Origin of the sequence: Photobacterium sp. 1_MG-2023, from assembly GCF_030547945.1 — a bacterium.
Lineage (GTDB): Bacteria > Pseudomonadota > Gammaproteobacteria > Enterobacterales > Vibrionaceae > Photobacterium.
In genome coordinates this window covers 56,026-113,696 of record NZ_JAUORR010000012.1, presented here as the reverse complement: position 1 = coordinate 113,696, position 57,671 = coordinate 56,026, and the positions used below count along the sequence as shown (strand labels likewise).

50 protein-coding genes (1 of these 50 running past the window's edge) are annotated in these 57,671 nt (G+C 49.4%); 33 read left to right on the top strand and 17 right to left on the bottom strand.

The window, feature by feature from the left end:
• Both gabT and Q4579_RS12565 read left to right on the top strand, forming a co-directional pair.
• Positions 1-395 carry the 3' end of a 4-aminobutyrate--2-oxoglutarate transaminase gene (gabT, locus tag Q4579_RS12570; protein ID WP_303564684.1) on the top strand. The gene continues 877 nt to the left of window position 1, outside the view, so 395 of the gene's 1,272 nt are visible here — the last part of the coding sequence; the start codon falls outside the window, past its left edge; it ends in the stop codon at positions 393-395.
• A gap of 215 nt (positions 396-610) precedes the next feature.
• The gene (locus tag Q4579_RS12565) at positions 611-2,482 is read left to right on the top strand and encodes a PhoX family phosphatase (RefSeq protein WP_303564683.1); all 1,872 of its coding nucleotides are present in this window, start codon (positions 611-613) and stop codon (positions 2,480-2,482) included.
• Positions 2,483-2,570: 88 nt separating this feature from the next.
• On the opposite strand, the gene Q4579_RS12560 is transcribed toward Q4579_RS12565, so the two are convergent.
• A complete protein-coding gene (locus Q4579_RS12560; RefSeq protein WP_303564681.1) occupies positions 2,571-3,473 on the bottom strand; it encodes a LysR family transcriptional regulator in 903 nt (300 codons plus the stop codon).
• 131 nt (positions 3,474-3,604) lie between these two features.
• Between Q4579_RS12560 and Q4579_RS12555 the strand changes: the two genes are divergently transcribed.
• Positions 3,605-5,563 carry a ligand-gated channel protein gene (locus Q4579_RS12555; RefSeq protein WP_303564680.1) on the top strand — a complete coding sequence of 653 codons (1,959 nt, stop codon included), beginning with the start codon at positions 3,605-3,607 and terminating at the stop codon, positions 5,561-5,563.
• Between the two features lie 210 nt (positions 5,564-5,773).
• Positions 5,774-7,060 (top strand): DEAD/DEAH box helicase, encoded by a 1,287-nt coding sequence (locus tag Q4579_RS12550; RefSeq protein WP_303564716.1) that lies wholly within the window; start codon positions 5,774-5,776, stop codon positions 7,058-7,060.
• A gap of 84 nt (positions 7,061-7,144) precedes the next feature.
• On the opposite strand, the gene Q4579_RS12545 is transcribed toward Q4579_RS12550, so the two are convergent.
• From Q4579_RS12545 to pdhA, 3 genes are read right to left on the bottom strand one after another with little or no spacing between them, the layout of a single operon-like run.
• Positions 7,145-8,299, bottom strand: a complete 1,155-nt coding sequence (locus tag Q4579_RS12545; RefSeq protein WP_303564678.1) for a dihydrolipoamide acetyltransferase family protein — start codon at positions 8,297-8,299, stop codon at positions 7,145-7,147.
• On the bottom strand, positions 8,296-9,279 hold the full coding sequence (locus Q4579_RS12540) for an alpha-ketoacid dehydrogenase subunit beta (RefSeq protein WP_211651675.1): 984 nt from the start codon (positions 9,277-9,279) through the stop codon (positions 8,296-8,298). The genes Q4579_RS12545 and Q4579_RS12540 overlap by 4 nt, the downstream gene beginning before the upstream one ends.
• A complete protein-coding gene (pdhA, locus tag Q4579_RS12535) occupies positions 9,272-10,360 on the bottom strand; it encodes a pyruvate dehydrogenase (acetyl-transferring) E1 component subunit alpha (RefSeq protein WP_303564677.1) in 1,089 nt (362 codons plus the stop codon). The genes Q4579_RS12540 and pdhA overlap by 8 nt, the downstream gene beginning before the upstream one ends.
• Positions 10,361-10,601: 241 nt before the next feature.
• Between pdhA and Q4579_RS12530 the strand changes: the two genes are divergently transcribed.
• From Q4579_RS12530 to Q4579_RS12510, 5 genes are all read left to right on the top strand, one after another.
• On the top strand, positions 10,602-11,057 hold the full coding sequence (locus tag Q4579_RS12530) for an MOSC domain-containing protein (RefSeq protein ID WP_303564676.1): 456 nt from the start codon (positions 10,602-10,604) through the stop codon (positions 11,055-11,057).
• A gap of 158 nt (positions 11,058-11,215) precedes the next feature.
• On the top strand, positions 11,216-11,674 hold the full coding sequence (locus Q4579_RS12525; RefSeq protein ID WP_303564675.1) for a hypothetical protein: 459 nt from the start codon (positions 11,216-11,218) through the stop codon (positions 11,672-11,674).
• A gap of 146 nt (positions 11,675-11,820) precedes the next feature.
• Positions 11,821-12,249, top strand: a complete 429-nt coding sequence (locus Q4579_RS12520; RefSeq protein WP_303564674.1) for a thioredoxin domain-containing protein — start codon at positions 11,821-11,823, stop codon at positions 12,247-12,249.
• Positions 12,250-12,359: 110 nt separating this feature from the next.
• Positions 12,360-13,274: a cation diffusion facilitator family transporter gene (locus tag Q4579_RS12515; RefSeq protein WP_211651680.1), complete on the top strand. Its 915-nt coding sequence runs from the start codon at positions 12,360-12,362 to the stop codon at positions 13,272-13,274.
• An 844-nt stretch (positions 13,275-14,118) separates the two neighbouring features.
• Positions 14,119-14,796 carry a TetR/AcrR family transcriptional regulator gene (locus Q4579_RS12510; RefSeq protein ID WP_303564673.1) on the top strand — a complete coding sequence of 226 codons (678 nt, stop codon included), beginning with the start codon at positions 14,119-14,121 and terminating at the stop codon, positions 14,794-14,796.
• A gap of 67 nt (positions 14,797-14,863) precedes the next feature.
• Here Q4579_RS12510 and nagZ read toward each other — a convergent pair whose 3' ends face one another.
• Positions 14,864-15,871: a beta-N-acetylhexosaminidase gene (nagZ, locus tag Q4579_RS12505; protein WP_303564672.1), complete on the bottom strand. Its 1,008-nt coding sequence runs from the start codon at positions 15,869-15,871 to the stop codon at positions 14,864-14,866.
• A 262-nt stretch (positions 15,872-16,133) separates the two neighbouring features.
• Here nagZ and Q4579_RS12500 point away from each other — a divergent pair, with 262 nt between their 5' ends.
• Positions 16,134-16,640, top strand: coding sequence for a DUF1097 domain-containing protein (locus Q4579_RS12500; RefSeq protein ID WP_303564671.1), 507 nt, complete (start codon positions 16,134-16,136; stop codon positions 16,638-16,640).
• Between the two features lie 37 nt (positions 16,641-16,677).
• Here the strand turns inward: Q4579_RS12500 and Q4579_RS12495 are convergent, their stop codons facing one another.
• Positions 16,678-17,616, bottom strand: coding sequence for a bifunctional precorrin-2 dehydrogenase/sirohydrochlorin ferrochelatase (locus Q4579_RS12495; protein WP_303564669.1), 939 nt, complete (start codon positions 17,614-17,616; stop codon positions 16,678-16,680).
• Positions 17,617-17,802: 186 nt separating this feature from the next.
• On the opposite strand from Q4579_RS12495, the gene Q4579_RS12490 reads away from it, so the two are divergent.
• Positions 17,803-18,654, top strand: coding sequence for a sulfurtransferase (locus Q4579_RS12490; protein WP_303564667.1), 852 nt, complete (start codon positions 17,803-17,805; stop codon positions 18,652-18,654).
• 97 nt (positions 18,655-18,751) lie between these two features.
• On the opposite strand, the gene Q4579_RS12485 is transcribed toward Q4579_RS12490, so the two are convergent.
• Both Q4579_RS12485 and Q4579_RS12480 read right to left on the bottom strand, forming a co-directional pair.
• Positions 18,752-19,573 (bottom strand): phosphate ABC transporter substrate-binding protein, encoded by an 822-nt coding sequence (locus tag Q4579_RS12485; RefSeq protein ID WP_303564666.1) that lies wholly within the window; start codon positions 19,571-19,573, stop codon positions 18,752-18,754.
• A 100-nt stretch (positions 19,574-19,673) separates the two neighbouring features.
• Entirely contained in the window at positions 19,674-20,537 is an 864-nt protein-coding gene (locus Q4579_RS12480) for a GGDEF domain-containing protein (RefSeq protein ID WP_303564665.1), read from the bottom strand.
• Positions 20,538-20,863: 326 nt separating this feature from the next.
• Between Q4579_RS12480 and Q4579_RS12475 the strand changes: the two genes are divergently transcribed.
• The 8 genes from Q4579_RS12475 to Q4579_RS12440 all read left to right on the top strand — a co-directional run bounded on the left by Q4579_RS12475 (position 20,864) and on the right by Q4579_RS12440 (position 33,006).
• Complete coding sequence (locus Q4579_RS12475) at positions 20,864-22,504, top strand: ATPase RavA domain-containing protein (protein ID WP_303564663.1); 1,641 nt, start codon at positions 20,864-20,866, stop codon at positions 22,502-22,504.
• A 12-nt stretch (positions 22,505-22,516) separates the two neighbouring features.
• Positions 22,517-23,971, top strand: coding sequence for an ATPase RavA stimulator ViaA (gene viaA / locus Q4579_RS12470; RefSeq protein ID WP_303564661.1), 1,455 nt, complete (start codon positions 22,517-22,519; stop codon positions 23,969-23,971).
• Positions 23,972-24,124: 153 nt separating this feature from the next.
• Positions 24,125-25,513 carry a nodulation protein NfeD gene (locus tag Q4579_RS12465; protein WP_303564660.1) on the top strand — a complete coding sequence of 463 codons (1,389 nt, stop codon included), beginning with the start codon at positions 24,125-24,127 and terminating at the stop codon, positions 25,511-25,513.
• 3 nt (positions 25,514-25,516) lie between these two features.
• Positions 25,517-26,299 (top strand): slipin family protein, encoded by a 783-nt coding sequence (locus Q4579_RS12460; RefSeq protein ID WP_303564659.1) that lies wholly within the window; start codon positions 25,517-25,519, stop codon positions 26,297-26,299.
• A 212-nt stretch (positions 26,300-26,511) separates the two neighbouring features.
• Entirely contained in the window at positions 26,512-26,994 is a 483-nt protein-coding gene (locus Q4579_RS12455) for a DUF3015 family protein (RefSeq protein WP_303564658.1), read from the top strand.
• A gap of 107 nt (positions 26,995-27,101) precedes the next feature.
• A complete protein-coding gene (locus Q4579_RS12450) occupies positions 27,102-28,949 on the top strand; it encodes a DUF4105 domain-containing protein (protein WP_303564656.1) in 1,848 nt (615 codons plus the stop codon).
• A gap of 247 nt (positions 28,950-29,196) precedes the next feature.
• A complete protein-coding gene (locus tag Q4579_RS12445; protein WP_303564654.1) occupies positions 29,197-30,168 on the top strand; it encodes a calcium/sodium antiporter in 972 nt (323 codons plus the stop codon).
• 294 nt (positions 30,169-30,462) lie between these two features.
• Entirely contained in the window at positions 30,463-33,006 is a 2,544-nt protein-coding gene (locus tag Q4579_RS12440; protein WP_303564653.1) for an Ig-like domain-containing protein, read from the top strand.
• Between the two features lie 85 nt (positions 33,007-33,091).
• Here the strand turns inward: Q4579_RS12440 and Q4579_RS12435 are convergent, their stop codons facing one another.
• On the bottom strand, positions 33,092-34,027 hold the full coding sequence (locus Q4579_RS12435) for a universal stress protein (RefSeq protein WP_303564651.1): 936 nt from the start codon (positions 34,025-34,027) through the stop codon (positions 33,092-33,094).
• Between the two features lie 223 nt (positions 34,028-34,250).
• Here Q4579_RS12435 and Q4579_RS12430 point away from each other — a divergent pair, with 223 nt between their 5' ends.
• Positions 34,251-34,451 (top strand): hypothetical protein, encoded by a 201-nt coding sequence (locus Q4579_RS12430; protein WP_303564649.1) that lies wholly within the window; start codon positions 34,251-34,253, stop codon positions 34,449-34,451.
• Here Q4579_RS12430 and Q4579_RS12425 read toward each other — a convergent pair.
• The 4 genes from Q4579_RS12425 to Q4579_RS12410 form a co-directional block, all read right to left on the bottom strand.
• Entirely contained in the window at positions 34,445-35,404 is a 960-nt protein-coding gene (locus Q4579_RS12425) for a YeiH family protein (RefSeq protein ID WP_303564648.1), read from the bottom strand. The two genes, Q4579_RS12430 and Q4579_RS12425, sit on opposite strands and share 7 nt — an antisense overlap.
• Before the next feature lie 123 nt (positions 35,405-35,527).
• Positions 35,528-35,851: a YdbL family protein gene (locus tag Q4579_RS12420; RefSeq protein ID WP_303564646.1), complete on the bottom strand. Its 324-nt coding sequence runs from the start codon at positions 35,849-35,851 to the stop codon at positions 35,528-35,530.
• An 18-nt stretch (positions 35,852-35,869) separates the two neighbouring features.
• Complete coding sequence (locus Q4579_RS12415) at positions 35,870-36,085, bottom strand: YnbE family lipoprotein (RefSeq protein ID WP_211651702.1); 216 nt, start codon at positions 36,083-36,085, stop codon at positions 35,870-35,872.
• 47 nt (positions 36,086-36,132) lie between these two features.
• The gene (locus tag Q4579_RS12410; protein WP_303564640.1) at positions 36,133-39,318 is read right to left on the bottom strand and encodes a YdbH domain-containing protein; all 3,186 of its coding nucleotides are present in this window, start codon (positions 39,316-39,318) and stop codon (positions 36,133-36,135) included.
• Between the two features lie 359 nt (positions 39,319-39,677).
• On the opposite strand from Q4579_RS12410, the gene Q4579_RS12405 reads away from it, so the two are divergent.
• From Q4579_RS12405 to Q4579_RS12380, 6 genes are all read left to right on the top strand, one after another.
• Positions 39,678-40,955, top strand: coding sequence for an NRAMP family divalent metal transporter (locus tag Q4579_RS12405; protein WP_303564639.1), 1,278 nt, complete (start codon positions 39,678-39,680; stop codon positions 40,953-40,955).
• Positions 40,956-41,130: 175 nt separating this feature from the next.
• Complete coding sequence (locus tag Q4579_RS12400; protein ID WP_303564638.1) at positions 41,131-42,561, top strand: TolC family protein; 1,431 nt, start codon at positions 41,131-41,133, stop codon at positions 42,559-42,561.
• Position 42,562: 1 nt separating this feature from the next.
• Positions 42,563-43,537: an HlyD family secretion protein gene (locus Q4579_RS12395; protein ID WP_303564637.1), complete on the top strand. Its 975-nt coding sequence runs from the start codon at positions 42,563-42,565 to the stop codon at positions 43,535-43,537.
• A 1-nt stretch (position 43,538) separates the two neighbouring features.
• Positions 43,539-44,690, top strand: a complete 1,152-nt coding sequence (locus Q4579_RS12390; protein WP_303564635.1) for an ABC transporter permease — start codon at positions 43,539-43,541, stop codon at positions 44,688-44,690.
• Positions 44,687-45,877, top strand: a complete 1,191-nt coding sequence (locus Q4579_RS12385; protein WP_303564633.1) for an ABC transporter permease — start codon at positions 44,687-44,689, stop codon at positions 45,875-45,877. Before Q4579_RS12390 ends, Q4579_RS12385 begins: the two co-directional genes overlap by 4 nt.
• A gap of 63 nt (positions 45,878-45,940) precedes the next feature.
• Positions 45,941-46,837 (top strand): LysR family transcriptional regulator, encoded by an 897-nt coding sequence (locus Q4579_RS12380; RefSeq protein ID WP_303564631.1) that lies wholly within the window; start codon positions 45,941-45,943, stop codon positions 46,835-46,837.
• 57 nt (positions 46,838-46,894) lie between these two features.
• On the opposite strand, the gene Q4579_RS12375 is transcribed toward Q4579_RS12380, so the two are convergent.
• The gene (locus tag Q4579_RS12375; RefSeq protein ID WP_303564629.1) at positions 46,895-49,600 is read right to left on the bottom strand and encodes a bifunctional acetate--CoA ligase family protein/GNAT family N-acetyltransferase; all 2,706 of its coding nucleotides are present in this window, start codon (positions 49,598-49,600) and stop codon (positions 46,895-46,897) included.
• Positions 49,601-49,930: 330 nt separating this feature from the next.
• Between Q4579_RS12375 and Q4579_RS12370 the strand changes: the two genes are divergently transcribed.
• The 4 genes from Q4579_RS12370 (at position 49,931) to Q4579_RS12355 (ending at position 52,697) form a co-directional block, all read left to right on the top strand.
• Positions 49,931-50,575, top strand: coding sequence for an SPOR domain-containing protein (locus Q4579_RS12370; RefSeq protein ID WP_303564627.1), 645 nt, complete (start codon positions 49,931-49,933; stop codon positions 50,573-50,575).
• 240 nt (positions 50,576-50,815) lie between these two features.
• Positions 50,816-51,814, top strand: coding sequence for a D-alanine--D-alanine ligase (locus Q4579_RS12365; RefSeq protein ID WP_303564625.1), 999 nt, complete (start codon positions 50,816-50,818; stop codon positions 51,812-51,814).
• Between the two features lie 84 nt (positions 51,815-51,898).
• Positions 51,899-52,078, top strand: a complete 180-nt coding sequence (locus tag Q4579_RS12360; protein ID WP_303564624.1) for a YhfG family protein — start codon at positions 51,899-51,901, stop codon at positions 52,076-52,078.
• Positions 52,068-52,697 (top strand): putative adenosine monophosphate-protein transferase Fic, encoded by a 630-nt coding sequence (locus Q4579_RS12355; protein WP_303564623.1) that lies wholly within the window; start codon positions 52,068-52,070, stop codon positions 52,695-52,697. The genes Q4579_RS12360 and Q4579_RS12355 overlap by 11 nt, the downstream gene beginning before the upstream one ends.
• A 23-nt stretch (positions 52,698-52,720) precedes the next feature.
• Here the strand turns inward: Q4579_RS12355 and Q4579_RS12350 are convergent, their stop codons facing one another.
• The 3 genes from Q4579_RS12350 to Q4579_RS12340 form a co-directional block, all read right to left on the bottom strand.
• Positions 52,721-53,689 carry a tyrosine-type recombinase/integrase gene (locus Q4579_RS12350; protein WP_303564622.1) on the bottom strand — a complete coding sequence of 323 codons (969 nt, stop codon included), beginning with the start codon at positions 53,687-53,689 and terminating at the stop codon, positions 52,721-52,723.
• Positions 53,690-53,799: 110 nt separating this feature from the next.
• Entirely contained in the window at positions 53,800-54,318 is a 519-nt protein-coding gene (locus Q4579_RS12345) for a RimK/LysX family protein (RefSeq protein WP_303564621.1), read from the bottom strand.
• A 107-nt stretch (positions 54,319-54,425) separates the two neighbouring features.
• Positions 54,426-55,037 (bottom strand): HAD family phosphatase, encoded by a 612-nt coding sequence (locus tag Q4579_RS12340; RefSeq protein WP_303564619.1) that lies wholly within the window; start codon positions 55,035-55,037, stop codon positions 54,426-54,428.
• A 120-nt stretch (positions 55,038-55,157) separates the two neighbouring features.
• On the opposite strand from Q4579_RS12340, the gene yciH reads away from it, so the two are divergent.
• The 3 genes from yciH (at position 55,158) to Q4579_RS12325 (ending at position 57,669) form a co-directional block, all read left to right on the top strand.
• Positions 55,158-55,481 carry a stress response translation initiation inhibitor YciH gene (gene yciH, locus Q4579_RS12335; protein WP_303564617.1) on the top strand — a complete coding sequence of 108 codons (324 nt, stop codon included), beginning with the start codon at positions 55,158-55,160 and terminating at the stop codon, positions 55,479-55,481.
• Positions 55,482-56,109: 628 nt separating this feature from the next.
• Positions 56,110-56,826 carry a hypothetical protein gene (locus Q4579_RS12330; RefSeq protein WP_303564616.1) on the top strand — a complete coding sequence of 239 codons (717 nt, stop codon included), beginning with the start codon at positions 56,110-56,112 and terminating at the stop codon, positions 56,824-56,826.
• 396 nt (positions 56,827-57,222) lie between these two features.
• A complete protein-coding gene (locus Q4579_RS12325; RefSeq protein WP_303564615.1) occupies positions 57,223-57,669 on the top strand; it encodes a helix-turn-helix domain-containing protein in 447 nt (148 codons plus the stop codon).
• Positions 57,670-57,671 lie beyond the last annotated feature (2 nt).

Here is a 57,671-nt window from a genome sequence, read left to right as displayed (position 1 = left end):
TGGGCGGAACCTATGCCGGTTCGCCTTTGGGCTGTGTGGCTGGCTTGGAAGTACTGAGCATTATCGACGAAGAGCAACTGTGTGAGAAAGCGCAAAAGATTGGTGAAGTGATGACCCGACATTTCCGGGCACTTCAGTCTGACTTTCCGGTGATTGGTGATGTCCGGAATCTGGGCGCAATGATTGCTGTCGAGTTCGTGGATCCGCAAACCAGTGCGCCACTGGCAGATCTGACCAAATCTCTGGTTGCTCAGGCCCGTGAAGAAGGCGTGATCCTGCTGTCTTGTGGTGTTAAAGGGAATGTGATTCGTTTTCTGCCTGCACTGACCATTGAAGACAGTATTCTGGAAGAGGGGATTGAGAAAGTGAGTAAAGCATTGGCCGCTCTGGTCTGATTGCCTCAGCGATTCTGAATATTATTTCAGCTCATCACAGAAACCGCTCGGAGATTTTCGGGCGGTTTTTTGTTAAATTACTGCTTTTTATACGATTTTCATCGTTCCTACATATTAGCTTCATCAAAGTGTCACCGGATGAAATTATGCTCCCGCCTCATTCAATCCATCTGTCAATACACAGACAGCAATGAACAATAAGAAAGGAGCATACAATGTGGAAGCGTGATGAGCAGGATTCGCAACTGACTCAAATGATTGAGGGAAAACTGTCGCGCCGTCGTTTTCTGACCGGAACGGCTGCCGCTGGTGCCGGTGCATTTCTTGCGGTCAATCCGGTTGCAAAAGCAGTCGCAGCAACTCCAACATCCTCTTTGCTGAATTTTGAAGCCGTGCCTGCTTCCACTGCCGACACAGTGACGGTTCCGAAAGGCTATAAAGCAACGCCACTGATGTCCTGGGGCGACCCGATTTTTACGGGTGCTCCCGAATTTGAACAGCATGGCAAGCAAGATTCTAAAGCGCAGGAACGCCAGTTTGGCGATAACACCGATGGCATGAGTTTCTTCCCGATCAGTGAAGATCGCGGAGTTTTGGCCATCAACAATGAGTACACCAATTACGAGTATCTGTTTGATCATCAGGGCGAGAAGATGACTGCGGACGATGTGCGTAAAGCGCAGGCTGCTGTGGGGATCACCATTGTTGAAGTGGTTCGTAAAAACGGCCAGTGGGCGATTGATCGCAGTGGTCAACGAAACCGCCGCATCACGGCCAATACACCGATGATGCTGACTGGGCCTGCTGCTGGTCATGATCTAATGAAAACGAAAGCGGATCCTGCCGGGATCAAGCCGTTGGGAACCTTTAACAACTGCGCCAACGGCCAGACGCCGTGGGGAACTTATCTGACCTGCGAAGAAAACTTTGATGATTTCTTCGGCAGTAATCAGAAGGGCGACGTCACGGCTGATCAGGCACGTTATGGCATTTCTGCGTCACCGAGTGATTACAAGTGGCATCAGCACGATGATCGTTTTGATGTTGTGAAAAACCCCAATGAAGCCAACCGCTTTGGCTGGATCGTGGAGATCGATCCGCACGATCCGTCGTCTACACCGATGAAGCGAACCGCTTTAGGCCGGTTCAAGCACGAGAATGCGGCGCTGACACTGAACGGTGATGGTCATGCCGTGGTGTATCTGGGTGACGATGAGCGGGGAGAGCACTTGTATAAGTTCGTTTCCAAACATCGTTATGAAAAAGGCAACGACGCCTCTAACCGGAAACTGCTGGAAGAAGGCACGCTGTATGTTGCAAAGTTCGACATGACCGGCGACCTGAAAGGGCGGGGTCAGTGGCTTGAACTGACATTCGGGAAAAATGGTCTGACGCCGGACAATGGCTTCAACGATCAGGCGGAAGTGGTCACCTTTGCCCGTCGTGCAGCAACTCAGGTGGGGGCGACAACCATGGATCGCCCGGAGTGGGTTGCGGTGCATCCGGATAACAAACATGTATTCTGTACCCTGACCAACAACAAAAACCGGGGCAAAGAAGGCCAGCCGGTTGGTGGTCCGAACCCGCGTCAAAAGAACCATTACGGCCAGATTCTGCGCTGGATGCCTTTGAATGGTGACCACACCAGCACAAGCTTTGTCTGGGATCTGTATCTGGTTGCGGGCAACCCGACGGTGCATCAGGGCGATTTGTATGCAGGCAGTGACAACATCAACGCTCAGAATATGTTTAACAGCCCGGACGGGATCGGGTTCGATACCGCAGGACGTTTGTGGATTCAGACAGACGGCAACTACTCGAATCAGGGGGATTTTGCCGGACAGGGGAATAATCAGATGCTGTGTGGCGATCCGATGACAGGCGAGATTCGCCGTTTTCTGACGGGCCCGGTGGCGTGTGAAATTACCGGTCTTGCGTTTTCACCCGATCATAAAACCATGTTCGTCGGTGTGCAGCATCCGGGTGAAGAAGGCGCACCGTCACACTTCCCATACGGAGGCACAACCAAACCCCGCTCTACGATCATGATGATTACCCGTGAAGATGGTGGCGTCATCGGCGCTTGATGTCTGAGCGACATTCTCCCGTCTTTTCTGCAAAAGCCCCTTGGTCAGCCAAGGGTTTTTTACATGAAGCGAAGTCACTCGCGCCCTATCAATCAGCGGTTGTCTGCCATTGGGGCGGGCGATGTGCCCTGAGTTTTTCAAGCAATGCCTGAAGCTTGGCTGGTGGCCTGCCGGAGGGATAATAACAAGCCACACAGGCAGGTTCTGCCCGCCATTGTGGTAAGCAGGGCACCAGATTACCCGGATGGGCTTGATTGTAACGAGACACAAACCAGGTGGGCAGCAAACCAATACCATGCCCCTTCACGATAGTATCAGACTGCAACACGACACTGTCACTGATGAGCCGTGATGTGGCCGCGGGTAAAGTCAAGACCTGATTCCCGTTGGTCAGGGTCAAGCCATCTTCATGGAACAGATTCAGATTCACCCACTCATGGGATAGCAGGTCATTGGGGTGTTCAGGTTGTCCGGCAAGCTCAAGATAAGCCGGTGAAGCAAACAGTCCATATTGCCAGTATCCGAGTACCTCACGGCGAAAGTTATTCTTCGGCGGCTTTCCGACCCAAATCATCAGGTCGACCTGATTTTCCAGATCCGGGACATATTGATCATGTAACCGGATATGAATATCGGGGTAGCAATGGAGAAAATCATCCAGCACTTCACTCATCCATCCACGAACCAGACTGTTATGAACGGCAATATTGAGCCGTCCGTGAATATTCTCATTGAATGCCTGCAATGCTTCTTTGCTTTGTGTGGCCAGTGCCAGCATTCGTTCACTGAAATCAAAAAAGATTTTTCCGGCAGCGGTGGGCTGTAAGCGGTTGCCCTGACGGGCAATCAGCGTTTGTCCGAGCTCAGCTTCTAACTGGCTGATGCGACGGCTGAAGGTGGATTTAGGTTGATTCAGTGCTTCTGCGGCAGCCGTCAGGCTTCGGTGCTGGCACAAGGCATGAAACGCTTTAATCGTGGCCAAATCTTGCATTGTTTCATATTCCTCTGGACCATTCGTTCCAAATATTGAACAAATGATTCACTCTTTGGTGCTTATATTCTCCACCCTAATCAATAGAATGCAGATGATTTTGAGAGTTATTATCATTTAGGAGAATATTGATGTCCAGTCGTATCCCTGTGTTTCTGCCTGTCAGTCTGGCAGTTGCGGCAGCAATGAGTGCTTCAGCGCAAGCTCAAGCGCAGAATCAGTACACAGAAACCATGGTCGTCACCGCGTCGGGTTTCGAGCAGGTGCAAACCGATGCACCTGCCAGTATCAGTGTGATTACCCGTGACGATCTCGAAAAGCGCTATTATCGGGATCTCACCGATGCACTGCGTGATGTACCTGGGGTTGTTGTTACAGGTGGGGGCGATAAAACGGATATAAGTATTCGTGGTATGGGCGCGAACTACACGTTGATTCTGGTCGATGGTAAGCGTCAGACATCTCGTCAAACGCGCCCGAACAGTGACAGTTCCGGCATTGAACAGGGCTGGGTGCCACCATTGCAGGCGATTGAGCGGATTGAGGTCATTCGTGGTCCGATGTCAACGCTTTATGGTTCAGACGCCATTGGTGGTGTGATTAACATTATTACCCGTAAATTCGATCACACCTGGTCTGGTAATGTTCAGCTCGACACAATCTATCAGGAAAATCGCAAGTCCGGTGACCAGAACAGTGCCAACTTCTTCTTGAATGGCCCGTTTGGCAGCGACAAGCTGGGGATGCAGTTATATGGCCAGGTCACGCAGCGTGATGAAGATGAGATCCCTCACGGATTCGAAGATAAAGATCTGCGCAGTGTGACGTCTAAACTGCTGTACAGCCTGACTGATAATCATGATCTGACGCTGGAACTGGGTGCTTCTGAGCAAAACCGTATCGGTACTGTGGGCAAATCGGTGCCGACAGAAGGTTGTCGCGGCGGTTGTGAAGATTCGGAAGATGAATACCGCCGGACATATGCAGCGCTGACGCATCAGGGCAACTGGGGTTTTGCGACATCCACGACGGACATCCAGCGGGAGGTCAATAAAAACTACAGTCGTCAGATCGAGGAAGTGAATACGCTGGCGAAAACCAGCTGGGTTGTGCCGGTCAGCAATCACCTGCTGGTGACCGGGGCAGAATTCAGCTATGCAGAGCTGGATGATCAAACCACCAACCAGGTGTCAGACCGGACTCACATTAACAATCAGCAATGGGCAGTGTTCCTGGAAGATGAATGGCGCTTGACCGACAGCTTCTCGCTGACTCTGGGCGGACGGATTGACGATGATGAAAACTTCGGCAGTCATTTCAGCCCGAGAGCTTATGGTGTCTGGCGTGCAACCGATGACTGGACCTTTAAAGGCGGTGTATCTACGGGGTATCGATCTCCGACACTGCGTGATATCACCCCGGATTGGGGCCGGGTCAGCCGGGGCGGAAACATTTACGGTAACCCGGATTTGAAGCCGGAAACGTCCGTGAATACCGAACTCGCGATGATTTACTCATCTCTGGAGAACACGGTATTCAGTTTGACGGTGTTTTATAACCAGTTTGAAGACAAAATTACCCGGGTGACTTGTCCTGCATCAATTTGTACGGACGGGCCGAACCAGTTTGGAGCGGATCCGACCTATCAGGTCAACATCAATGAAGCAACAACCCAGGGTGTAGAGCTGAGTTATGCGACTTATCTGACCGAAAGTCTGCAGGCCAATGCAAGTTATACCTACACCGACTCAGAGCAAAAATCCGGTGAGTATCAAGGGCGTCCGCTGAACCAGTTGCCGGTGCATCTTGCGACACTGGGCACAGACTGGCAGGCGACTGAAAAGCTGAACCAATGGCTGAAAGTGACGTATCGCGGCAAAGAAAATGATCCGGTGACCACACCGTCCAGTTCAACCATTGTTGAACCCGCCTATACCTTTGTGGATCTCGGAATCGGTTATCAGCTCACCGATCAGGCCAAACTCAAGGCTGCGGTCTACAACGTTCTCGACAAAGAAGTGGCCTATGAGGACCACGAATACATTGAAGACGGACGTCGTTACTGGCTGGGACTGGATATTGCTTTCTGAGGTCGTTGACCGGGGGTAATCCCTTGAAATCAAGTCGTGGTCAAGCCTGAGAAGTATGGTATAATCCGCCGCTAAATTTCATCCCCGTTGTGAGCTATATCACAGGTATGCAGCGGGGATTTTCTTTGTGTTAGAGCGTTTTACCGGAGCAATACTTTGCACTTTAAAGATCTTGGTCTTGACCAGCGACTGTTGAAAAAATTGAATCACATGGCCTTTGAGCAGGCGACAGAGATCCAGCAGCAAGCGATCCCTGTGGCGATTGCTGGGAAGGATTTGCTGGCATCCTCGAAAACCGGTTCCGGTAAAACACTGGCGTTTCTGCTGCCTGCCATGCAACGCATGTATCGCGGTAAGCCATTCACGAAGCGTGATCCACGCGTGGTCATCCTGACGCCCACCCGCGAACTGGCAAAACAAGTTTACGCACACTTGCGGATGCTCAATGCTGGCACACCTTATGACAGCGCCTTGATTGTCGGGGGAGAAAACTTCAACGATCAGGTGAAAGCATTTCGTAAAGACCCGATGTTTGTGGTAGCGACCCCAGGCCGTCTGGCGGATCATCTGGAGCACCGCAGTACGCACCTTAATGGCCTTGAGATGCTGATTCTGGACGAAGCCGACCGCATGCTGGATCTGGGCTTCGCGCCACAGTTGCGTAAAATTCATCAGGCCGCCGATCACCGTCGTCGCCAGACGCTGATGTTCTCGGCCACACTGGATGATGCCGAAGTGCTGGATATTGCTTCGGAAATGCTGATTGATCCAAAGCGGATTGCGGTGGGACATGCGGCACAGGATCATGGTGATATTGAGCAGCGCTTTGTGCTTTGTGATCATCTGGACCATAAACAGGCAATTTTGGATCGTCTGCTGGCGCAGGAAGATTACGATCAGGTGATTATTTTTACTGCGACCCGTGAGGATACTGACCGCCTGACGGCTTTACTGAATGAGCGGAAGCTCAAAGCCATTGCACTGAGCGGAAATCTGACCCAGCCCCAGCGCAGCAGTATTATGAGTCAGTTTGAACGGAACGTTCATAAAATTCTGGTGACAACAGATGTTGCCTCACGTGGCCTGGACATCAGTAAAGTTTCCCACGTCATTAACTTCGATATGCCAAAGCATGCGGAAGAATATGTTCACCGGATTGGCCGGACAGGGCGTGCCGGAAACAAAGGTGACGCAGTGTCGCTGGTGGGTCCGAAAGATTGGAAAAGCTTTAAAAGTGTTGAAGCTTTCCTGCAAAAACGAATCACTTTCACAGCACTGGAAGGACTGGAAGGGAAATTTAAAGGCCTGAAACCCGCGCCGAAGAAGAAATTTACGCCAAAGAAAAATGCGACGGTGAAACCGAAGCAAGATTCGCAAAAAGCGGCGCCAAAAGCGAAGAAGAAAATGGATAAACGCTTTTATGAGAACATGGCAGTGGGGGACAATGTCTTCATTCCGAAGAAGAAGAAACCTGCCACACCGACTTCAGGCGAATAAATCGTTGTCATGTATCCAAGGAACAGGCCAGCACATTGCTGGCCTGTTTTGGTTTTGGTATTCCTGAAAATTCAGGTTGTGATTTCAGCCATGCGGTTTCGACAAATGCTGTACCAACGCTTTGACAAACCTTGCCGCTTCACCCCCGGTACAGGCTCTGTGGTCAAAGGTAACCGAAAGTGGCATTGCCTTCACCATCACAGGTTTGTGTTGTTGCAGAATCAGTTTATCAACCAAACGACCTGCACCAACGATGGCGACTTGAGGTGGCGTCACGACTGGTGTTGCGTACAATCCGGCAATGGCACCGAAGTTCGACAGGGTAATGGTGGCATGCTGAAATTCTTCCCGGCCAATTTTTCTGGCCCGAATCCCTTCTGCGGTTTCATTGATCCAGCGCCGAATGCCTTTGGGATTTAAACTTGCTGCATCTCTCAGGACCGGGACATATAAGCCATGTGGGCTGTCGACTGCGATACCGATATTGACCTTGTGGTGAACACAGCGGGTCATGGTTTCCGCATCAAACCAGGCATTCAGGGCTGGCTCCTGTTCACAGGCACTGACGACCGCCTGAATCAGACGGGAAGTGATATCTTCATCTTTCGCCCATTTGTCGAGCAATGCTTCTTCGGTTATCGTGACAGCAGCCACCTGCTGATGAGATTCCGTCATGCTGCCGACCATGGTGCGACGGGCACCTTTCAGCACTTCCGTGCCCGGCAATTGTTGATCGCAGGCGCGATAGACATCCGCTTCGACAATAATGCCGCTCGGACCGGAGCCTGTGATTTTTTTCAGGTTTACGCCAAGTTTTTGGGCCAGCATGCGTGCGGCCGGTAAAGCACTGATTTGTTCAGCGGACGGTTTTACCTGACTGCCAATCCAGAATTCATCCGCACTGACTTGCTGTGCGTGAGAAACATTGCCTACGACTGTCGCAGCATCGGCACGTTGTTTATTTTTCTCTTTTTCTGCGTTTTCATCCGGACCGTCCGTTGCGTTGGTTTCATCGATTTCAAGTAACAGACTGCCGATGGAAATCACATCACCCGCTTCACCATGGCGACTTTTAATGGTACCGCTATAGGGGGCGGGCACTTCCACGGTCGCTTTGGCCGTTTCCACGGTCAGAACAACCTGATCGACTTCGACGGTGTCACCCACCTGAACGTGCCATTCGATTATTTCTGATTCTGCGAGTCCTTCGCCGAGATCAGGCAAGGTAAAAGGTTTCATTTCCACCCCTCCACAAGTTGTTTAGCCGCAATGACAATGTCGTCTTTTTGAATCATGAAATAGTCTTCATTGCGGTAATAAGGCATCACTGTGTCGTAACCCGTTACGCGGATTGGCGGTGCTTTCAGTAAACACATTGCTTTTTCAGACACCTGAGCCAGCAGTTCTGCGCCAACACCGCAGGTTTTACTGGCTTCATGGACAACGAGTAACCGGCCGGTTTTTTCCAGTGAGGCAATAATAGTGCTCATATCAATTGGCTTGATCGAGGCCAGATCAATGACTTCAGCTTCGATTCCCATTTTGGACAGTTCATTCACAGCCTGAAGGGATTCGACGACACAGGCACCCCAGGTGACCAAAGTCAGATCGCGTCCTTTACGTAAGGTAAAGCAGGTGTCCAGAGGCAGGGCTTCACCATTATCAATCACATCTGATTTTACGGTCCGGTAGATACGCTTCGGTTCGAAGAACATGACGGGATCATTACTGCGAATGGCCGCCAGTAATAATCCATAAGCGCGTTTGGGAGAAGACGGGATTACCACTTTCAGACCAGCCGTGTGGGCAAACATCGCCTCAATGCTTTCTGAGTGGTGCTCCGGTGCATGAATTCCGCCGCCAAAAGGCGCACGAAAAACTGCAGGGCAGGTGAGTCGCCCCCGGGTTCTGTTTCGCCAGCGCGCCGCATGGCAGATCAAATGTTCCATCGCCGGGAAGACAAACCCCTGAAACTGAAACTCAGCGACCGGGCGTAATCCCTGGCTGGCCATCCCGACAGTGACTCCGCCGATGAGCGCTTCTGCCAGTGGTGTATCTATCACGCGTTTCAGCCCGAATTTTTGCTTCAGGCCAACCGTTGCGCGGAAAACCCCGCCGTTATCACCGACATCTTCGCCCAGAACGACCACATTGGGATCGCTTTCCATTTCATGATGCAGGGCCAGATTTACGGCTTCCAGCATTGTCATCTCAGCCATGGTGACCTCCTTGCATCCGCATTGCTTTTTCAATGATTGCATCCCGCTGCGCCCGAATTTCTTCCGTGGGTTGTTCATACAGGTAGTCAAATGCGGTTTCCGGTGGTTGTGGTGCAATGTCCAGATAGCGTTTCACCGCCTGTTCGACCGTTTCACGGCATTGCGCCAGCCAGGCTTTCTCTTCTTCATCTGACCAGGCATTTTGCGACATCAGATAAGCTTTCAAGCGTTTTACCGGCTCGTACTGCCAGGCTTGCTGAAGTTCATCTTCGCTGCGGTAACGGCTGGCATCATCCGCTGTTGTGTGATCGCCCAAGCGATAGCTGATGGCTTCAATTAAGGTTGCACCTTTGCCTTTTCGGGCGCGATCCAGACTTTTCATCAGGACGTCATACATGGCGATAATGTCGTTTCCATCCACAGCAATACCGGGAATACCGGCGCCTTTAGCTTTCTCCGACAAGTATTCAGCACCACATTGCAACTTCCGGGGAACAGAGATTGCCCATTGGTTATTGTTGATGACAAAGACCAGCGGAATATTCCACGCACCGGCGCAGTTAATGGATTCGAGAAAATCACCTTTCGAGGTTGCACCGTCGCCACAGGTTACCAGCGCAGCATGATGTCCGCCCTGAATTTTCAGGGCAGCAGCGACCCCGACAGCATGCGTGCATTGGGTTGCAATCGGCACACAGAAGGGCAGATCGTGGCAGTGCTGATCGTCCAGTGTGAAATCACTACCGCGTTCATCACCTCCCCAGTACTGAAGATTCTTTTCCATCGCGATCCCACGTGCCCACATCGCTGGCATATCCCGGTAGTAAGGGATAAAGACATCGTCTTTGCGAAGCGAACGGCCGACGGCAATCCCAATGGCTTCTGACCCCAGATGAGAAGGGTAAGTCCCCAGTTTCCCCGTGCGCTGGAGTGCGACCGCTTTGTTATCGTAAACCCTTGTCAGCACCATATCCCGGTAAAATCCTTGCAGGGTTTCCAGGGTTGCCCATTCTGGCAGGGACGCAACAGCTTGCCCCTGATAGTCCAGAAAGCGGTGCATGCTTAAGGCTTGAACATTCATATCAAGCTCCTTCTGAGCTGCTTGAATTGTTGAGCAGCAAATGAACAATGGTTGATAGCATCATGCCAACGTTGCATAGTATGCATTTGTAAATTCTTGGTTTGGTGAACACCTCTAATTGTAATCAAAGTGTTAAAACTTGCTTTGGTGAATGGCGGTGAACTGAGTAAAGAATTCGGTACAGTGCTCAAGTAACCAGTGAGTTATGCTGGTTTTAAAATGGCTTAAGGGAGATATTTGGATGAAGCTGATGGGAATCGCAAGACGAAAAGCGTCACGTGCTGTTATGGAAGAATTGCAATTTGTGAATGTTTCGCCAGAAAAAGGCGTGGAAGGTGATTTTCGGGGAAAACCGGGCAAACGCCAGGTGACTGTGCTGAGTCTGGACGCCTGGACAGATGCCTGTCAGGAAGTCGGTGAATCTTTACCCTGGACAATTCGCCGTGCCAACCTGCTGGTTGAAGGAACGCGTTTTTCTCAAGCCAATGTGGGGGATGTGATTCAGATTGGTCAGCTCCGATTAAAGGTAACGCGAGAAACCGATCCTTGCCCCAGAATGGATGAGCAGTTTCAGGGCATGACACAGGCACTTAAACCTGACTGGCGCGGAGGCGTTTGCTGTACTGTGCTGTCCGGAGGAAGGATCCAACTGGGGGATACGGTCCGTATCGAATCCGGAAATGCCGTTCAGGAATAACAGCAGGCGACTCGTCTCAGTGCTAAGAAATTCCAGACATTGAATCAGAGCCGCTCATACATTTCACTCATACTCATGAAGTCGTACGGGAAGCTAAGTCAGGCCTAGTTTCGCCTCTGGCTGTGTGACCCGTGTTTTACAGCCGGAAGTGAGTGAAGATGAAGTTGTCACTGATTGTTTTTATTGCCTGTTTTGCAGGCGCTGCCTGCTCTTCTCAGAGCCCGGGGTTGTACGCACAGCAAGAGCGATATGTGCAGCAAAGTTGCTATGATCACACGATTGCTGATAACTACGCCGACAGTTTTGCTCTGTTTTTGTCGGAGCGGAAGCAAGAGTTGAGCGTCCTGAAACCCGAACTGACCTCAGAGAATTACCAGCAGTTACACACGGCTTTAAATCATTTTGCAGACTACTGGAAAACCCTGAATCAAGAGCGGGACATCGCTTGTGAACGCCAGGCAGCTTGTGAGTTCATGCAATTAAAGTCGCCTGAGATTCAAAGTGCAGATGCACACCTGTGTGATGGTTCAGAGTTTATGTACAGTGTGAGCCGGGCGAAAATTATTTCCTTTTTCAGCGATATTGAAAGGTTGCAATTACAGCGCACCGACTTTTGATGTGACACTGTCACAAACTTGGGTGGGTTCACTGATCGGCAGAGGGGCTTTACCCGTGTTTCCATAAGTTGTGGTATCATGGTCAAAAAATATTTTCCGGGAGGCCTTCCTGCAGCCCGGAAAGCTGGTTTAGAATTAGGAAAAACATGCCGAGTTTTACTGTAAGCTGCCCGCATTGCCAAGAGGCAGTGACCTTGCAGCCCGCTTCTTTGTCAAATACTGTATCTTGCCCGCATTGTTCCAAAGCAGTTTTAGATGGCAGACCCGTAGAAGGTGACAGTTACAACTTTGCAGCACTGATTCAAAGCCCCAAACCTGTGGTTGCAATTTTTTGGGGGAACAACTGTGCGCCCTGTCAGGCATTTAAACCTGTGGTTGATCAAGTCGCCCAGCAAAAGAAGCAATATCGGTTTGTCAGAGTGAATGTGAATCAGCATCCGGCCCTGGCAAAACGGTATCAGGTGAGAGGGGTGCCGACCGTTCTGATTTTCCGGAAAGGGCGGCAACAAGCGGTTTTGAATACAGCTTTACGTAAACCTGCATTTTTGAAGTGGCTGGCAGAAGTGCTCGGATAAGCGCAGAAGCGCAGTGGCTGAACAGATTCATCAAACCGTCATGCTGACATGATTGACTCATGATTCGCAGACATCACTATCAACACAATGAAGAAAATGAGGAGGAATTTATGGCGACTTGCCGTAAAGTTAGTAAGGAACGTCTGGCACTGAAAATGTCTCTTGCCGGTACAGTTGTCCTTGCCACCCTGGGTATTGGTTACGGACTGTATGTTGGATCGAGTGCGATCCTGCTCGACGGTATGTTCTCATTCCTGAGTATGGGTATGACAGGCTTAAGTCTGTATACCGCCTACCTGGTCTCAAGACCGGATGATAACCAATTCCAGTTTGGTTATGCCCACATCGAACCTTTGATCAATGTCGTCAATGGCTTGCTCATCTTGGTAACCTGTTTGTTTGCACTGGCGAGTGGTGTGCAAACCATTGTCAACGGTGGCCATGAAGTTGTGCTGGAACATGCGATGGTTTATGCAGTTTTATCAACTGTTTGCTGTTTTGGTATCTATTTCACGGAAACCCACATTGCCCGGAAGGAAGACTCCGAACTTGTTCGGGTTGACTCTCAGGAATGGTTGGTCGATGGCATCTTGAGTGCTGCAATTTTAGTTGGCTTTATGCTGGTGATGGTGTTCGACGCTTTCGGTTATTCACACTGGAATGCTTATGTCGACCCGATTCTGGTTTCAGCCATGGCCATTGCAGCGTCGGTCTTACCGATTAAGGTACTCCGTCGTAATTTGCGAGAGGTGCTGCTGGTTGCGCCGCAGGATAAAGTTCAGTCACGCGTAGACAGCGTGATCGAAGAGCTATCCAAGCAATACCGTTTTGATGATTACACGCATCATTTTGCAAAGACGGGGCGTCAGTATGACCTGGAGGTTAATATTCTGGTGAAAGATGACCGGTACTGGACAACGAAACGTCAGGATAAAATCCGTCAGCTTTTATGGGATAGACTTCAGGGAGAGCTGGGGGATACCTGGTTGTCAGTGACATTCACTGGTCAAAAACGCTGGTTGTAATCCAGTTCCAGCGACATTCCCAGAACAAAATACGGCCATTCTGGCCGTATTTTTTATTAGTTTTTTTTATGTTGATTTCAAAGAATCATAAGGCAAATAGTGCTGGTACTTTGTTGAAAAAAAGAGCAAAATACGCAGGTCTAAAGTAAGCCAACGGTTAATCATTGGTAGAAGTCGAGTTAAAAACCTGATTCCTGCATTTTACTGAGTAACTTTTTGATACTGAGCACCTTTTCGCAGTAAGTTTTTAACTGAACTTTACCCAACCGAGGGTTGGACAGCACTGTTTGCTGTCGATTTTAGCTGTAACTGACGCTGAATGAACCGGCCAGTTGGCCTGAATGATAATCCGGATTGGGGAAAAGTGATGTTTGAGACACTATTGGTCATGGCATTTATTGTCGGCGGGCTTGTGACTATTCTGAAGGAAAAGAAAACCTGCAAAAATATCAACTACTCAAGTAAATCACTGTAAGCTGAACGATCCCCATTCGGGAGTTGGCGAGTCCCCAAGATTGATTGGGCAAGATTTGACGAGAAAAGGTGCCTGAGGGCACCTTTTTTAATGTATGGCTTCCAGGGATATGTTCCGGCGTTCGAATATCCCCTCCTTGTGCAACATCTTCCTTACTACGACCTTGTCTCCCAGATAGCCAATCCTGCTAGTCGTTCCGTTCAGGTCGACTGAACTATAGTGTTAGAGATGTAATCGTAAGACATTTATATCGAACAAATATAAATCTTAATGATAAATGGCTTGTGTTGTTTATGTAACGAGACGTTTTCGATATTATTGTCATGAATGCAAACATTTACTTTCTATACACATAAAGGATAAGTCGAGATGGCAGCTAGTTCTCGAAAAACAACAAAGGGAGAACTGACCCGACAAAAAATAATCGACGCGACACTCGCGTTGATTGCGAGCACTGGATTGAATAGTTTGTCACACCGCAGCATTGCGAATGCTGCTCAGGTGCGGTTATCACTGACCAGTTATTATTTTGAAAGTATGGATCACCTGATTCTGTGTGCTTTCGAAGAATTTGCTCGTCGTGAATTGAAGCAAATTCAATGGATTCGGGAACAGGTCGATGACATTCTTCAGCCTATCGTTGCTCTTGGGGAAGGCAGCGATAGAGGGGCCTGCGTTCAGCAACTGACTGATTTACTGACGCAATATATTCTGACTGAGTTAACGGATGAAAGCCGGCGGAAGCAACTGATTATCCGATGTCACTTTTTGTTTTCACTCGGTCAGTCTGAAGCCTTGATTCAGCGGATTAGTGACTATAAAGCGGAGGTGTTAAGCCTGATCAAAGCCACTGCGGAAATGATTGGCAGCCCTTCACCTGAAGTGGATGCGAATTTAGTCGTGTTCACGTTCAGGGAATTTGAATTTTCATTGGTAAGTGGGGATAAAAACTTCAATCAGGAGATTGTTTCTCAAACACTCAATCGCTTATTGTCGACGCTGATTGTGACCAATGCTGGTGAAGCCATTCAACACACTCATGTTTGATGTTAAATCGAAACACTGATCAATTGCCCGGTGCTGCCGGGCAATTGCTTCTCTGGGAAACCTGAAATCAGGCCTGTGATTTTTCCTGCCATTCATCCCGCAACTGACGAATCGCTGTCGAGCATGCTTTCCAGGCAGCAGTCTGCGTAAGAGACTGATCCGGTGATGCAGGTGATTTGAGCAACGCATTTAAAGCGGGCACCTGGGTTTGTGGCAACGCTTCCAGCGCTTGAATAGCACCAGCACGGTTATTACACAACATCACCATATCGCATCCAGCCTGAAGTGAGGCTTTGGCACGATCGCTATAACTGCCCAACACATCTGCACCTTTCATATTCAGATCATCGGAGAATACAACACCTTTGAAGTTTAATTCTTGGCGAAGTACATCTTTGAGCCAGAACTCAGAGCCGCTGGCTGGCTGGTTATCGAATTCAGGATAGATCACATGGGCTGGCATCATGGCATCCAGTAAGTTTCTTTCAATCAGAGATTGGAATACGGTCATATCATGTGACATGATTGTCTGTCGCTCATCGACCGGCGTTTCATGATGCGAATCGGCAATGACACCCCCATGGCCCGGAAAATGCTTGCCTGTCGCTGCCATGCCCGCAGATTTCATGCCCTGAATAAACTCGCCCGCATACTGAGCGATCGTCTGAGGCTGTTCTGAAAATGCGCGGTCGCCAATGGCTTTACAGTCAAAGCCAATATCGAGGACCGGAGCCAGACTCAGATCAATATCCATCGACAACAATTCTGCGGCCATTAGCCATCCACCATCTTTGGCAAGCTGCAATCCGTTGTGGGTTTGTGCGAATGCTTTCGCTGGGGGGAGCAAAGTAAATCCGTCGCGGAAACGCTGTACACGACCGCCTTCCTGATCAACCGCAATCAAAATGGGACGTTTTGCTGCCTGACGAATGGATTGGGTCAGGGCGAAGAGTTGTTCTTTGTCGTGATAGTTACGGGCGAAGAAAATGATCCCGCCGACAGTCGGGTGTTGCAGAATTTCGCGTTCTTCTGCATCAAGCTCGTAGCCTGATACATCAAGCATTAATGGGCCCATTTGGCACTCCAATACAACCGCTGGATTAGTCCGTTGATGAAGCTGATAAATTATCACAACAAGTCAGCTGTCAAAACCGTGTTGGGCAAGACTTCGCAGGAAGATGACAATATTTTGTGTGATCTTGTTCACTCATGAAAACACTATGTTTCATTAATTGCATTGTAAGTGTGATCAATATCAGTGAAATGTTCAGGGACAATCTCTACACTGCTTTTTTGTGGGTGTTGCGCACCCGAGCTGAAAACACTGAGGACGCATCATGTCAGTATTGATTGCTATTGCCATTACCACAGGTATTCTTTCAGGGCTTTGGGGGTGGATCGCTGTCTCACTGGGTCTGTTGAGCTGGGCTGGGTTTCTGGGATGTACGACTTACTTTGCTTCGCCGCAAGACGGCCTGAAAGGGGTCGGACTTAGCCTTGCAACGAATTTAAGCGGTGTTGCCTGGGCAATGATGATTATTCATGGTTCTGAATGGATCGGAATTGAAGTGTTCGGTTATGTGATGACAGCGCTGGTTTCTTTCTTGATGTGTGTCCAGGCAAAGCGTCAATGGCTGAGCTTTATTCCGGGAACTTTTATTGGCTGTTGCGCCACTTTCGCAGCAAATGGTCACTGGCAACTTGTAATCCCATCGCTGATTTTAGGCGTTTGTTTTGGCTATGCCATGAAAACCTCAGGACTTTGGCTGCAAGCAAAAAGCCAGAAAACAGCAGCACCAGTCGTGCATTCAGCAGCTGCTGTTTCTGGTAAATCCTCTTCATAAAGGTTTCTGTATTCAAGAAGGTTGAGTACGACATGCCTCAGAAAGCGGGAATCAGCTCGCCTTCGTGTTGTTTGCAAAGCTGAATCAGTGATTCAGGAGCCAAACCTTTTTCAATCAGCACACAAATTCGGACAGACTGGTTTAACAGCTGTCCGGCCTTTTCTGTTAACAGCTCGGCGGTCACATGGGCTCTGTCGGCATCCCGTCTGCAAAGATCAATGAATGCTGACTGACTGTGTTCGTTGGTATACAGCACCATTTCTGCCTGTTGCATGAAACGCAGTGCTTTTAAAGGCAGCATCTCCACATCATCGCCGGTTTCAATCACGCAGACACTGCCGACATGGTGTACTTTCTGATCGAGTAGCTGTGTAAAAGCAGCTTCAAGCGTGGCTTCAGACTGGGCATTCTCGACCTGAGGCAAGCGGAAGAATTGTTCCCAGAAATGTCGTCGTTCATCAACCGTTTGATAATAGGATTTCAGCCGCTCTCTTTGTTTTCCTGCGTAGTCTGCAAGCAGGGAGAGATTCTGAGCAAGTTGTGTTTCGAGTTTTTCCCGAAGGTAGCGCACCAAGACCGGAGACGCGCCACCACTGGAAATCGCAACCTGGATCGGAGAGCGGTCAATGATTGAAGGCGTGATAAAGTCGCAGTGTGCCGGATCATCAACGGCATTCACCCAGAGCTTTTTTTGCTGTGCATCGTGAAAAATTCGTTTGTTCAGTTCACGGTCATCGGTTGTCGTCCAGACTTGGTAAAACCCGTTCAGAATTGATGGCTGATAGGACTCAGCACGCCAGTGGATTTTTTCCTGGCTCGCCAGTTTTTGCAATGCAGGGTGAATGCGTGGCGAAACCAGAGTGACGTCCGCGCCGGCGCGCAACAGTAAGTCCACTTTGCGGCAGGCGACATCGCCGCCGCCAATCACCAGAACGGGTTTATGTGCCAATCGGGTAAAAACAGGAAAGTAATCCATGAATGCATCCTTGCAGTGAATAGCCTGTCGACATTACCCTGATGGTTCTGGCGATTCAAGCCCCAGTATGTGTCTGACTGTTATCGTAATAAAAGTGTGCAGTCTTTCGCGAATCTCTGCTATTCCTACAGCAAGTGGATCGTGAGTCGACTCGCAGAAAATTGCAATTGGTGAAGTGAGGGAATTATGACAAATGACAAGGCTCTGTCATCAGTCGTCACAGTAGAGTGGCTGCTGGAAAATCTGAAAACGGAACATGTAGTGACGGTGGATGCCAGCTGGTTGATGCCGGGCAGCGGACGTGACCCCAAAGCCGAGTGGCAGGAACAACGCATTCCGGGTGCAGTGTTCTTCGATTTTGATCAGGAGATCTGCGACAAGCAGTCTCATTTACCTCATATGTTGCCGGATGAGTCGCAATTTTCCCGCCAGGTTTCAGCGTTGGGGATCAGTAATCATCATCATGTTGTCGTTTATGATTCTCAGGGATTGTTTTCAGCGCCGCGAGTCTGGTGGATGTTTAAGGCCATGGGACATGATGCCGTTGCAGTACTCAATGGCGGGTTACCGGCCTGGATTCAGAACGAGGGTCCGCTTGAAACGGGTCAGCCTCAATTCAGGGAGCCCGGACAGTATCAGGCAACCTTTCAACCGGATTGGGTGACGAATGCATCATCGCTGATTGGACATTTGGAAGACCCACAAATCGTCGTTTTAGATGCGCGCCCTGCTGCTCGTTTTTACGGCCAGCAACCCGAGCCGCGAGAAGGGATTCGCAGTGGTCATATGCCCAATGCGAAAAGTTTACCCTTTGGTCAGTTGGTGAAAAACAATCAGTTGTTGTCGCCACAATTGCTGAAACAACGCTTTGATGCCATTTCAGATGAAGAACAGCAGTTAATCTTCAGTTGTGGTTCCGGGGTGACGGCCTGCATTCTGGCCTTGGCGGCAGATGTTGCCGGACGGAAAAAACTGACAGTTTACGATGGCTCCTGGACGGAGTGGGGCGCCGGGATGAAATATCCTGTGGTGTCGTGAGTTTCTCAGTGATTCGGGATAGAGAAGTTCAGGATGTCTTGCCTGAGTGTATCTCAGGCAAGATGATTGAAGCCGTGTATGAGATGCCGGACACCGGTTATTGATGAACCACGGGAATATAACCGCGCTGATGCATGAATGCCTGGCCCTGCTGCGAGATGACAAAATTCAGAAAATCACGACCTTCATCCGTCAGTTTCTTGGTTTTGTACAGCATAATGAAAGGGCGGGAGATCAGATAGTCGCCAGATTCCAGATTTTCCAGTGTTGGCGGCACCCCTTCAAACGCTAGCGCTTTGACTGATTCATCCAGCGAACCCAGCGACAGATATCCCAAGGCATGCCGATTTCGGGCGACCAGACTCTTCACCATCCCATTGGTATTGACGACCAGCACCTTTGCATTGATGTCGGAGACTGTTTTGTCGCCGATGGTGCGGGTTAATCCCATAAATTCTTCAAAAGAGAACCGGGAGCCGGATGCATTTTCACGGCTGACCACAGCAATGGGTAAGTCCGGCCCACCGACTGCCTTCCAGTTGCTGATTTTGCCCTGATAGATCGCGATGATCTGATTTCTGGTGAGCGAACTGACCGGGTTGTTTTTGTTTACCACCAGTGCAATGCCATCGTGCGCAATCATTGTGGTTGAAATGTCTGAGCCGATTTCATCTTCTTTGAGAAATCGGGAGCTCATGCCCAGTTCAGATGCGTTTTGTTTGACCGCAGATATCCCGGCAGATGAGCCGGTGCCCTGAACGGCAACCAGAGTGCTGGGATGGTTTTGCTGATAGGTCTCAGCCATGACTTCCAGAATATGACTGACTGAGGTTGAACCAGAGACAGTGACCGTTTTGGCATATGCCTGAATGGGAATAAGAGTGATAAGGGCCATTAAGGAGGCCAGACGGTACAGCATAGCGTCGCTCCATCAAAAGTGATAAAGCGACATGATATGACGAAGTTATGACATTAATGTGAACGAAAATTGTGCGACTGCCGGATCGGCTGTATCTTCTTCAGACCCGGCTTTTCTGCTCTTTCTCTTCGTACATGGCCGTATCGGCTTTTGCCAGCAGCATATCCGGGTCGCTGAGGTTTCCCGGATGAAAAGGTACGAGACCAACGCTGATCCCCAGATGGAAGGTTTCGCGAAGCTCGCGTGTTTTTTCTAAGATCTGATCGAGCCATTCTTGACAAAGTGTTTGATCTTCGCTGGGAAGCAGGACGATGAATTCATCACCACCAATGCGGTAAATCTGGCTTCCGGTTGGCGAATGGCGGAAAAGAATATGGGCCATTTCAATCAGGACCAGGTCACCCTGATGGTGTCCCATGCGATCATTGACCTGCTTAAAATTATCAATATCGATATAAGCCATCATGCCGCGGTTCAGGTTGATCGCCATATTATCGAAGCGTCTGAACAAAGAGCGGCGATTCTGCAAACCGGTGAGATCATCCTGAAGGGCCTGGCGGCTGAGTTCCAGCTCCAGTTCACGGGATTTGGCTATCTGAACTTTCAATCGTTCAACCAGCTCGTGGCGCTGATCTAAAATTTTGATGAAACAAAAGCAGAGCAGAAAGACACCGATGTTTGAAAAAATGTTATCAGCCCGAACCAGCAGCCAGTAGGTTGCCAGTTCGGGTATCTCATCCAGTAAATCGGCAATCACACCCAGCCCGTAAGTTGAAGCAGACAGGATCAACAGAAACTTCATTTCTTTACCTGCAACCTCACGCACCAGCAAAAAAATCAGTGCTAGCGTCAGGCTGGAGGTAATCGTTTCCAGATTCCCCTTCATTGGAATAAAGGTCGTTGCCAGAACCACAAAACAGACAAATATTGTCAATCCGGTCGGCAGTTGAGAGATTTTTTTCATAATTGAGTGAAATGTTAACACGGTGAACCAAAGGGAGGTAGCTCTTATCCAGTACTTTCGTGAGTTGGAGCCCGCAACTGAGATTTTCACTGAAATGGATTACATTTGAGTCCGCCTGATTACTCGATTGATATCAGAAATGAAATCATTGTTTTCTTACTACTGATAAACACCATTGTTTGATATATCTGTTTTGTAACAAAATATGTGATTTAACAAGGTTGTAACAATTATTTATTTCCGGCTATTCTGAGGTTATAGCAGGTGCTACTCAATTGAGCACCTTCATCTCCTGCAGTGTTTTTAGCCTTGAGGAACAGAATACGATGCTATCCATGGCAGCCAATACGCCCCCCAATAAAGCGCTGCTTGCTGAGCGGGTCAATAAACTGATTCATGCACTCTCGAATGGTGTGTATGAACGGGAACACACATTGCGTTTATGTCTTTTGTCTGCGCTGGCAGGAGAAAGTGTGTTCTTGCTTGGTCCCCCAGGGATTGCCAAGAGTTTGATTGCGAAACGTTTGATCGAAGCCTTTGATGGCAGCCGATTCTTTGATTATCTGATGACACGCTTTTCGACGCCGGAAGAAGTGTTCGGGCCTTTATCGATTCAGGAACTGAAAGACCACGGGAAGTATGTGCGTTTGGTTGACGGTTACCTGCCGACAGCAGAAGTTGTCTTTCTGGATGAAATCTGGAAAGCAGGTCCGGCGATTCTGAATACATTGCTGACTGTTGTGAATGAACGAACTTTCAAGAACGGTCAGGAAACCCTCCATGTGCCTATGCGCTTACTAATTACGGCATCGAACGAATTGCCGGATGAAGACAGTGGCCTGGAAGCTTTGTATGACCGGATGCTGGTGCGTGTGTTTGTCAACCGGATTCAGGAAAAACAGAACTTTAAAGCGATGCTGATGGGCGAAGGGCCAGAGATGGCACAAATTCCGGATGCATTGAAAATCAAAGCCGATGAGTATCAGCAATGGCAGTTATTCATTGACCATGTTGAGCTGGATGAAGCCACCTTCGAAACCATTTACCAATTGAAATCCATGATCGAAGAGAAGGTGGAATCCGGGCAGAGTCACGAGCTGTATATCTCGGATCGTCGCTGGAAAAAGTCATTGCGCTTATTGAAAGCCAGTGCATTTTTTAATGGCCGGGACAGCATCAACCCATTGGATTTACTCTTGTTGCAGGAATGTCTCTGGCACAGTCCGGAATCTCGGCAGGAGATCCGTGAGATCCTGCGCGATTTTGCCTCGAATACCGTGTTTGGACAGCAGGCGGCAACCCAGCAGGCGGATACCGCACAACATCAGATCGAAGAAGTGCACCAGGAAGTGGCCAGCAAACTGAGTATGGTTTTTGGTCACGATACCCTGATGGGAAAAGAAAGATATAAATACGATTTCACCAGCGCGAAGCGCTACACCGTCAATAACAATCCAAAGATGATCAAGCTGGTCATGTTGCAACACAACCCTTCGGTAAACGAGCAGGAAACAGGCGATAGCCGCTGGGTTTATGTCGACGGGGATGAGTTTGAGAAAAAAATCAAAACCGGGCAGTGCGATATCTATGGATTTGTAAACAAAAACACCCATCTGTGCCGGTTGCATTTTGAAATCGATGCCAGTGATCGACTGGTCATCAAAGATATTGCCAGCAGGAATGTACTGGTCGGCATTGCAGGCGATTATGGGGTGAGTCAGGAGCAACTCGCGGGCTGGCAGCAGAAAGTACAGCAAGCGACAGATGCCATTAATGAAGCAGCCCATTTACTGAAACTCGCTCGAAGCCGTTTTCATGGCGCATTGCCGCATAACTTTGTCGACCCAGAGTTTCCGGTTCTGATTGAACAAAGCCTCGCGACGGCCAGTGAAGAAATTCAGTCGATTCAACGGCATCTGGATAAAAGTGCCATGCGTTTAACCCGGCTGACAGAATACTTTGCGTAAGGGGGCAGGCCGATGGCAGTGACGGAAGGAATTAACCTCGCGCTGATGCTCACAGAATCTGGGATCATTGAAAATGCGGTGAATGAACTCATGACGCGTCCGCAGCTGATGATGGCTGCGGAATCCAGCCCCGGGATCAAATCTTCCATGAAACATCAGGTGCAAAAATGGCGGGGATATGTGCAGCATCGAATTGCTAAAGTGGATGTTGCCGACAGATTCAATCAGGAGCTGACGCTGTATCAGACCGTTCGCCAATGGTCCTCTGACGAATTTATGGAGAACGCAGAACAGGTGGTCAGAGATCTTGAATCTACATCTGGATTTTATTTTAAAGCCCGCAAATTGTTGGATCATGACCAGAAAAAACACAATCCAATGTTTCACAGTTATTTCTGTCATCAGTGGTATGAGCATCTGGAGAGGGCGCTTAAAGATGCACAGAAATCCGAGCTGGAGCATCATAAAGAAGCATTGCTGAAAGATTTATATCAGCGTATCGAAACCATGCAGCAAATGGAAAAGGTGGATGAAGCCGGGGACGAAAAGCGCGCTGGCAGACTGTGGGATATGGCGAAAGCGAAACTCACCCGTACTGACGTTGAACGGATGAAATCAATCGCGAAGTTTCTCCAGAAGAACAGTGATTTACAGGAGATTTCAGATCGTCTGGGACGGATGGCGAATGAAGTGGATGATCCGAATCAGGCTCGTGTTGAGAGTGAAGAACTCAAGATGGTGGAAGAGAAGAGTGACAGTGTCACCGATGATATCGTCGGTGTCCACCCGAGTGATGACCTGGCCCGACTGCTCCCGAATGAAGCGATGTTTCTGGCTTACCCGGAACTGGAAGTTGTGTTTTATAAACATCTGGTCGATAAACGGCTGATGAATTATCGGATGCAAGGCGCGAGTCGCAAGCTCCGGAAGGTCAAAGCCTATAAGACGCAAAGTAAACAGGTTGAGCAGGACAAAGGACCTTTCATTGTCTGTATTGATGCATCCGGTTCAATGTCAGGCTACCCCGAACAGTGTGCTAAGGCATTGGCCTACGGCTTGATGCAGATTGCGCTGGCTGACGAAAGAGATTGTTATGTCATGCTGTTTTCAACCCAGCATATCACCTACGAGCTGACCAAACAGGATGGCTTGAGCGAAGTGCTGAACTTTTTGTCTTACTCTTTCCATGGCGGTACGGATCTGGCCCCGGTGCTCGATCAATCCATTGAACTGATGGGGAGTGAGCAATACAAAAATGCTGATTTGATCGTGCTGTCCGACTTTATTGCGCCGTCACAGTCTCCGGAAATGCAGGCGAAAATTGCCACCCTGAAAGCTCAGAAAAATCGCTTCCATGCCGTGTGTCTGTCCCGTTACGGGAATCCGGCTTTAATGGATATGTTCGACACCTGCTGGTCGCATCATCCATCTGCTCTGGGACGGCTATTGTCTCGCCGGGCTTCCTGAATGAGTGAAACGGGGCAAATCATGACGCCGTTTCTGCTTCACACACAGCTGAATTTTTTTGTGCGCTATGCTTAAGGAGAACAAACTCTAATCAGTCGAAGCTGATGATTTTCCTGTCGGCTTTGGCAACTCTGCCTCTGGGGAGCAAGCGTAATGAAGCTGTTTTCCTTTTTGATCCTTTTGCTGATGTTACTCGTACCGCTGAAGACCTATGCGGATGATGTCTGGGTTGTTGCTGTTCAGGGTGGGATCGGTCCAGCGGTCAGCGACTTTGTTTCCCGTGAAATTGAAAGTGCGCAGGAAGCGCAGGCGAAACTGGTTGTTCTGAAAATGGACACACCGGGGGGGCTGGATACCTCCATGCGGGAAATCATCCGGGCAATTACAACCTCTTCCATTCCCATCGCAACCTGGGTTGGCCCTGCGGGCTCCCGGGCAGCCAGCGCAGGCACCTATATTCTTTATGCAAGCCATATTGCCGCCATGGCACCCGGTACAAATCTGGGCGCTGCAACCCCTGTGTCGTTGACGGGCTCCGGTGGTGGCAAGCCGGATAATCCATTTGAGCAGGAAAAGGAACAACCCGGTAAAGATGAATCTGCTGCACAAGATGAAGACCGTGATACAGGCGCTCAGGATGCCGTGAAAGCAGAAACAGCGATGGAAAAGAAAGTCATTAACGATGCAGCAGCCTATATCGTCAGTCTGGCAAAGCTGCATGGACGGAACGAAGTCTGGGCAGAGCGTGCTGTGCGAGAAGCGGCCAGCCTGGATGCCGAAGAAGCCAGCAAAGAAAACGTGATCGATTTTCTTGCAACGGACATTGATGATCTGATCCGGCAAGCCGACGGCAGGACTGTGCTGATCAATGGTCTTCAACAGACATTGACGCTGCAAAATGTCGCCTACGTTGAACGCGAGCAGGATTGGCGTTTCAAGCTGCTGGCCGTGATTACCAACCCCAACGTTGCCTATATCCTGATGCTGATTGGGATCTATGGGCTATTGCTGGAATTTTATAATCCAGGCGTCGGTCTGCCGGGTGTGCTGGGCGGGATATGTCTGTTGCTGGCCATGTATTCCCTGCAATTGCTGCCTGTCAGTTATGCCGGACTGGGCCTGATTATTTTGGGGATCATCCTGATGGTCGCAGAAGCTTTCAGCCCGAGCTTCGGCATCCTGGGTTTTGGCGGCATTGTGGCTTTCGTGATCGGTTCTGTCATGCTGATGGATACGGAAGTGCCCGGCTATCAGATTGCCCTGCCGCTGATTATTGGACTGACCGTGACCTCGGCACTGTTCACTTTTGTCATTCTGAGTCTGCTGTTGAAATCCCGGCGAAAACCCGTGACGACAGGCGTCGAGATGCTTGCCCACGATGAAGGTCGTGTGGTGAGTGGCTTTCCCGGTAAGGGGCGGGTGCTGGTCGAAGGGGAAATCTGGCAGGCCAGATGCGATGCACCGTTGGGAATTGGTCAGACGGTAGTGATCAAGCGGGTCGATGGACTCTGTTTATATGTTGAAGCCAAAGAGAAGGAATAACCTATGCTGACTTACTCACTGGCCACCATTATCGTTCTGGTGATCGCACTGATCATCAGCATGTTCCGAGTGCTGCGTGAATATGAACGTGCTGTGGTGTTTTTATTGGGGCGTTTTTATGAGGTCAAAGGACCGGGCCTGATCATTATTATTCCGATTGTTCAGCAAATGGTTCGGGTTGATTTACGAACCATTGTTCTGGATGTCCCGACCCAGGATTTAATCACCCGGGATAATGTTTCTGTCAAAGTAAATGCTGTGGTTTATTTTCGGGTTATTGATCCCAAAATGGCGATTAATAATGTCGAAAATTATCTTGAAGCAACCAGTCAGCTATCCCAAACCACGTTGCGTTCGGTGCTCGGGCAGCATGAGCTGGATGAGTTACTCTCTGCACGGGAGGAATTAAATCAAGACTTACAATCGATTCTCGACATGCATACGGATAATTGGGGCATTAAAGTAGCCAATGTCGAGATCAAGCATGTGGATCTGGATGATAGTATGGTGCGTGCGCTGGCGCGTCAGGCAGAAGCAGAGCGTGCCCGGCGGGCAAAAGTCATTCATGCTACCGGGGAGCTGGAGGCTTCGAAAAAGCTGATGGAAGCGGCAGAAGTGTTGAACAAAGCGCCGAATGCAGTGCAGCTTCGTTATTTACAAACTTTAACTGAAATCGCCAATGACAGAACCAGCACGATTGTATTTCCGTTGCCAATTGACTTAATTGATAAAGTAAAAAGTACTACTTCGCCGCTCAAAAAAGATCCAAGTCACGGCGATAAATAAGCAGGATATATGCCATGAAAGAGAAAATGATGAAAAGGAGTTCGATTTTTTCGCCTGAATGAAGAAAAATCAGGGGTTGAGCGAAGAACTGTTTTTTTAAGTTATTCCTTACAAATGAACGATTGAAATTAGACTTCAGATTGTTATGATTTCCGACGCATAGAGTTGATGAGACTATTATGTATTCAAATAAAAACGAGTAAGGAATAACAATGAAGAAAGTAATCGCAGCAGCAGTATTCGCAGGTATGATGCCATTCTCCCAAGCGATGGCTGATGAAGACATCGGTTGTGGTCTGGGTTCTATGGTTTTTGCTGGCCAGGAAGGTAAAGTATTTAAAGTTCTGGGCGCGACAACAAACGGCACCTCTGGTAACCAAACCTTTGGTATTACCTTCGGTACGCTGGGTTGTGATGGCGACAGCGAAATCTCTTCTAAAGAGAAACTGGCTATGTTCATCGACGGTAACATGGACAACCTGGCTCGCGACATGGCACGCGGCGAAGGTGAAACGCTGGCAACTCTGACTGACGTTTGGGGCATGAGCGACGAAGCGAAAGCTGAGTTCAACACGATGGCTCGTGACAACTATGCGTCAATCTTCGCTTCTGAGAACGTGACTTCTTCAAACGTTCTGGCGAACCTGAACACGATGGTTGCTGAGCAAAACAAGCTGGCAGCATACTCACTGTAATTGAAACACAGTGATTTGCCTGGATACAGCGCCTGATGGCGCTGTATCTGTTTAGAGGGCATGGTAAGCATGCCTCCAAATATTGAATTGAAGTCCCGTTATCTTCCATGAAGTTCTGGTATACGCTGTTTCCTCTCACTGTCTTCAGTCAAGCTGCATTCGCTTATTCGCAGCAAGACATTCAGCTCCTGTCCGAATCTGATTACTGGCACACGCTTGGCCATTACCAGCAAGGCATGACAGGCTCATATCAGAGTCTGGTCGACTCTGAAGCATTCTTTATCAGTGAACAGGGAAAAAATAATCCGTTTGCTGAACTCACAGCAACTGTCGCAGGTTTTGAACAAGAAGCTGAAACGTTGAATGGGCAGCCGGCTGATGACAGTCTGAGCTGTCGCTATCCGGCACGTTTCCACTGGCTCAATGACAAATTAAACGCAAACTGGCCACAGCCGGTTTGTCCACAGCAAACGGTCTGGAAACAGACACTCAATCCGAAAGGGTTAACGCTGGTCTTTCCGACGGCCTTTATGAATAGCCCTTCTTCGATGTTCGGGCATACCTTGCTGCGTGTCGATGCCAAAGATCAGACGCGCCATCGCGAGCTGGTGGCTTTTGCAATCAATTTTGCTGCGACACCCGAGGCGGATGACAACGCCTTTTTGTATGCTGCGAAAGGCATGTTCGGGCAGTATCCGGGAACCTTTACCGTGATGCCGTACTATCGGAAAGTTCGCGAGTATAACGATCTGGAATCCAGAGACATCTGGGAATATGTGATTGATCTGAAAGAAGATGAAGTTCAGCAGGTTCTGCGGCATCTGTGGGAAATGAATGGGGTCGAATTCGATTACTATTTCATTGATGAAAACTGTTCCTATCAGTTGCTGGCTTTGCTCGAAGCGGGCCGGGAAGGGCTGGATTTAACCTCTGGGTTTGATCTGCAGGCGATTCCCTCTGAAACGGTCAAAGTTCTGAAAGAGCAAGGATTGATCAAGGCGCCTGAATATCGCGCATCTTTCGGAACACGGTTGATGCACTATGCTGCTCAGTTAGATGATCAGCAACTGCAGGCCGCTCGAGATGCAATGGCGGGCCAGTATCCGGAGACGGGAACACTGGCGGAACGCGCCGCGACGCTCGAAATGGCTTATGAATGGATGAACTTTGAGTTCTACGATCAAGCCTTACCCCGCGAAGAATATGCGCCGAAGCTGCAACAACTGCTGCTGGCGAGAAGCAAGTTAAAAACGTCTTCGCCTTTTTCTGAGCCGGTGAGACCGTCGAAATCACCGGAAGAAGGGCATGGCTCGTCTCGCTTTGGGCTGGGATATCGCTACAGTAACCATCATGAAGATCAGGCCTTGCTTGAGTATCGCATTGCGTATCATGATTTACTCGACAATGCCGGCGGCTATATTCCGGGTGCTCAGATCAGTTTTTTTGATCTGCAGTTGGGCATTGACCAATCGGGCGATGTCGATCTGAATCAGTTTTATTTCATTGATGCGATGTCACTGGCGCCTGATTACCGTGTCTTTGATTCGCTTTCCTGGAATATCCGTGTGGGTTATGACAGGCAGCCGGGTCGGACTGAATTGAACGGTCGGTATTTTGTGCAGGGTGGTTATGGTAAATCCTGGGGTGATGCCAACCGTCTCCATGCTTATTCCCTGGTGTCGACTGAGCTAAATTATTTTGACGCTCAGGGAGAGAATCTGAATCTTGGGATGGGGCTTGAATCCGGCGTAGTCTGGCAGGCAAGTGATGTACATAAACTGGCTTTGTCCGGGCAGGGGTTGTATCAATGGGATCAAATGCGCTGGCGGACTGAAGCAAAAGCCAGCTGGCATTGGGCGCTGAATCCACAGTTCGGACTCAGAACTGAAGCTGGGTATCATCAGTGGCAGACGGATGAATTTTCATCCATGTTGCGATTGTTTATGTACCTGTAAGGCTCTGACTGAATGAATTCCTGCGCGGGTTCGCAAGGGTTGGCGCGGGGATTGAATTCGTTATCGTGAGGTCATGCCAGTATTGGGCTCTTTATCATGACGAGAGAATTTTTTTGCTACCATGAATGCAAGAATATCTATATCCTTGGCGCCGGATCTTTTCTGAACCCTGTTTAACATACGTTCTGCACTTTTGACCAACACCGTTTTAGAACGTTTTTTCGTTAAATATTGGGAACTAACACTTATGCTCATTGCATCAATTGCCATCTTGTTTGGGTTTGCACTTTTAGTCTGGAGTGCGGATCGGTTTGTCGACGGCGCAGCGGCCAGTGCGGGTCATTTTGGGATGCCTCCCTTATTGATCGGTATGGTGGTTGTCGGGTTTGGTACTTCAGCACCAGAAATGGTGGTTTCGGCCATGGCGTCTCTGGATGGCAATCCGGAGTTGGCACTGGGGAATGCACTGGGTTCAAACATCGTTAATATTGGTCTGATTCTTGGTATCACGGCGGTCATCGCCCCAATTGCAGTACAGTCCAAAATCATCCGGAAGGAATTACCTTTACTGATCCTTATCAGTCTTTTTGCAGGGCTGTTGTTGTGGGATGGACAGTTAACCCGCATCGAAGCGCTGGTCTTGCTGGCAGGCTTTTTCGGTTTGATTGGCTGGTCGATTTATTCAGGTCTGAAAGGGAAAGGAGATGCCCTGGAAGCTGAAACGGAGTCTGAATTGCAAGCGAACGACATGCCGCTGAAAAACGCATTGATGTGGTTGATTGTTGGCTTGGTGCTGCTGGTCGTCAGTTCCCGCATTCTGGTTTGGGGCGCTGTGACCATTGCGCAATCACTGGGCGTCAGCGATCTGATTATCGGTCTGACCATTGTCGCTCTTGGAACATCATTGCCTGAACTGGCTGCATCTGTTGCGGCGGCACGTAAAGGTGAACACGATATTGCTATTGGTAACGTGGTGGGCTCGAATATGTTCAATATTCTGGCCGTGATTGGTATTGCCGGCACGATTTCACCGATGAGCAGTATCGGGATGGAAGTGATTTACCGTGACTGGCTGGTAATGATGGGACTGACGGTCGCACTGGTCGTGATGTGTCTAGGCTTCCGCGGTCCGGGTCGAATCAATCGGTTTGAAGGTGGATTACTCCTGCTGGCGATCTCTGCATATAACTTATTTTTAATCAGTACGATTACCGGCTGATTATTTCAAGCGACAAAATGGGAATGGCTGCACTGGCCATTCCCGTACAATCCCCGCACCGAATACCCTTCATTAAAAAGTGATCTTACTTCTGATTGTTTGCCATTTTTTGCGCATGATTACCTCAAACTGAGAGCCCGCTGAGGTATACACAATTTATTCATCATCTTAATTATCATCATTTATAAAGTCGTCCATTATGTCTACGGATAATTTGCGAATTGAATAAAGCAAATATCTCTTTTGCGAATCATTTTTGAAAACAATCCGTTTGAGAGAAAAGGACGTAATTCTATGCGTAAAACCCTGATCCATACCGCGGTTGTCCTTGGGCTCGGAAGCCCGATGACTGCATTTGCGGTTGATTGTACGACACTACCCAACTGGAGCTCTGAGTCGGCTTATCCAGGTGGCAGTCAAATTCAACATCTCAATATTGCTTATCAATCGAACTGGTGGAATCAGGGGAAAGACCCGGTCCAGTATGCTGATCCCTATGAAGCATGGTCCTCACTGGGTGCGTGTGATTCACAGGGGGGCAATCAGCCCCCGTCAGTGTCGCTGACGTCTCCTTTAAATCAGGCACAGTTTGGGACCAATGAAGTCATTACTCTGGCGGCAAATGCTTCCGACAGTGACGGCCAGATTGTGGATGTAACTTTCCAGATTGATGGTGGTGTTGTCGGTGTTGATGAAACCGCACCTTATGAAATCAGCTGGACGACCCTTACCGGGTCGCATACGGTGACTGCGATAGCAACCGACAATCAGGGGGCTAGTCAGTCACAATCGGTGTCGATTACGGTGACCGCTGACGGCAATAATCAACCACCATCCGTGAGTCTGACTTACCCGACGGCCAGCACACAACTCTCTGAAGGTGACACTGTCACGATGATGGCTGATGCCTCGGATCAGGATGGTACGGTGACTTCAGTTGAATTCTACGTGGATGATTTGCTGGTTGGTACAGCAAACGCTGCGCCTTTCGATACGGCGTGGTCAGCCACCGCAGGAACGCATATCTTTCAATCCAAAGCGATCGATGATGCTGGGGCAGTGACCTGGAGTTCTGCTCTGACGCTGGCAGTTGCCGGGAGTGATGCAGGCGGTGGTTGCGCTGGTGTCCCTGTGTATCAGGCCGGTACAGCTTATCAGGCGGGTGATCAGGTTCAGAACGCAAATCAGAAATATCGGTGTGATGTCGCGGGCTGGTGTTCGTCAGATTCAGCCTGGGCGTATGAGCCGGGAACCGGATTGTACTGGACCGATGCATGGACGGATCAAGGCGTGTGTGCCGTTGTGCCAACCGTAAACTTTACGGCTCCGGCAGACCATGCGGTCGTGCTTTCCGGTGACACCGTCACTTTGGCCGTTGATGCAACTGATGCGGATGGCAGCGTAACACAAGTTGAATTCTTTGCGGCGGGTCAGAGTCTGGGGACAGACACGGCTGCACCTTATACCACGAGCTGGACTGCGGCGGGTGCTGGAGATGTCAGTCTGTCTGCGGTTGCGACAGATAATGAAGGCAACACAGGGCAGGCAGGTGTGCTGGTGAGTGTCAGTGAGCAGCCACTGGTTGTGACGCTGACGTCACCAACATCAGGTACCACAGTCGGTTTAGGGAAATCTGTTTCTGTTTCGGCAGATGCGGCATCGCTGAACAGCACGGTCAGCCAGGTGGCGTTCCTGGTCAATGGGGCAGTTATGGCGACAGACACCACAGCGCCTTATCGTGTGGACTGGACGCCGGGCGCGGTCGGCAATTATACCGTGTTTGCACAAGTGACGGATGCAACCGGACTCAGTGCGAACTCTTCAGCTGCCACGGTCAAAGTACTGGCACAGTCTGTAAAACGCCACCAACTGATCGGTTACTGGCATAACTTCGTGAATGGCGCAGGTTGTCCGATAAACCTCAGTGAGATGTCTGATGCCTGGGATGTCATCGACATTGCTTTTGCTGAAAATGACCGCAGCAGTAATGGTACCGTGCATTTCAATCTCTACAGTGGCGACATTCACAGTGCTTGTCCTGCATTGGACCCGCAAAAATTCAAGCAGGATATGGCCGCACTTCAGGCACAGGGCAAGAAGTTTGTGCTGTCGCTGGGCGGTGCTGAAGGAACCATTACACTCAATACAGATACAGATGAAGCAAACTTTGTCAGCAGTCTGACCAGCATCGTGCAGGAATGGGGGTTTGACGGATTAGATATCGATCTCGAAAGTGGCTCGAATCTGGTCCACGGATCTCAGATTCAGGCCCGTTTACCGCGCGCGCTGAAACAGATTGAAGTCAATATGGGTGGTGATATGTACCTGACCATGGCACCGGAACATCCTTATGTTCAGGGCGGTATGGTGGCTTACTCAGGTATCTGGGGCGCATACATTCCTTTGATTGATCAACTGCGCGACACACTGGATCTGCTGCATGTACAGCTGTACAACAACGGTGGATTGCCAAATCCATATACAACGGGTGCAGCGCCGGAAGGCTCGGTCGACATGATGGTGGCTCAATCGAAGATGCTGATTGAAGGCTTCACGCTGGCCAACGGCCAACAGTTTGCACCGCTGCGTGATGATCAGGTTGCCATTGGGTTACCTTCTGGCCCGAGTTCTGCAAACTCTGGTCAGGCACCGACCCAGAATATTTTGGATGCGCTGGACTGTCTGACTCAGGGAACTCACTGTGGCAGTGTCGTCCCGGCATTCAATTATCCGAATTATGGCGGTGTCATGACCTGGTCCATCAACTGGGATAAACATGACGGTTATAACTTCTCGGGTCCGGTTGGCGCGAAGCTGGATGCAATGAACGCGCAATAACTTTGGAAAAATAGTCAAAGTGACAAAACGGGCTGTTTTCACAGCCCGTTTCTTTAGGTTGGTATTACGGATAATTGATCATGCTTCAATAGGGTTTGATGTCACTGACGAAACCCTTTGGTTTGAGTGCCAGAATGGAACACTGTGTGTTCTGAACAATATCCTCTGCCGTGTTTCCCATAATAAAACCGGGGATGCCCGTCCGGGCGACGGTGCCCATCACCAGCAACTCAACGCCTTCCTGAGCGATGGTTGCCGGAATACATTGCTCCGGCAGTCCTTTCGGATGGCACGCTTTGAGCTCACCCTGAATCCCCGATTGTGCCAAGAGTGCCTGGAACCGCTCGATATGGCGGGTTTCAGTTGCTTGAATCGATGCCTGAAGCTCAGCGTCAGGGACATGAATGAACGGGTTGCTGGCAATTTCATCATAAGGGAAATCCCAGCAGGAAATCACAATCAGCTTTTGATCACACGCGTTGGATAACTGACGTGCGGTCTGAAGTAATTCAATATCCAGATCCGTCTCGTACTGTGTATCATTTTCGGCGTCAATGGCGACGGCAACATGCACCTTATTTTGCGCGTGAGCAATCGGTCTGCACAGCCAGACCGGACAGGGACACTGGCGCAGCAATTCCATATCGATGGCTTTCAGTCCAATGCCGGGCTGGGCCAGTTCGGCCTGTTTGATGACCAAATCATAGCCTTCACGAATCACGTGCTGTATGACCAGTGTTGACGGGGTTGGACTGCTTGCGGTGTGAATGGTCGGAATCACGGGGGGTGTTTTGGCGGGTAACTGGCTTTTAGCCTCGGTCAACGCTTCATTGATTTTATGGACTAATGCCTGTTCCCAGTCGGTTTGATATCCCCCCAGTGTTTCGGGCAGCGCAGGGTAAACAATCAGAACGGTCAATTGACTCTGATATGCCTCTGCAAGACTGAGCGCCTGTTGCAGTCCTTGTGTTTCATCCTGAATCCCATCGCTGATATAAAGCATATTCCTGAAACTGCGCATGGTGAACACTCCCCGTTGAATCCTATATTGATTCAATCCTAGTCGAGAATCTGGCGGACAGTTTCCTTCGGATACTGACTGTCGTTCTTCAGACATAAAAAATGAAAACTAACTACTTCTGGTTATAACGAATCCTGCTTTCTTAGTGAGAAAGGGTATTTTTAACTTGGCCGCGTCCTCACAATAATAACGACTGTGTCAGAACAACTGAGAAGTAAATGAAATGGAAAACAAAGTTGTGTGGGTGGGAATCGTGATGGCATTGACACTCAGTTCGCTGCTGACGACTGGCGTTATCAGTGCAGGGTTGAGCCTGCTGGCATTCTCGCTGTTGTTTACATTGATCGCCCGAAAAGCCTGGGGCAAAAACGCGCAAACCGAGACGCAGCAGACTTCTTCCTCTTCAGATCAGTCGCATTACTGAACACCCGTCCCGCTGAGGATCGCCAGCAGCGATCCGGCACTGATCACTGTCCACAGAATCCCGCCTAATATGAGCGGTTTTGCACCCGCAGCGCGGAGTTTCTGCACCGTAATCCCCGCACCGATCAAAAACAGGCAGACAACCAGCACACGCTTGGAGAATGCAAAGATTTCCTGATAGATCAAACTGAACTGCGGCAGCCAGTGGGCGGTTAATATCGCGACACAGTAAAACACGATAAATAGCGGGATTGTGATTTTTCTCTCTTTTCCGCTGAACATCAATGCACTGAGAAAAGCCAGCGGAATAATCCACAATGCACGCGCCAGTTTGAGCGTCGTTGCTGTTTTCAGCGCTTCATCACCATAAGCCCCGGCAGCGCCCACTACAGAAGAGGTGTCGTGAATGGCGATCGCCGCCCACAGACCGAATTCATGCTGTGATAAGTCCAGCAAATGTCCGATGGTCGGAAATAGGAACAGGGCAATCGCATTGAGAATAAACACAGTGGCTAAAGCCAGTGATGTCTGATGGCTGTTCGCCTGAATGGCCGGGGATACCGCTGCAATAGCGCTGCCGCCACAGATTGCTGTACCTGACGCAATCAGGTGTCCTGTTTTCGGATCCAGACTGAACCATCTGGTCAGTAAGGTGCCCATCAGTAAAGTGACGACAATGGATGCGATAATCAGTCCGAGTCCGGACTGGCTGGCTTCGATGGCGACATCGAGCTGGATACCGAATCCTAATCCGACAATGGCCGTTGAAAGCAGTTTTTTGGTCAGTGCCGCCACTGGAAAGTCGGTGGGTACCAGCCCGAGTGTCGCCAGTGAAAAGCCCAGAATTAAAGCCACGGGGGAATTCACCACAGGCAACAGGCAAGCGACAGCACAGAGCCAGAATAGTGGATAACGAATCAACTGATGTTTGATGGCAGCAGGTTGGAACGACATTCTTTGAAAACAGGCAGAAAATGATGGCAGCAGTATACCTTTTTCAGCAGGAATCACTGACTGAAAAATTAGCGGGTTGATACCAGAAGTTGAGCAGGATCGGGTTTGCCGGATTGTGGTGTGTTATTTTTTAACCCAGAGTCCGCTCGGATTCTGGTAGAAATGCCCCGACTCTGTTTTTTCAACCGCTTTTTGATACGCCAGGCGAGCGACTTCTGAAAGGGTCAGGCCGTTTGACACCGCAATACGTTGATAGCTTTCTTTGCGGTCGATATTGACCTGCTGAATCAACTGGCGAACTTCGGATGAGGGCGACAATGTGACAGGCGCAAGATAGCCATTATTGGCTTCACCAACGAGTCCCTGTGCTTTGGCTTGCTGAAGATCAATGGCAAACACATGTGCACAGAACAAAAAGATGGCAATGTAGATCAGCAAACGTTTCATGACTGGCTCCCCGCCGGGTCAGAAGACATCGTCATCACTAAACAGATCATCAATTTCCTTATCAACTTTAATTCGAATCTCGTGTTCAATTTTAACGTTCAGATTCACTTCAATCGGTTTATCCGACGCCGCAACCTGAACTGTGGGTGTACAGCCAGTCAACCCGGAAACGGTGATGAATAGTATTGCTGCGAAACAGCCTGTCATGCAGTAATACTTTAACTGAATATCCATGGGCTTCGACCTTTTCAAGTCATTTGCATCAAATTTCAGCGCAAAATCTACTTTTCCAGACCAAGCTGCTTCAGGAACATGCGCTCAAACTGAGACGCATTGATCGTGTTCAGCGTTTTGATCAGAGCCGGGATGTCATCTTCTAGATTCAGGTTTATGTGAACCGGCCGACCATTTTGAAAATCAGGGTTCCGGCCTTTAAACCTCGAACTTGCATTTAATTGACCATCCTTTGAATAGTCTATATCAACGGCAAGTGAGTCGTATTGATAATTTTTGAGAATCCGCGCGAGCACTTTAAGACTATTTTGCGACCCGGATTCGATGTTTTCATCAATCGAAGAGCCTTCTTTATATCGAAGCACGCCACCGGGACTTCTTGAAAATAAAGCGCCTTTTTTGATCACTGGAAATCCATCCTGAACGCTGATGGGGAGAACGCCGTCCATCAGCCCGGTTAATTCGATATCTTTTGGCTTCGATAAATCTATCAGTTTCTTAAGATTGAGACTCTGGATACGCAAAGGAATCCTGTCAATATTTCGCAAAGAAGGGGTCACCACTTCCCGGGTACTGAGGTAACCGCCCAGCGCTTTCGCACTCGCACGGTGTAAAACATAGCGCGGGGTTTGTGTATCAAACTCTCCGGACAATGTGATGTCCTGAAAGAGGGTGCCGAAGAACAGCCAGCCGGCATGGATGCTCATGGGTGTTCTGCTGCGGAGGGCATTCTGCTGAAGCTGGCCAGAGAAAGCGAGATTGACATCGGCAAAGTGGACATCGCGGATGTTCCCGTTCAGATGCTCCGTAAACACATCGAAGGCGCCAGACCAATGCGCTTTGTCGTACTTTAAATCAGCGGCAAGGGTCAGACTGCCATTATTGAGGTCAATATTGAATGGCAGTTGTGCCAGATACATTTTCTTCAGGCTGTGATTACCAGAAAAGTCCAGACGCCGGGGCTGTATCTGAATCCGGGTGGACGCCGTGGACGGTTGGGTGCTAACAGCATATTCAAGCCAGGGAAGACTTTGCGCGGTGCGAACCAGGCCTGTCCATCCAATCAGATGCGGGCGGGCATTGAGGTGTCCCTGCTGATGGAGGGCAGGGAATCGCTGCTCATTCAGGGTCAGGTGCAGACTATGCTGATAGTCGCTGTTCAGGTGCCAATTGCCTTCAGAAAAATCTCCCGTGACGGTATTCAGCCGAAGGGAGGTTTCTGCACTGACCTTCTGAACGGGGTGCGAATGACGCTGAGTCGAATTTTGTTCGGTGACCGGGCGAATACCGCTGTAATCTGCCTCAAACAGCACCGCAGGCGTTTGATGGCTCGAGATGTGCCATTGCGTGAAAGGTGTTGCAGCGTTCCGCTCGGATTCCAGGCTGAATTGCGGTGCTTTCAGTTCAATCTGCCGCAGCGCCTGTTGGGTCAGGCCGCCCATGTCGGGTAATTGCAGGGCTGCGGCCCTCAATCGCGTTTCCGACAGGCGGACATGAAGCTGCGCCGGATCAAGCCGGATGCTGAACTGCTGCGACAGATTAATCTGTCTGGCCTGCAGCGTTGCTGTGGTCAGTGTTTCTGCATTCAATGTCATTGCTGCGGCAGCCTGACACCTTGTGCGAGTCTCAGATTCTGCTGTGTCCGGATAAAGCGGAAACTGACATTGAAGTTGTTGCAGCGTGATTTGCCCCCGGGTCTGTGGTGCGGTCAGGCTGACATGGAGGGATTCAGGTTGCTGTAAAGAGAATTGCGCGCGATTCGGACTCAGGGAGAAGTCCCACAGCCAGTTGCCGTCTTGTGTCAGGTCCAGCGTTGCTGTGTCCGATTCAGATTTCACCCAATTCGGGAGCGTCATTGAAACTTGGGTGTGCTTCGGGAATTGTGTCTGAACCCGGTATTGCCATGGCGGTGCTTGATTGGCTGAAACCGGACTGATTTGTGAGCCTGAATCCAGCCGTGACGCCCGGATTTGGACCGCTTGAGATGCGAGTTTCGGCCAGAATTTCGGTTTGAGACCCAAACGCGTGGAAAGTTTAGTGACATTGTCACTATTGCAGGTGATCTCCTCCGGAACCTCAGACGTGAATCGCCAGTCAGCGGTACAGGTCAGGAGCGGTAACTGATGTTGGTCGGCGGCCATCAGATGAAAGGAAGCTGATTGTGCGTCTGATGTTTTCAGGCGAGCGTCGAATGATAGTGGCTCTTCTGAGACAAGAGACAGGTTTCCTTTCAGTTCGAACTGAGTCTGCTCAGAGGCTTTGCTGAAATGGAGTGATGCATGAGAAAGCCAGCCTTCCAGCGTGAGATCTGCCACGTGGATTGCCTGTACGGGAAGCTGAAAAAGAGATGCACTGAGCTGCCCCAGACGCGGCCAGTTTGATGTGTCGGGTTTGTTTGATGTGCCAATCAGCGGGGCCGGGTTCCAGTGAAGTTGATGGGCCATCAGGGTGAGGCTGTCGCCAGGCTGGTTCAAATCCAGTTTGATGCTGAGATCATCGATGGATTCTGTCAATTGAGAGATTGTCGCTGGTGCCGCAGGCGATACCTGCTTCAGCGTGATGTGCAGTGGTCGCTTGGGTGTTTCATTCCGGTAAGAAAAAGCCAGTTGTTGAACATGGATCGGGTAGGATTCAGCAAAAGGCGTGATATGAGCGGGGAGCACAATCCGGCCATGACCAACCGTGCCTTGAAGTGAAAAAGAAGGTGACATTGTCACCATTAAGGTGATGTCACGAATATTCTGTTCAGGCGTCTGTGAATCACCACGCGCCGTAAGGCGTGTTGTCGCCTGACTTGCGGTCAGGGCAAAATGACCTTCGGCTAAGGTCCCTTGTGTCGTGAGCCGCGCCTGCTGCAGGATGACAGGGGCTGTAGACAGCTGAAGCTCTGCCATCCGTGCCTTGATGGGTGCGCTTAGTGACAATGTCACCTTTTCGGCGTTAATTTGCCAGCTATTTTCCTGGCGGGTGAGTTGGGCCGCCTGAAGATCAACTGCAGTGCCTTTGATACCCAGCGTTAACCGTTGTATTTGGATCGTCTGCTCCGTCAGGCCGATGCCGGAAAGAGCATGTAACTGAATCCCCTGAGCGGCAAGCCATAAGGTCACCAGCAGGGCGGATAAGGTCATCCCACATGCCAGAACGGCCAGACTGATCAGGCTGGCGTGCCGTAACCGGCGTAATACCCGACGGGTGATGCTCAGCTTGCCATCATCTTGGTTGTCAGAAGACATAGACTCCAACGGCTCAACGAATGCATGGAACTTTCTTTATAAGCATAATCTTAAGTGTCAGTGCAGGAGAGAAATTTGCGCTGTGGTGTCACTATTTTTACAGTGAGCGATGACGGTTTAAGTCTGAAACGCAGAAGAACTGAAGAATACATCCTTCTCGGGAATATTTTTTATCGTTTTTTTGACAACATCTCTACGATTTATTGATGCCTCTGTTATTGAATGCAGTGCAATGTGCTTTATCAGTATTTGAAGCAGTGAAATCGACTGAATGGCGGATATTGAGGGGATTGCATAAATAATTTAAACCTGAGACAAAGAAGCGCATTACTATAAGAAACAATACAGGACGTATTCGAATGTCAGATACTGCATCTCTCTCGCCACAGTCTCAGCAGCAAAGTGGTTTCAAGCAACTGATCAAATCTCTGGGGCCGGGCATTATGATGGCTTCTGCGGCGGTTGGTGGGTCGCATCTGGTCGCCTCAACGAAAGCCGGGGCCATTTATGGATGGCAACTTGCAGCCATCATCCTGCTGGTGAACCTCTTTAAATATCCATTTTTCCGTGCAGGCATCCAGTTCACCATGGGAACCGGGAAAAGTTTAGTCGAAGGCTATGATGACATGGGCCGCGGTTACCTTTGGGTGTTTGCCGCATTAAACCTGATTTCGGCGGTTGTGAATACAGCGGCGCTGCTGCTGTTTAGTGCCAGCCTGCTGGGATACTTCATGCCGGGGAATCTGCCACTTTCTGTCTTGTCTGCGATTGTGCTGGCAGCGTGCCTGATCATTCTGATGGCCGGTCATTACAAAGCGTTGGATGGATTGTCGAAGGTCATCATGTCGGTGCTGGTGATTGCCACGATTTCTGCTGTGGTGATTGCAGCAGGAAATGGCAGTGCCGCTTCAGCGAGTTATGAAGGTCCGTCGGCCTGGACCCTGGCATCATTTGGTTTCATCGTGGTGATGATGGGTTGGATGCCGGCACCGATTGAAATTTCTTGCCTGACATCGCTCTGGCTGAAAAGTCAGCGGAAGCAACAGACAGTCACGACGCGCTCGGCGATTTTCGATTTTAATGTCGGTTATATTGGCACTGCGGTGCTGGCGATTGTGTTTCTGTCACTGGGTGCTCTGGTGCTGTATGGCACTGGGACAGAACTGAAAGCGTCTGGAATTGGTTTCTCACATCAACTGGTCAGTATGTATGCCTCCACAATCGGGGAGTGGTCCCGCTACTTGATCGCAGTGATCGCATTTTTCTGTATTTTTGGCAGTACGATTACGGTGATCGACGGTTATTCCCGCGCACTGGCTGAAACACAGCTGTTGATTCAGAAAAAAACACTGGGTCAGACAAAGTATATCAATGGCTGGATGATTCTGGTCAGCCTGTGTGCCATGGGGATTATTCTGTTCTTCACTTCAGCGCTGATGCCGATGATGGATTTTGCCATGGTGCTGGCCTTCATGACGACCCCGGTTTTTGCCTATCTGAATTACCGGTTGGTCACGCGGACTGAACTGCCGGACGATCTTCAGTTCTCCAGCGGTATGAAATGGCTGTCGTGGGCAGGGTTAGTTTATTTATATGGTTTTCTTGTCGCATTTATCTGGTGGAAATGGTTGATGTAATCCCCAAAAAACACGAAAACATCGGAGCCCTCAACTGAGGGCTTTTTTCTTTGTTATGCTTTTAAAACAGCAGCTTGATATCGATATTCTCAGAAAGAATGTGAAGAAAGCTTGCGGTATAGAGCAATTACTCTAGAATGATTGCAGCCGATTTTGAGGTCACAAGGACAAAAAAATGAAAATCAGGCCATCCATGGCTAAACCGCTCTCTCTGGCATTCTTCATTAGCACGATTTGTTTTCAGGCGCAGGCAGCAACAGTCAGCTTTGACGATGCCTGGCAGATGGTTCAGAATCATAGCGATGAACTCGCCGCAGAAAAAAGCAATCTGGACAGGGCTGCTCATCTTCAGCAGGCATCGCGTGCCATGTCGCTGCCCAGAGTTTCAGTTTCCGCAAACTATACCTATCTGGACGATCCGATTGAAATCGCGCCATCAGACATCATTGCCAGCACACCAGCCGGAAAAAATCAGTCGGCTCAGCTGGCTGGTCTGGCTCAGACAATCGGCGTGAATCCGGCACAGCTCGACAAAATGTTCACCTCCCGATTAACCGATCGCGATATCCTGACCAGCTCAGTTCGGGCCGTTTGGCCAATCTTCATGGGCGGACGGATTATGGCCGCGCAGGATATTGCCAAGGGGAAAACACAGGAAGCAAAGTACATGCTCGAAATGAAAGAGCATGCCAAATTTGAAGATTTATCGACTTACTACTTTGGTGTTGTGCTGGCCGAGCAGGTCCTGAAAACCAGGCAGGACGCAGAGAAAGGGCTGGAAAAGCATTATCAGAATGCGCTCAAGATGGAAGCGCAGGGCCAGATCGCCAAGGTTGAGCGGCTTCAGGCCCAGTCTTCTTACGACAAAGCACGCGTCGAGCGTCTGAAAGCACAGCGGGATCTGGAAATTGCACAGGTCGCGCTCACCCGGTTACTGAAATTACAAACCCCTGCTTTGCCTTCCACGGGCTTGTTTGTAAATGAAGACTTGCCTCCAATGTCGAGCTTCCTGAACAAGACGCTGACAGAATATCCGGGCTTACACATTCTGGATGCCAAACAAACGCAGGCAAGCGGCTTGCTGGATGCGGAGAAAGGGAAGTACTACCCGGAAGTTTTCCTGTACGGCAATTACAACCTTTATGAGCAGGATACATTGGCGGCCAAAACCGCACCGGACTGGGCCGTTGGTGTGGGCGTCAGTATTCCATTATTCGACAGCTCTGGCCGTTCCGACAAAGTGAAAGCTGCGCACAGTGCGATGACTCAGGTGAATTATCTGCGGGCTCAGGCTGAACAGGATCTGAGTGTGTTGGTTGAGAAAACCTACCGCGAGGCCTCTCAGGCACTGGAAGAGTATGAAGGTCTGGCTTCCAGTATTGCGCTGGCGGAGGAAAGTGTTGCCTTGCGTGAAAAAGCATTCAGTCAGGGGCTTTCAACATCTCTGGATGTGGTGGATGCGGAGCTCTATCTGGCCAGTGTGAGAACGCAGCGAGTGGCTGCGTCCTATCACTATGTCATCGCTTTATCCAAGTTACTGGCCGTCAGTGGCGACATTAACGCTTTTGACAATTATGAAAATTACAAAGGACTTAAGGTTAACTGAAATGAGTAAGTTGAAAACGCTGGCAGTGATTGTGCCTGCCATTGCACTGACAGGCTGGCTGGGTTATCGGTTTTGGGCGGCTTATCAGCCTCTGCCTGTACGTTTGCAAGGGCAGATTGAAGCGCAGCAATATAATATCTCGTCGAAAGTTGCCGGGCGGATTGATCAGGTTCTGGTCCGTAAAGGCGATAAAGTTCGTGAAGGCCAGTTGATCTTCACACTTCTCAGCCCGGAAATTGACGCCAAACTGGAACAGGCAAAAGCCAGTCAGCAGGCCGCCGGAGCTTTGGCGGATGAAGCGTCCAATGGTGCGCGTGCGCAGGAAATTGCCGCCGCGCAGGATCAGTGGCAGAAAGCCAAGGCAGCATCGACCCTGAGCGAAAAAACGTATCGCCGTATCAACAACCTTTACCGCGAGGGCGTAGTTGCCGAGCAGAAACGTGATGAAGCCTACACACAATGGCAGGCTTCCCGCTATACAGAGCAGGCCGCTTACCAGATGTATGAAATGGCCAAAGAAGGTGCGCGGGAAGAAACCAAACGCGCTGCACAGGAAAAAGAACGGATGGCCGCGGGTGCGGTTGCCGAAGTGGAAGCCTATGCTGCGGATACCAAAATTTCCAGCTGGCATAACGGTGAAGTCAGTCAGATTCTCCTGCATGATGGTGAACTGGCGCCACAGGGGTTTCCCGTGGTGAGCATTGTGGATATGGATGATGCCTGGTCGGTGTTTCATGTTCGTGAAGACAGGCTGAAAGATTTCGCCAAAGGCAGCCTGTTTGAAGCAAAGATCCCTGCATTGGGTGAGACGCAATACAAGTTTCAGGTGACGCATCTCTCTGTGATGGGGGATTTTGCAACCTGGCGGACCACCGATGCGCAGCAAGGATTCGATATGCGGACGTTTGAGGTCGAAGCCCGACCAATACAGCCCATTGATGGCTTACGTGTGGGCATGAGTGTGCTGGTGGAGTGATATGTGGCTGACCGCAATAAAACGTGAATGCAGCATCATCAGGCAGGAGCCCTGGCTGAAAGCCATGCTGTTTTTCTTACCGGCTGCATTGTTTGTGCTGATGTGGTGGATTTTTTCTTACGGGATCGCCCGGGATCTTCCTGTCGGCGTGGTCGATCTGGATCAAAGCCGCTTATCCAGAGGATTAGTCCGATACTACGATGCCAGTCCGACCCTGTCTGTTGCCCGGCAACTGAACAGTGTGGAAGAGGGATCGGCTTTACTGCGTCATGGCGAGATCTATGCGCTGGCCATCATCCCTGAATCCATGGAAGCCGAGACATTTCGGGGGCAGTCGCCAACCGTGACTGTGTTTTATAACACGCAATTTATCCTGATCGCCAAACTGGTCAACAGTGCTTTTGTCTCAGCTCAGACAACCTATACCGCAGGTATTGATGCCCTGAAACACATGGCCAGCGGCACCGCTGTCCCGATTCAGGCACTCGGACAGGCGTTGCCGATTCGCAATCAGATTACGCCATTATTCAACAGTAACGCTCATTATGGTCAGTTTCTGGTTTCCGCGGCGATCCCGGCGATGTGGCAGATTTTTATGATCGCAACCACGGTTTTAGCACTGGCGGCTGAACAGCGCCGGCAGGGATTACACGTCTGGCTCAATCAACAGCCCGTACAGCAGTTATGCGCCAAACTGGCGGTCTATGGCGTGCTTTACCTGATTCAGGGCATCCTGTTCTTGTGGGGTCTGTATGGTCTGCTCGGCTGGCCGATGCATGGCAGCTGGGGCATCTTGCTGCTTGCTCAGATCTTGATGGTGTTTGCCTGCCTCAGTATGGGGACGATGTTGTTTTTCCTGACCCTGGATGCAACCCGCACCATGAGTCTGGTCGCCGGATTTACGGCACCTGCATTTGCCTTTATGGGGATTACATTTCCAGCGACGGATATGCCGGTTCTTGCGGCAGTATGGCGTGCGTTACTACCCGTAACTCATTACATTGAGATTCAGGTGCAGCAGGTCGATTATGGCAATCATCTGCAACAGGCCATGCCCCAGATGTTTGCCTTAATGTGTTTTGTTGTGGCTTTTGCGCTTGGGATTCTGCGGATGCAGTCCTGGCGGCGGAAGCAACAGGAGGTTCTGGGATGAGCTGGCGTGAATTAGTACTCCACGAATTCAAAGCGATTTTTACCAATCCGGCGATTCTCTTTACGGTTTTCGGCGGCGTGTTGATCTACTCGTTGATTTATCCGCTGCCGTATGCGAATCAGTTACCCCGTGAACAGCACATTGCTGTTGTGAACTTAGATAACAGCGCTATGAGCCGCGAATTGGTGCGGATGGTGGATGCAACCCCTCAGGTTCAGGTGATGCGAACGGCATCCAGCCTGGATGAAGCGAAACAATGGCTGCTCAATCAGGAGGTGCAGGGGATGCTGGTCATTCCGGAGCATTTCTACCGGGATCTGTTACTGGGCACAAGTCCAACGGTGGCTTTTGCCGGGGATGCAGCTTTGTTTCTGGTCTATGGTACGGTTGTGGAAGGGCTGGCGACAGCAACAGGTACGCTCAGTGCCAAAGCGAAAGTTGTCCGTATGGTCGCAGCGGGGAACAATCTGACCCTTGCAAGCGAACAGTATGCGCCTCTCAAACTGAATATGTTGCCGGTGTTCAATCCGACAATGGGGTATATCAATTACATCGTTCCTGCGGTCTTTGTTCTGATCCTGCATCAGACTTTGCTGATCGGTTCAGCATTGGTTGGAGCCGCCCATCAGGAATCACGCCAGCGTGGAGAGATCCCGTACACCATGGCTTATGCGCCCTGGAAGATGATCATGGTTCGGGTGTCATGGTTTACGTTGATCTACCTCCCCCTGACAGCGTATTACTTTGGCCTGAGTTTCGAATCTTATGGCATCAGTCGTCTGGCACAGATCGGTGATTTGATTGCCATGACGCTTCCTTTCCTCGTGGCGGTGACATTGCTGGGGATTGTGCTTGGTGAATTGGTTCCCCGAAAAGAACTGGTCACAGTCATTGTGTTGTTGAGTTCTTTGCCTTTGGTATTTTCTGCCGGGTTTGTTTGGCCGGTTTCTGCGTTGCCTGAGCCCGTGAACTGGCTGGCACAGTGGTTTCCTTCGACACCAGCGATCAATGGTTTTCTGAGGCTCAATCAAATGGGTGCCAGTTTTGCGCAGGTCGGTCATTGGTGGATACATCTCTGGGGCCTTGCCGGACTTTATCTCTGTATCGCGCTGGGCCTGATGCTGAGAAAGCAAAAACTACAGCAAAGACATTCTTCCGCCAGTGCAATCGAAAACAGAGTTGAATAGGCAACAGACAGGGACTGTGTTAAAACAACACCTTCGTTTATGCTGAATGTCAGGGAAAGAAATTTGAACCGGTTATTATCCTTTGAAGCACTGATGGTCCTGGATGCGATTGAACGCCGGGGGAGTTTTGCTGCTGCCTCTGAGGAGCTAGGGCGTGCACCTTCTTCCCTGAGTTATCAGGTGCAAAAGCTGGAGCAGGATTTAGATCTGGTGATCTTTGACCGCTCCGGGCATAAAGCTGTATTTACCAAAGCGGGTCGGTTACTGCTGGAACGAGGGCGGCTGCTGTTAACTGCTGCGGATGAAATGGTTTCGGATGCAACCGCACTGGCGCACGGGTGGGAGCTGGAACTGACCATCGCCTATGACGGTTTAGTGCGGCTGGATTGGATGTTCCCCATCGTTGAAGCGCTGGGTCAGAAAAGTAAAACCCGCGTGAAATTCAGTGAAGAAATTCTGGCGGGGTGTTGGGAAGCTCTGGCACAGGACAGGGCGGATATTCTGATCGCTCCGGCACCCAGTGTGGCACCGCCTGAAGTGAAAATTCAGCCGTTGGGTAAAATGGATATTGTCTGGGTCGCGCATCCGGATAATCCAATTCACCGTCATAAAGATCCGCTCGATCCGGCTGTTCGCCAGCAATATCGGGGAATCGCGGTGGCCGATACGGCGAGAAACCTGCCTCCGATTACGCGTAATATTCTTGAAGAGCAGCCGTTATTAACGGTTTCCAGTATGCATGACAAGTTGATTGCGTTGCGTGCTGGATTGGGCATTGCAACCATTCCGAGTGATTTGATTCAGGACGATCTGGCGAAGGGGTCACTGGTCATGATTGGGGATGATCCGGTTCATGAGTTTGAACTGGTGCTGGCCTGGAACCGAAGCCGTATGGGTAAAGCTAAATCCTGGGCCATTCAGCAGTTAGAACAGCTTTGGAAAAAGCACCTTCATCAGTGATTCGCCAAGCACGCAGGTTCTTACTGAGCCTGCGTGCTGATTTTCAATACCAATCGGCTAGATTTGTTCAGTCTCCGTCTGAAGCGGCAACAAGAGCTCTGCGGTCTGATCTTCAAAATGAATCGCCACCTGAAAACCGCTTTTTCTGGCCAGAGCCAGCATCCCCTGATTCGTTGGCATGGTGATTCCGGTTAAGCGGAGAATGCCACGCTGCCTGCAATACTGAATGATGGTATTGAGCAGCATACTTCCCAAGCCTTGCCCCTTCAGATCTGAACGGACTAACACGGCGAACTCGGCTTCTTCATTGGTCGGGTCTGAAACTGCGCGGCTCACGCCAAGAATGTCGGTTTCTTCATGAGTATCCGGGTCCAGTTGTACCGCGATATAAGCCATTTCCCGGTCGTAATCGATCTGGGTCAGATTGGCTAAAGCTTCGTGATTGAATTCACCGACTTCAGAAAAGAACCGGTTGTACAAATCATCGTGGGATACCCGGGCAATAAAGGCTTTGTGCTTCGGTTCATCCTCCGGCCGAATGGGGCGCAGTAATACAGGCGTCCGGTCTTTGAGGGCGGTCAGTAATTCCAGCTCTTTCGGATAAGGGCGAATCGCGAGGCGTTGTTGTGTGTCTCCGGAAAATGGGCGGATCGCCATGGACGCATCAATCACCGTCATTTCTTCGCCTGCGGCCAGCAGTGGGTGAATATCAAGCTCGGTGATTTCAGGGCAGTCAATGATGAGCTGAGACAGCTTGACCAGCAGCTTACACAGCGCGGGAATGTCTAATCGATCCGGTAAACTCCGTTGTTTGATTTTACCGGTTTTCAAAGCATTGATGACCAGATATCGGGCCAGAGCCATGTTCAGCGGCGGGATTGCGACCGCGGCATCACGATGAATGTCCCATTCGGCGGCCTCATCTCCAATCAAAATCACAGGCCCAAATACGGGGTCGGTATGAACGGCAATCCGTAATTCCTGAGCACCTGCCCGGTTTGCCATGCGTTGCACCAGAAGTCCTTCGATGCGTGCTTTCGGGTAATTGAGTGAGACCCGATCCAGAATCGCCTGAGATGCATTCGCAACTTCCGCCGCCGTTCTCAGGTGCAGCATCACGCCATGCACTTCAGATTTGTGGCGAATATCCGGCGAACGCAGCTTGACTGCAACCGGATAGCCGATTTGTTCCGCGATATGTGCCGCTTCAGCCGGGTCGGAAGCGATCCAAGTGGGGAGCGTCTGAAAACCGTAGTTTTCCAGTAACGGGCGGACTTCATGGGTTTCGAGATGATCAATCTGCTGTGCCAGCAGCTGATCAAGTAATTGATGGACGCGCTCCGGATGGCTTTGTATTTCCCCGAAAGAAGAGGGCGTTTCCATCAACTGTTTCTGGTTACGGCGGTATTCCACCAAGTGCATGAACGCAGTGACCGCGCTTTCCGGAGTCCGGTATGCCGGAAATCCAGCCTGCGTAAAAACTTGCCGGGCTTTTTGTGCCTGATTCTCGCCCGCCCAGTTACTCAGAATATTGAAGTGGATTGTTCTCGGGTGTTGTTTCAGAACCTGCACCAGGTGCTCTGCCGTTTCTTTACTCGGCGCGATAGCGGAAGGAGAATGCATGATCAGCAGGGCGTCAAAGTCATCACTGTCGAGCAGGATTTTTGTGGCGGCTTCATAGCGGGTGATGTCCGCATCGCCGACGATATCAATCGGGTTGGATTGTGACCAGCTGGCCGGTAAAACACGGGATAATTTGTCGATCGTCTCCTGACTTAAGGTCGCCAGTTTTCCGCCACGTTCTGTTAAGGCATCGACCGCCATAATTGCCGGTCCGCCGCCGTTGGTCAAAATCGCAAGCCGTTCACCGCGAAGCGGGACAGCATGTGCCAGTGTTTCTACAGCAGCGAACAAATCATGGGTGTTATGGACACGCAGCATCCCCGAGCGCCGGATCGCGGCGTCATAAACTGCATCTAATCCAATTTCTCCCCCGGTATGCAGATGTGCAGCTGCACTGCCGATTTTCGTACGGCCACTTTTGAGCACCAGAATCCGGCGATTACGGGCTGCCGCACGGGCCGCCGACATAAAGCGTCTGGCATCGCGGATGGAGTCGATATAAAGCAGAATTGCCTGTGTTTTGCTGTCGCGGCTCAGGGTATCGAGCAGCTCATCAAAACTGATATCACAGGTATCTCCGAGTGAGATAAAGGTCGAGAATCCGATCCCTTTATTTTTGGCCCAATCTAGAATGGTGGTACACACCGCAGCAGACTGAGACACAAAGGCAATATTGCCTTTGTTGGCCGAAATCGGAGAAAAAGAGGCGTTCAGGTGATGCCAGGGAAGAATCATGCCCATGCTGTTCGGCCCAATGAGCCGCATCCCGTATTGTTTCGCAACCTCATGCATCCGAACATCTTCCGTGACGCCGTCACCATTGAGAACCACATTCATGCCGGCGGCCAGAACAATCGCCAGTTTGACGCCTTTACGGCCTAACTGATCAATGATGGTGGCATTGCGGTGGCCCTGCGTACATAAAATCGCGAGATCCGGAATCCGGGGAAGACTGTTGATATCGGGATAAGCCAGCACACCTGCGACCGCATCATACTTTGGGGTCACAGGCATGATCGGACCGTTAAAATTACCGGAAAGCAGGTTTTTCATCACCACGTAGCCAGCCCGTTTTGGGTTATCAGAGGCACCAATGACGGCCACGGAGCGTGGTTTGAGCAGTGATTCAAGTCCTTTCATTGCGTTCATTCTCTCAGCGTTCTGTAGGCGATTGGTGGTCTGATTGCAGGCAAATGTACTTCAGTTTTGTGCTTTGCTGCTGTGAGTGTACTGGAAAACATCCGGAATTGTTTGTTTCCGTCAGCAGGTTCAGACCTGCATCATTGTATTTTTTTGTTGGACCCAATGGATTAAAAACTGGAATTCGTAACAAAAATCAACCTATGATTGAGGTAACTTTGATCCTGTGACACAACGCCAATATTAGCGCTCATTCAGAGACACAGGCTTGATTGGCGTCAGGTCGGGGTGCAGAATCTTTTCAAGACAAATAAATCAGGCACGATGAGAATGAAAAAACTTGCCTTAATGGTTGCAATTACTTCAGCTTTAGCAGGCTGCGCACTGGATAACGAACGTCAAACAATCAACGGCGCCGTCGTTCCTTCACTGGAAGATCAGGAGCAGGCTGCCTTGGCACAGCAGCAAATCGAACCGGAACCCATGTCGGTTGAGTATGCCGAAGAACCCATTGAACCACTACGCTCAGGTGACATTGCGGTCACCGATGAAGTGGTACCGCCTGAGCAGGAAATTGCCCCGGTAGACACACCGGCAATGGCTCAGAAAAAACAGGTTGAAGTTCAGCAGGAAGCCATGCCTGAAATGGCGTCGGCAGCACCTCAGAAGCCCACTTACGAATATGCGTCAGAGCCGATTACTGGTTTTACCGTTCAGGTGCTTGGTCTGAGTAAAAACAATGGCTTTGCACCTTATGTTGCCAAACTACCCGGAGAGCAACCGGTTTGGGTGAACCAGAAAACCTATCAGGAAAAGCCATGGTATACCTTGCTCTATGGTCATTTCGACACGGTGCAGGAAGCTCAAGCCGCGATAAAAGCCTTGCCTAGTGATATCCAGTCTTTTGGTCCCTTTGTTCGCAGCATGGCAAAAATCCATCAGTCCGCAGAACCGAAGCTGACAAAAGTTTACTGAAAATTGACAAAATACAGCTCTCCTGACCGGGGAGCTTATTTTTTGTATCATTAGCCGATTTCAGCCCTGTGAATCCGGCGTACCGCTTGATGCCAGATTGATAAGATGCAATAGTTGATGCCTCCAGGCCTGCCGACGCTTTCTGTAGAATTCTGATGACATCTGGCTCATCTCGGCAGTGCACACAAGTTTTCGATCTGATGGCCTGATGCCGGCAGACAGTGTTTACAAGGGATCAAAATGAATCCAATCCAGGTATTACTTCTTTGTGGTGGCGGTGGTGCTGAACACGAAGTGTCTTTAGTGTCCGCGAACTTTGTTGAGCAAAATCTGCAATCGCTTGATGGGATTGAGTACATTCGTATTGAAATGAAGCAGAACGGCTGGTTCGATAACGATCAACAACGTTGGCAACTGAACCTTGACCGAACCCTTCAATCCGAAAGTGGCCAGAAGTTATCGGTAGATTATGTTATTCCTTGCGTACACGGCTATCCAGGTGAAACCGGCGACTTGCAGTCAATGTTAGAACTGGCAGGATTACCTTATTTTGGTTGTGGTCCGCAAGCCAGTACCAACTGTTTCAATAAAATAACCTCTAAACTCTGGTTTGACGCACTGGGCATTCCCAATACGCCTTATGTTTTTTTAAGCGAGCAATCTGAAGCATCGCTGGCGAGTGCGCAAGATGCTCTGAATCGCTGGGGAAGTGTGTTTGTTAAAGCAGCGTGTCAGGGATCTTCTGTGGGATGCTACCGCGCAACGGACGAAGCCAGCCTGAAAACTGCGATTAAGCAAGCCTTCACCTTCTCTGATCAGGTCTTAGTTGAAAAAACGATCAAGCCTCGCGAATTGGAAGTCGCCGCATATCAATACGGTGATGCGTTAGTCATTACCAATCCTGGCGAAGTCACCTGTCCGGAAGGCAAATTCTATTCATACGAAGAAAAATACAGTACGGAAAGCCATTCGACTACGCAGGTTGAAGCATTGAATCTTTCTGATGAGCAAGTGAAGCAAATCAGAACTTATGCTGAAAAAGCTTTTGTGCATCTGAAACTGAAAGATTTGTCCCGAATTGATTTTTTCCTGAGTGAGGATGGCGACATTCTGCTGAATGAAATCAATACTTTCCCTGGGATGACGCCTATCTCCATGTTCCCGCAAATGCTGGCACATTACGGCCACAGTTTTTCCGATTATCTTGAAAAAGCAATTCGGAAAGCTGTTCAAGCTTAACGGGATGTCTCCATGAAAACGCCAGCCTGACTGGCGTTTTTCTTTTGGGCTGCAATACTCACTGAGAGCAATGATTAGAACCTTATGTCCACGAGCAAAGAAAAATTGAATCGCTTCATTGCAATGCGTCAACGTAACTATCGGGCGAGTCTGAAACTTGAAGGCTTTGATGTGGATGCTCTGGACGAGACAGGCAACGATGAGGCAGCAAATAAGTCAGAGGAAGCGCTGATCATACAGCTGAAAAAGGTCTATGCGAGATAAATATGGCGTTCAGCAGGACCCGGACTGCTACCCGGATTCTGCAGTACTGATCAATTTATTAAATATTGAGGATGAAGATGAACTGGCTTTGGCTGAACGTGATTTTACGCGTGTCAGAGCAGAACATTTTGAACCGAAATTTGACCAATTTCATCTTACTTATCTGAAAACCATTCATTTTACCCTGTTTCAGGACATCTACCCATGGGCCGGGCACATTCGCCGCGTAGACATCACCAAAGGGCAAACGCGTTTCTGCCATGCTGGCAATATCGAACGTGAAGCAGAACGGCTTTTTGCGGCTTTAGAAGCAGATGCTTTTCTGTGTGGATTGAGCTTTGATAGATTCATTCAACGGGTTGCGCACTATTATTGTGAATTGAATGTCATTCATCCCTTCAGAGAAGGAAACGGTCGGGTACAACGCATCTTCTTTGAAATTCTGGCCCTGAATGCCGGTTACGAAATTTGCTGGGAAGGGATCAACCTGAAAGAGTGGGTTGCTGCGAATCAAGCAGGCTATTTCGGCGAACTCACGCCTCTTGAGCGATTATTCGAAAGAATCACGCAGCCCATGCAAAATACACACTCGCCACAATGGGCTTCCAGTCCAGGCTGATTGGTTGCTTCGTTTTCACTGTCTTATCTATCCCAAGGCTTCTTTTTTACATACCGGGCAATTTCAGTATCATGCTTGTCTTTGTGACCCGCGTATTGAGCGGGCATGGCAGGGCTTTTCCAGCGCCCCTGAGATTGAATCTCGTGGATGGTTACCCCTGCATCGGAGAGATCTTTCACCGCGCCAACCCGAGGGGATTGTCCAGAAAATATCGTCTCGTGACTGATGCCAAGCTCGTCGCCAGCACGGCGGAAGACACGATAGATTGATGAATGGTCTAATGCCTGATCGCCAATATTTCCATGGCGGTCGATGCGACGGAACAATATGCCTGCACCAAGGCTGCCTATGGTCAGCCAGCGTTGGAGTGCTTGCGAGGCCAGGCTGCTCAATTCAATGCGGTGTTCTTTGACGAGCAAGGAGATTAATCCAGACGGGGCGATTTCTAAGTCTTCTACGGTTAAAGCTGCCAGCTCGCTACGTTTCAGCATCGCCTCGAACATCACTGACCATATGGCCATATCACGGAGATCCTTGGGTTTGGTTGCGAGCGCAAAAACATCCAGCAATTGCTGAAGATGGTCATCCCGAAAGGCGGCAGCATTTTTATAGTCATCCTGCTTTTCTATTCGATACTTGTTCAGCACGAGCCTGACTTCCGTGTGCCGACAAGGGTCGGGGAGTGCATGACAGCGGTGTACTAAACCAATAGTGACAATGTAACGCTTCAGGCTGGCGAGTTTCCTTTTCTGTGCCATCCGATCAATAAATTCGTGCACAGTTTTCACTGCTGCAGGCAGCGGCGCCATTTTTGTTTCCAGGCAAAACTCAAGAAAATGATTCCAGTCATTTTTGAAGGCTAGCAGTGTATTCGCGGAGTATTGCTGATGCGTCAGTATACGCCACGCTTCAACATCCTCGATCGGCACAGAGAATTTTTGGATACTTGCTTGTTTCTTTGACTCATCTTGTATTGCAGGAAACTTTTTCATTCTAGCGCACTATAACTTGATTTATTGATGTCTCCTACTATAGAAAATACCGGCCGAATAAATCAAGCCGGTATCTCTTTTTCTATAAAAAAGCTTTACAGTCGGGTAGGTTAATCATCGTCGTCTGATTTCTCAACATCAACCAGATAATCGCCCATCAACCAGTTACGGCCAATCAGCAGCTTGTATTCTAGTTTGCTGCGGTTTCTCAGGTTCACCGTGATACGTTTATGTTCACCATTCCAGCTCAGATCCATTTTTACACCGTAGCGACGCTCAACACCTTGTGCATTTCGAATCTTACTGACCTTTACAATCTTGGCTTTGTATGACGATTTTTCACCTTTTTCGTTTTCAGTTGTGAACTCAACCATATTGCCTAGGTTTTCCCGCATATCGTCACTTTTGTCACCTAGGACACGGATATCATAAGCATTGATTGACGTGGTGTTGGCCCCGGTATCAATTCTGGCCAGATACTTCATATCCAAATCCGGGATTTGAATCGTTTCAACTTGCCCAACAATCGACTTCTTTTCCTGAGGCCGGCTTTTTCCTTCTTCTGCTGTCGTGAAAGGGCTGTTCAAAGCGCAGACGACAAACATAAATGGAATCAATACTTTCTTCACAAAACCTCCAAGAAAAACCACTTCGTCAAAGTAGCCACTTTATCTATCTAGTAATCAATGTTGTTCAGAGAAATGTTAAAGACATCACTTGGTAAGCATAGATTCAGCTAATTGTGCGTCAGTCTCAAAATTGAGCGGATGTCACGATAGCAATCCTCAGTAGCGGTAAAGTGAAATGCCGCCATGCCAAGCCGCTTGGCCGTTTCAACATTTGGCGTATTATCATCAATGAATAAACAGCTCTCAGGCCGAAGCTCATATTTTTCTATAAATCGTTGGAATATAGCAGGTTCTGGTTTCAATAGCAGTTCTCTGGCAGAAACCAAGCCACCATGAAAATCAGCAATAAAATCATGCTTGTCGTAAAGCGTGTCAAAGAAGGCACTGCTCATGTTCGTGAGATAGTAAACATGAAAACCTTGTTCAATGAGCTCATCCAACAACGCTTTTGTCTCTTCAATGAGGTGCAAACTGTTTTGGATATGATGAAGAAAGTCTTCCATGCGAGCTTCAGGAAAACCGGTTCGGGCAGCAAACTTAGGAATCACTTCCGCCATAAACATCGTACCACGATCCAGATCGAGCCAGTCGGTATGCTTTAACACATTGTTTAGCAAAAGCTCTTGCTCATAACTGGATTGAGTGAATGTTTCCGCAATCTTTCGCGGGTTCCACTCGAACAGCACGCCACCAAAGTCAAAAATTACATTACGAATCATATGCGTTTCCGTTAGGTACCTATTTATTGATATTATTCTGGCTCAGCCTGGTCGCAAACATCTATATTCATCCTGAAGACCAGGTCACATTTTTCTATCAGGCCAGTAGGACAATTTGCAATGAGTGATAACAGCCGTTTAGTTTTCTCCACAGAAACGGGTCGAATCAAAGAAGAGCAGGCAGCACCAGAGCGGCCAAAAGGAGATGGTGTCGTTCGTATCCAGCGACAGACGAAAGGCCGTAAAGGGAAGGGCGTGTGTATTGTCACCGGGCTTGATATGAATGATACCGAACTGAAACTTCTGGCCGCAGAACTCAAAAAAGTGTGTGGTTGCGGCGGTTCCGTGAAAGACGGAACGATTGAGATCCAGGGCGACAAGCGCGACCTGCTGAAAACGACACTTGAGAAAAAAGGCCATACCGTAAAACTTGCAGGCGGTTAACTCGCGCTGCAAACTTATGCGACAAGTGATGCCCCATTTGATGGGGCTTTTTTTCGATAAAACATAAACTTAGTCTGCTCCATCAGGTTTTTCTTTTATGCAATACAGGGAGTAAGTATGCGGTCAGCGTATCGTCGTGTCGACACTATGCTGATAGTTCATTCACGATTAACGGTATTTGCACCATTTCCGGCAACCTAATCAGGCAAGAGCGTTATTATTCTGTGACTTCAGCGGAAGATGTTCAGTGCTTGAATGGCACCTATCATGACGGCATCTTATTCACGGTTTCGCATGCAGACCGGACCTATGTTGCAGGCATCATCGGCAAAGTGATATTTTGATCCGGTTTTATGCGCCAAGCGAATTATAAATAAAGACAAACGAACGTATTGACGTTCGTTTGTTTCAGGTAATTACACAGTCTTTGAAGAACCAGGCAAACTGACCATTTGCTGCAGAACTTCAATGAAGTGTTAATTACCTATTTTATGGTAAATAAACGTTATGGTTAAATTGAAGCCCCGGATTTCGGGGCTTTTTTGTGTCACAAAAACAGATATTTAGGTTGGCAAAGCTAATTATCGCATTAGAATTGCTGCGCGTTTATGCAAAAAGGAGAATACGCATGAATAAGTATATCGCTGCAAGCATTCTATCAACAATGGTTTTAACAGCTTGCGGAGGCGGAGAGAGTGGGGACGATGTCAGTGTAAGTGGCGAGTCTAAGTCCAGTTCTTTTAAATATGATGGAATCTATGTCCATCAAACAGACTTAGCATTGATTGTTGTCGATTCCCAGCGCAAGGACACAAATATTGTCGCTGGTGACTTTTTAAATGATGCCGTTCTGCTGGTTGATTCAGCGACAACTGTTGGGAATACCATGAATACAACCGGTTTAACCATTTCTTCAAATGGTGCTGGCATTGATTATGATCCTAACGTAAAGATGACTGCTACCTTTGACGGGACATCAGTAAATCTACGTTCAACACTTGTTGGTGAAGGTCTGAACTACACGATGCAGAAAGCTGAAGACTCATTATCACTTTCTGCCATTGTCGGTACTCATACCAACCCAGACGACGGCAGCACATGGACAATCAATGCGGACGGCTCTTTCACGGTAAACGGCATTTGTACTATTTCCGGCAATATTGCGCGAAATAATAGTTACTTTGCTGTCACTGCTGCCGAAGCAGTTCAATGCACAGATCCAGATTTTAATGGTACTTATGATGATGGTGTTTTACTGACGGTTCCCCATGACGGCAATACTTACGTTGCTGGCGTTATTGGCCGCAGTAGCTCATTCGTTTGGGGATATGCCCCCATCAATTAACAAGAAAAAAAGCCCCGCAGATGGGGCTTTTTGCATAAAAAAGACACTCAATACGATTCAAGCTATTGTTTTATATTGGGTATGCCTATTCAAGAACCAGAGATACTATCCTTAACTTCTCTTCCTCAATTTCTTCTGATTACTCATGATTAAGCGCCAATTGTCGTTGGACTCTACCACCTTCGGGATTGTCAGATCCCGGGCTGTGAATTTCACCTTTCAGTCTGTATTTCTCTGTTTTATGAATCTTATCCATTACACATCATTTAACATAATCTATGTTATGCGTACTGTACTGTAAGATCTAGTTAGAAATGTCAGGTTTGAGCCAGATTGAAATGTCATGCTGTTCTAGCTTCCAAACACGCTTTCTTTAACCGTGTTTGGAGCCCGTGGATGCTGTTAACCATGACTGACAGTGAATTATTGAGAATCAAGCTCATCCAAGACATCTGTGACAAACGGCTCACCGGTGTTGAGGCTGCCCGCTTACTTAAACTGAGCCCGCGCCAAGTTTATCGTTTGGTCAAACGCTTCATTGAATTAGGTGCTTCTGGTTTGGTTTCATTAAAATGTGGCCAACCAGGCAATCATCGCCATGATGATAAATTAAAATTTCAGACATTGGCTTTGCTCCATCAGCGATACAGCGACTTCGGTCCGTCATTGGCTCATGAAAAACTCTCTGAGGATCATGACATCCATGTTTCCGTTGAAACCCTGCGCCAATGGATGATCGCTGACGGTCTTTGGATTCCCCATGCCAAACGCAAGACCAGCCTCGTCATCGTCGTTGTTGCTTGGGTAAAAGACGGGATGACACACCACTCAAGCACTGCTTAGCA

Excerpts from the sequence above, each read along its gene's own strand:
- Q4579_RS12415 (WP_211651702.1), bottom strand. The coding sequence starts at position 36,085 with ATGGATATTCAGTTAAAGTATTACTGCATGACAGGCTGTTTCGCAGCA.
- Q4579_RS12515 (WP_211651680.1), top strand. The coding sequence starts at position 12,360 with ATGGCGACTTGCCGTAAAGTTAGTAAGGAACGTCTGGCACTGAAAATG.
- Q4579_RS12325 (WP_303564615.1), top strand. The coding sequence starts at position 57,223 with ATGCTGTTAACCATGACTGACAGTGAATTATTGAGAATCAAGCTCATC.
- Q4579_RS12430 (WP_303564649.1), top strand. The coding sequence starts at position 34,251 with ATGGAAAACAAAGTTGTGTGGGTGGGAATCGTGATGGCATTGACACTC.
- Q4579_RS12500 (WP_303564671.1), top strand. The coding sequence starts at position 16,134 with ATGTCAGTATTGATTGCTATTGCCATTACCACAGGTATTCTTTCAGGG.
- Q4579_RS12370 (WP_303564627.1), top strand. The coding sequence starts at position 49,931 with ATGAAAAAACTTGCCTTAATGGTTGCAATTACTTCAGCTTTAGCAGGC.
- Q4579_RS12480 (WP_303564665.1), bottom strand. The coding sequence starts at position 20,537 with ATGAAAAAAATCTCTCAACTGCCGACCGGATTGACAATATTTGTCTGT.
- Q4579_RS12375 (WP_303564629.1), bottom strand. The coding sequence starts at position 49,600 with ATGAAAGGACTTGAATCACTGCTCAAACCACGCTCCGTGGCCGTCATT.
- Q4579_RS12450 (WP_303564656.1), top strand. The coding sequence starts at position 27,102 with ATGAAGTTCTGGTATACGCTGTTTCCTCTCACTGTCTTCAGTCAAGCT.
- Q4579_RS12340 (WP_303564619.1), bottom strand. The coding sequence starts at position 55,037 with ATGATTCGTAATGTAATTTTTGACTTTGGTGGCGTGCTGTTCGAGTGG.
- yciH (WP_303564617.1), top strand. The coding sequence starts at position 55,158 with ATGAGTGATAACAGCCGTTTAGTTTTCTCCACAGAAACGGGTCGAATC.
- Q4579_RS12520 (WP_303564674.1), top strand. The coding sequence starts at position 11,821 with ATGCCGAGTTTTACTGTAAGCTGCCCGCATTGCCAAGAGGCAGTGACC.
- Q4579_RS12405 (WP_303564639.1), top strand. The coding sequence starts at position 39,678 with ATGTCAGATACTGCATCTCTCTCGCCACAGTCTCAGCAGCAAAGTGGT.
- Q4579_RS12410 (WP_303564640.1), bottom strand. The coding sequence starts at position 39,318 with ATGTCTTCTGACAACCAAGATGATGGCAAGCTGAGCATCACCCGTCGG.
- Q4579_RS12550 (WP_303564716.1), top strand. The coding sequence starts at position 5,774 with ATGGCCTTTGAGCAGGCGACAGAGATCCAGCAGCAAGCGATCCCTGTG.
- Q4579_RS12445 (WP_303564654.1), top strand. The coding sequence starts at position 29,197 with ATGCTCATTGCATCAATTGCCATCTTGTTTGGGTTTGCACTTTTAGTC.
- Q4579_RS12355 (WP_303564623.1), top strand. The coding sequence starts at position 52,068 with ATGCGAGATAAATATGGCGTTCAGCAGGACCCGGACTGCTACCCGGAT.
- viaA (WP_303564661.1), top strand. The coding sequence starts at position 22,517 with ATGGCAGTGACGGAAGGAATTAACCTCGCGCTGATGCTCACAGAATCT.
- Q4579_RS12475 (WP_303564663.1), top strand. The coding sequence starts at position 20,864 with ATGCTATCCATGGCAGCCAATACGCCCCCCAATAAAGCGCTGCTTGCT.
- pdhA (WP_303564677.1), bottom strand. The coding sequence starts at position 10,360 with ATGAATGTTCAAGCCTTAAGCATGCACCGCTTTCTGGACTATCAGGGG.
- Q4579_RS12485 (WP_303564666.1), bottom strand. The coding sequence starts at position 19,573 with ATGCTGTACCGTCTGGCCTCCTTAATGGCCCTTATCACTCTTATTCCC.
- Q4579_RS12530 (WP_303564676.1), top strand. The coding sequence starts at position 10,602 with ATGAAGCTGATGGGAATCGCAAGACGAAAAGCGTCACGTGCTGTTATG.
- Q4579_RS12425 (WP_303564648.1), bottom strand. The coding sequence starts at position 35,404 with ATGTCGTTCCAACCTGCTGCCATCAAACATCAGTTGATTCGTTATCCA.
- Q4579_RS12540 (WP_211651675.1), bottom strand. The coding sequence starts at position 9,279 with ATGGCTGAGATGACAATGCTGGAAGCCGTAAATCTGGCCCTGCATCAT.
- Q4579_RS12385 (WP_303564633.1), top strand. The coding sequence starts at position 44,687 with ATGAGCTGGCGTGAATTAGTACTCCACGAATTCAAAGCGATTTTTACC.
- Q4579_RS12330 (WP_303564616.1), top strand. The coding sequence starts at position 56,110 with ATGAATAAGTATATCGCTGCAAGCATTCTATCAACAATGGTTTTAACA.
- Q4579_RS12510 (WP_303564673.1), top strand. The coding sequence starts at position 14,119 with ATGGCAGCTAGTTCTCGAAAAACAACAAAGGGAGAACTGACCCGACAA.
- Q4579_RS12365 (WP_303564625.1), top strand. The coding sequence starts at position 50,816 with ATGAATCCAATCCAGGTATTACTTCTTTGTGGTGGCGGTGGTGCTGAA.
- Q4579_RS12460 (WP_303564659.1), top strand. The coding sequence starts at position 25,517 with ATGCTGACTTACTCACTGGCCACCATTATCGTTCTGGTGATCGCACTG.
- Q4579_RS12440 (WP_303564653.1), top strand. The coding sequence starts at position 30,463 with ATGCGTAAAACCCTGATCCATACCGCGGTTGTCCTTGGGCTCGGAAGC.
- Q4579_RS12350 (WP_303564622.1), bottom strand. The coding sequence starts at position 53,689 with ATGAAAAAGTTTCCTGCAATACAAGATGAGTCAAAGAAACAAGCAAGT.
- Q4579_RS12435 (WP_303564651.1), bottom strand. The coding sequence starts at position 34,027 with ATGCGCAGTTTCAGGAATATGCTTTATATCAGCGATGGGATTCAGGAT.
- Q4579_RS12495 (WP_303564669.1), bottom strand. The coding sequence starts at position 17,616 with ATGGATTACTTTCCTGTTTTTACCCGATTGGCACATAAACCCGTTCTG.
- Q4579_RS12565 (WP_303564683.1), top strand. The coding sequence starts at position 611 with ATGTGGAAGCGTGATGAGCAGGATTCGCAACTGACTCAAATGATTGAG.
- Q4579_RS12395 (WP_303564637.1), top strand. The coding sequence starts at position 42,563 with ATGAGTAAGTTGAAAACGCTGGCAGTGATTGTGCCTGCCATTGCACTG.
- Q4579_RS12400 (WP_303564638.1), top strand. The coding sequence starts at position 41,131 with ATGAAAATCAGGCCATCCATGGCTAAACCGCTCTCTCTGGCATTCTTC.
- Q4579_RS12525 (WP_303564675.1), top strand. The coding sequence starts at position 11,216 with ATGAAGTTGTCACTGATTGTTTTTATTGCCTGTTTTGCAGGCGCTGCC.
- Q4579_RS12390 (WP_303564635.1), top strand. The coding sequence starts at position 43,539 with ATGTGGCTGACCGCAATAAAACGTGAATGCAGCATCATCAGGCAGGAG.
- Q4579_RS12560 (WP_303564681.1), bottom strand. The coding sequence starts at position 3,473 with ATGCAAGATTTGGCCACGATTAAAGCGTTTCATGCCTTGTGCCAGCAC.
- Q4579_RS12420 (WP_303564646.1), bottom strand. The coding sequence starts at position 35,851 with ATGAAACGTTTGCTGATCTACATTGCCATCTTTTTGTTCTGTGCACAT.
- Q4579_RS12465 (WP_303564660.1), top strand. The coding sequence starts at position 24,125 with ATGAAGCTGTTTTCCTTTTTGATCCTTTTGCTGATGTTACTCGTACCG.
- Q4579_RS12490 (WP_303564667.1), top strand. The coding sequence starts at position 17,803 with ATGACAAATGACAAGGCTCTGTCATCAGTCGTCACAGTAGAGTGGCTG.
- Q4579_RS12555 (WP_303564680.1), top strand. The coding sequence starts at position 3,605 with ATGTCCAGTCGTATCCCTGTGTTTCTGCCTGTCAGTCTGGCAGTTGCG.
- Q4579_RS12545 (WP_303564678.1), bottom strand. The coding sequence starts at position 8,299 with ATGAAACCTTTTACCTTGCCTGATCTCGGCGAAGGACTCGCAGAATCA.
- Q4579_RS12455 (WP_303564658.1), top strand. The coding sequence starts at position 26,512 with ATGAAGAAAGTAATCGCAGCAGCAGTATTCGCAGGTATGATGCCATTC.
- Q4579_RS12360 (WP_303564624.1), top strand. The coding sequence starts at position 51,899 with ATGTCCACGAGCAAAGAAAAATTGAATCGCTTCATTGCAATGCGTCAA.
- nagZ (WP_303564672.1), bottom strand. The coding sequence starts at position 15,871 with ATGGGCCCATTAATGCTTGATGTATCAGGCTACGAGCTTGATGCAGAA.